Raw genomic sequence first — 54,682 nt, forward strand, 5'->3', positions numbered from 1 at the left:
ATAAAGACGAGTCTTAAATATGTGAAATGCTATGTAAAACTGAGAATTAAAGAGATTCTTTAAGATTATTGAAGGAGTTAAAAATTCTGGGCAGACAATATTCGCACTATGTAAGAATAAAAATACAGAGTAAAATTGCTCTTACGAATATAATTGATCGAACGATGCCAGGCATAAAAAAGCTATTGCAGGGGAAACGATCAAATAATCCTGTTAAGGACAAGTTGGCTGACTTTATAAAAGAATATTGGCATTATGACAATATCACCAAGAAAAGCGAGTGTAGTTTTATTAGCAGCTATTGTCAATGGGCAAAAAAGAAGGGATACCATGCAAGCGAAGCCAAGGCAAGAGAAATTTATGCCATGGCTAAAGCCGGTATCCCTACTTTATCTTCCAGTGCCGCATCGACCAAAATGTTAGTACTGGAATCTATTAGAGTACTGGGTGAAGTCAACCAAACTCTGCAAACAATTTTAACACAAATGCAGATGATAGCAAGTAATCTAAAGGAATACGAGGTAGTCCATTCAATGTCAGGGGTTGGAGATGTGTTAGCCCCTCGTTTGATCGCTGAAATTGGAGATGTCAAAAGGTTTCACAGCGGAAGTGCATTAATAGCCTACGCAGGTCTTGATTCTCCACCTTACGAATCAGGCAATTTTATAGGAAATAAGCGAAGTATATCAAAAAGGGGATCATCTTTATTACGGAAAACTGGGTACGAGGTGATGAAATGCCTAAAAACAACCAAGCCGGTTAATGATGCGGGAGTTTATCAATACATGTTAAAAAAAGAATCTGAAGGAAAACCTAAGAAAGTTGCAAAAATTGCAGCACTAAATAAATTTCTTAGAATTTATTATGCCCGAGTAATGGAAGTGCATCGAAACTAGTTAATAATCTATATTCCATTTATTGTAAGACCAATTTAGTTATTAAATTGGTCTGTTTGTTATGCAAAAAAAACAATATATGTATAAACATAAAAACTTGCATGAAAGTACTTGATTTTTCTTAGCAGGTTTTTATGCGATTTTATGGGGGTGGGGAATTTGAACTATAAGGACCTTATTGAAGCCATTACCAAGGCTGGCCAAGGCTTAACCGATGCATGGTTGTTTAAAACCATTCTGGCGTTTATTGTAGCTGCGGTAACTAGCGTTCATGGCAGCGCATTGCTGACATTTATCGTGCTAATTTTTGTAGATTTGGTTACCCGATGGATAGCAATTAGTTATAAGCATTTGCAGGATTGTAGTAAGGTTAGCGACTTGCTAAGTTGTTTGCTTAATATCCCGGCGGCCTTTAATGCCGGGCGGATAAACTCTGATGCCATGAAGCATAGATTTGCAGGCAAGCTAATTCTTTACATGGCCTTGACAATCATGGCCGTGAGCGCCGACAATATGTTAAAACTCGCTTGAGAACGCCGCTGCTGCTAAAAGTGGCCTGGGTATATTTGGCGGCTACGGAAGCCATAAGTGTGTTGGAAAACTTAAGAGACGCAGGAATAGAGCAGGCAGCCAGCCTGCTTGATTTTTTGCGCAGTCGCCTAGGTGTAATGTTGGAACGGTTTAAAAATAAATAATAAGGAGAGTACATTATGGCTAAAAGCGTAATCGACCCCGGCCACGCCGGCGGGAGAACTGACCCAGAGGCATGCAACCCCATAACCGGTTTGCAGGAAGCGGATGTAAATTTAGCGGTATCCAAGCTTGTGGCACATTATTTGGATACAGCAGGGTGCTTAGTCAGGTTAACCAGGACCGAGAAGGAACAGCCGGAGACTGACAGTCTACAGTACCGGTGTGATGTTGCAAACTACTGGGGCGCTGACCTGTTTGTCAGCCTACATTGTAATTCTGCGACCAATCCAGCAGCGAAAGGATTTGAAATCTATACCACCAAGGGAAATACTGGCGCCGATCGGATCGCAACTTGTATTACTAATCAGGTGGCAGCTACCTTTCCAGAATTGCCAATTCGCGTCGACTGGTCTGACGGGGATGTCGATAAAGAGGAAAATTTTTATGTGCTTAGGTACACTAATGCGCCGGCAGTGCTTGTAGAGATGGCTTTTATCAGCAATCCGGAGGAAGCTGCATTACTGGCAGACCCGACATGGCAGGATGAAATGGCCAGAGCGATTGCCAGAGGTGTGACTGATTGGCTCAGCAAATAAAAATAGCCAGTGGACGGCATAAGGAAGGCTAATCAATGAGTGCCCCAGCATAAAGTTTGTTTATTATACTTATTTTAGTTTTGGTTATATCTGTGTTAATTGCTGTTGGTTTGACCTTGTTAGTGCTGGCTAATATTTTCTTTAAAAAGCACTATCTATTTTGGCTTTTTTTTGTACGGATAAAGAGTGAGGGGTGTATGCGGGGGTGATCTGTCAGTCTACGGGGTTCCGGAATATAGTCATCCACATAGTTAATCACCTCCCTTCTGAGGTGAGAGTTCGGCAAAAACCAAAAGTTTCTTTAAAATAATTAAATAAAAATAGCGCCGTGGAGGCGGCGCTTATTGGGAAGGGTGAGGAATTATGTTTAGTTTAACCAAATGCCAGGCGGCTATTCTGCTTAGCGTTGTTTTATTGGTGGCGGTGGTATAGTGGGCAAAATTTTAACTTTTATTGTTAGCTACATTGTCCTTTACCCATTGGTAGATTATGTTTTGAGATTTTGGTTAAAACCATGATGCGAAAAAAGCAGAAATAGACAGCCAAATATTTCGAGCAAAGGAGAAAATTTCTGTCAATGCGTAAATAGTCATATAAATCATAAATATTAACATGAGCAACAAGAAGATAAAGAAAAAAATCTTCTCTATAATAGCGCAAGTTTCTTGAATAGCGGGAGCGAGTTGATAATTGCGGTATTTATAAGTAAAACTTCTTGTTGGCATTCCTAATTGCTCTCGTAAAGAGTCAAAAGTAGTCGATATTTTAAAACTTAAATCATTAAATATTTCATGTCGAATTTCGTCTGTTTTGGTTTCTAATGAAGAATATTCTTTTAATGTTTTAACATAATAAATAATGTCTGGATCAACCAATTCATAATTAGCGTCAATTATTTTTTCTAGTTCATTTATATAAAAAAGAGTCGTTTCTTTATCTATTTTTTTATAAAAATCCTTTTCTAACAATTTAAACATCGGCAAGTAAACATTTTTAAGTTGCTCTCTATATACTGGAATTTTAATTTCCGGTTGTAACTTTAACTTAGCAATTTTATAAGCACCATAAGTAGCGATTATTGTACTAATCAATTGAATATTTAACGTAATATCTTCCATCATATCAACCTTCCAGTTCTAAAGGTGTTGTTACACTTCGACAAAAACCAAAAATTACCTTCAAAGTAGCGTGTTATCATGGACACTAACGAAATTAAACAAGGGGTATTAACCTTTATCAGATCGAACTGGAAATACTTTGTAGGACTGGCCGCTGTGCTGGCCCTATTGATTTGGGGAAACCAAGAATACCGGGACTGGAAGCAGCACATCAAAAGCCAGGCTGCGCAGCCAACCGTCATAACTACAGCACCGCCGCCGCAGGTCATTCACACCAACACGGAAACTATCCGGGAAGTAGTGGTTTAAGCGCCATCGCATCCGGGCGCGGTGCTGCAGTTCGTGGAGCGTGAAGGGAAGATTATAGCTATCATTGACGGCAAGGAAGTGGAAGTGCCAAATCAGACCGGCCAGTCGGAGGTGTCCCTAGGGGAGAATGGGGAGTTGCGGTTGTCATCAGTTACTACAGCCCGGATCGATGTGACCGACATGGCCAACGCCCAGGCCCGGCTGATTGCTAACCAGGAGCTTGAAAAACAGGCTGCAGTTTATAAAAAAGAGATAGACAAAGAAAAGTCCGCCCGGAAAAAGGAGCGGCTGTTTTGGATTGTGGGGGCTGGAGTTGGGGGATATTTGTTAGCACGATAAACAAGGAGGATATTATTGTGGACTTTGGACAAGCTTTACTTGCTTTGAAAAGTGACCATAAGATTGCTCGTGCAGTATGGGGGAATGCACGGTTCCTACTACTAATAAATCCCTATGGTTATTCGGTTAAGGTTAATATGGCAATTAACGAGAGTCCATTGTTGGCGTTTATTGGGCTAAAAACGCCTGATTTTTTTGTTCCATGGAGCCCGGAGCAGGCAGACTTACTTGCGCATGATTGGATTGTGCTGGATAAATAATAAGGCGCGAATGAAAACTCCCTATCTAAAGTAGACCGCTCCCGTGGAAATAGACAGGCAGGAAACGCCCTGTCGTAGGATAGCTTAGAATTACACGGCCACCGCTCCTGATTTGAAAGGGAGTATGGCCATTTTTTGTCTTGATGCGTTCGAAGTTGTAGAAGTGGATGTATTGGTCAATGAGATGACGTGCTTGGTGGATGGTCTGAATTTTCTGACGGTAGATGCACTCGGTTTTCAGAATGCCGAAGAAGTTTTCAGCAGGGGCATTGTCCAGAGGTGTCGCCGCTCTTGACATGGACGGCAGAATGCCGTACTGTTTGGTTAGGTTCAAATAGCCGTGCGAGGTATATTGGAACCCTTGGTCGCTGTGGAGGATCAGTCCATCAGCGACCTCCTTTTTTGCTTTTTGAATGGTTCGATAAACCAGAGCATTGTCTTGTATGGTTCCCATATCGTAGGCAACGATGAAATCGTCATACAAATCCTTGATAGCCGACAAGTAGAGTGTCCCCTCGCCGGTGTGTATATAACTGATATCTGTTACCCATTTTTGGTTTGGCCTGTCTGCATGGAAATCCCTGTTCAGTTTGTTCTCATAGATGTTCATCCGCTGTTGCCGTTGGTACAGCGGACGAGGGCGGCGAATGGACGAGAGCAGGCCATACTTACGCATCACCCGAAGTACTGCCTTGTGATTGACAACAAGGCAGTGTTTTTGTAACAGCCACAGCCTGACACGTCTGTAACCGTAGGTTTCTTTTGTTTCCTGCTGGCACTGAGCGATCAGCTTGCTCATTGGCATGTCCCGATCCGGTCGGTCCCTTCTTTTTCTCCATGCGTAATACCCGCTACGAGATACTTCGAAGAACCTGCACATAAACGTAACCGGATACTTCTCTTTGTTTGCTTCCATCGCTGCATATTTGATTTTTGCATTCACACCCTTCCAGCAGCTTGAAGAAAAGATCGATACAAATCCACTTCCCGTTCCAATTCTTTAATGCGCAGCTCCATTTCACGCTGTTTTGTGAATGGTGATGTGCGCGGTCTTCCTTGCTTTTTAGATATGAAAAATTCCGGTTCCTTGTTATAACGCCGTACCCAATTTTTGATTTGTACCTTTGTGAGTCCCAGTGCATCTGCTATTTCCTGGCGTGTTTTGCCTTGCTCACGCATGGCGATTATCTCTGGTTCCATTATTTTGATGTGCGTATATTGCCTTTTCATGCAATCACCCCCTGTCGTAGTTTCTATCCTACAACAGGGGGCGTTTTCTCTCAATGTCTGTTTCTTGGGATGCGGTCTAGTAGATGGGGAGTTTTCATTTTTAGAATGTATGTTGCTAAACTTAACCCATTGAATATAACTGGTGTAATTGCTCTACGCCAAATGCATAACGAGTATTAGCGTCTTGGGAAAGCAACGATTGATTTTGATTGTTACTGGATGGAAGTCCGGTATCTAAATTGAAGTCATTTTTAAGATAGGCGGTAATAGTCTCTTCGTTCAGAAAAAAATCCATGGAATTTTCAGAGCAAGATGAAAAGAACCTTTCCGACGCCGTTATTACGTCAGACGTTGTGGTGACGGCCATCTCGTAAAGATCATCTACGCTAAAGTTCAGTTGGTCATTTGAGGACGAGGCAAACCATCTTTTTCGTTCGCTATTAAAGATATGAGGAGAATCACTTTCGGTAATCTGTATATTGCCTGTTATAAATCCATTAATATTTTTCCTGATAAGTTTAATTCCTTGTTTCGTAAAATTGATTTCTGCTTCATAATCTTTATATGCATCATGTATTGGATGATTATCAGAATTAATATTGTATCGACCAAAATAATAATCCCAGTCAATGTCTTGACTGTACGATGCTTTGATTCCTTCGTTTAGCAAGATTGCGAGGGTCATGTGCAACTTGTCGTTATCATTCTTGTCCTGCAATCCAAAGACAGGGTCAAAGCGAGATAATTTATAATCAGTTTTTCTTAGCAAAAGGATATTATCAATTTGAGTTTCCAACTCTTTGTGGGCTTTATAATTAGATTCTGGGCTATGAAGTGTCCAATGATCCTGAGTTGTTCTATATACAAAAGGATGAATAAGGCAATCTGTAACAACATGAGAATAGTATCCGTAGGCAAACGCTTTTAACAACCTTTGTTCGCTATAATTATCGTTGTGACGAGATTTAATATTATTAAGTAGCCATGTAAACAGGGTAAAAGAGTTGCAACGATGAAATGCATCTGATAATGCCTCCCATTCGTTCGACATAGACATATTCAAGATACGGTTGGATATTAAGTCTTTGACATAAAATAAATCGGGACCAAATGAACCTAGCGCAATAACATTGGAATACTCATTCCATAAATCTGGAAAAACTCTTTGAGTGCCATCACTAGCAACAAAAAAGTGCGTCAAAGGTTGTGGCATAATTATCACTCCCATCAAAATTCAAATATAGTCGTTCTTCGACAGAAAGGAATAAAATCCCTATTAAATTGACTGAATTTTTATCATGAAAAATCCGCTCGTAAGAAGAGCGGACTATGTGGATTATTGGCACTGTAGCCGATGCGTATTTGTTAACGCAAATGATTTTTGAGCTCTCGGGAAAACCGGGGGCTTATTTTATTTTGGGAGGCGATTCAGATAGACAAGCACCTTATTTGTCAACAATTCAAACCACTAGTTAAGAAATACGCAGGTATTTATAGGCGCTCAGTTCCGGATGCCGAATCCGAAGCCTGGTTGGCCTTGCTGCAAGCCTTGTATAACTTCATCCCGACTTAGGAGTTCCGTTGGCTGGCTATCTCGAAAGCCGGGTTAAGTTTGGCCTGTTAAATCTTTGGCGAAAAGAAGCAAAGCGCAAGCAAATGGAATGCCAGGGGGACAAGGCGATTGAGTATGTGGCAGCTCCCGATGATCCACAGGCTGAGCTGGTATAAAGGAAACAATTGAAAGGATGCTGGCGGCATTGCAGGAATTACCGCAGCGGCAGCTACTTGTACTAATTCATATTTTTGTATATGGGCGTAAGTTGGCATGCATTGCTCAAGTATTAGGAATTACGGTACAGGCAGTAAGCCAAATAAAAAATAGAGCGTTGAGGCGTTTAAAAAGTCGACTGGTTTGAATGTATATAAATGAAGGCCGATATGCGGGAAACACACAGTTAATTAAAAGGTCCTTGGCTATATCGGGTTTCAAAATAATTAATTTGGAGGAATGTGAAATGGCAACAATAGGGCAACCGTTAACAGCGCCAGAAGCAGGATGGAGACGTTATGATGAAAGAGATTCAAGAATAAAATATACAGGCGATTGGTCTTTCAGGACGGATGTAACTGCTGATTATAAGTCTACTCGTACTTATTCCTCTACTAACGATAATGAAATGCAAATAAATTTTTATGGTAGTAAGGTACGATTATTAGGTCCTTCATCCCCTAGTCGTCCGCAAAATGGTAGTGCAGAGGTTTATCTAGATAATACATTTGTGGGTATGGTTCATCAGTATGCAGACCCTGGAAACCTAACAGTGTTAAATTTTGAATATGTAAATCTTAGTAAAGATGTGCATGTCATAAAAGTTATAACTAAAAATTTAATAAGAGATGAACTTTGGTGCACACTAGATGCCATCGACATCGACTCCGATGGATATTTAGTGCATCCAATATCCGTCAATCTAACCGCCAATGCAGGCGATTCCCAGGTAACCCTTATATGGGAGTCAGTCACCGGTGCCACTGGTTACAATGTAAAGCGAGCTACCACAACGGCCGGCCCATACGAAATAATTGCTGCCAATATCTCCGGGAATAGCTATGTAGACACCGACGTTGAAAACGGTACAACTTACTATTATGTAGTTACAGCAATAATGGCAGGTGAAGAAAGTGGTAATTCCAATGAAGCTTCAGCTTTACCAGAAGCAGATGATGGGCAGGCTATACTCCGCGTTACTATGATTGATTCTAGCGAACGGGAATATAAAGTCACTAAGGCTGTTGCAAATGATTTCATAACCTGGTGCAATCGATCAATTGGAACCGGTAACTCATGCTATGCATTTGACAAAGGTATTCAAAGTAGCAAAGAGTATTTGTTTTACGAAAAAATCAGCAGCTTTGAAGTGATTCTGATAGCGTAGTAGAATTAGCCCACTCTTGGCCGACGGCTGGGAGTGGGCTTTTATTTTTGGAAATTGTAATAATTTCGTGTGAAGTGTGATATAATAGAGATGAGTTTAAATAAAAAGTTAACAATAAACAATCATCGCGGGGTGGAGCAGTTGGTAGCTCGTCGGGCTCATAACCCGAAGGTCACAGGTTCAAGTCCTGTCCCCGCAACCACGAAATTCTATCGCCTGCCGGGTTCGTCCTGGTGGGCGACTTTTTCATTTTGTCCACTTGTGGATTTAACACAAAAGCGTTAATTTACTTTCATGAGGCAGTTTGAAAGCGGATTTACCTATCTCTCAGCCATTGCCGAGGATGGGCTTTTTTTGTTTTATTTATATTTTAAAATACGTTATAATTACAGTTAGATTTAATGTGATATATTATATAAATGAATTTTGGGGGTTTTAACTATGGCAGAAAGCTATTTTAAAAATCATTCTGACCAGGAACTAGCTCGTTTATGTTTAGAGCAGCTTAAGTATAATAAAACGACAAAGCGCGATTATAGTAAAAATAATGTAAAAGAAAGCCAATATCTCAAGGAATTGCAAACTGAAATTGTCCATCGTTTTATTAATATGCATAAAGAAAAGGAAAATGAATAAGTGACTTATTAACCACCTTCCCAGGCTTCGGCCTGGGGCTTTCCGGGGTGCGGTTTTATTTTACCAACCTTTTCTAAAGAAATTATAAAAATGGGAATCTATAATAAAAGCATTCCATATTATGGCTTACATATATTCCTCTATGCTACCCGGCCAGTGTGCCGGGTTCTTTTTATTTCTACGTATTCCCACTTGTCAACCGCAAACATGTGTTCCGTACTGATGATGAACACATGTTCTATAGTGAGGTGTGACATGGAAAACAAAAATAAAATATCTATCGGTATAACCGCTTACCATGGCGAGGATGGAAAAATAAAGCCTCTCTACCTGCATTGGGAAGACGGTCGCAAGTTTGAGGTTGACCGCGTACTGGACGTTCGAATAGCAGCATCCTTAAAGGTTGGCGGACATGGCATGAGGTACACATGCAGAATTGCTGGCAAGCAGGTTTACTTGTTTTGTGTTGACAATAAATGGTTTGTAGAGAAATAATTTAGTCCCTGGATGCAATTTACTTGTATCTACTTCGATTTACTTATGACTACTAATAAAACTCATGTAAAGCAGCAAAATCAAGCCATCGCATTTCTGCGATGGCTTGATATGCAAGAGAAGTACCGGGGAATGTAATTGATATAAGCTACTCATCATCTTTTGGTTGTTGTACCAAAGGCTTCGCCGCAACTGGTTGAAGGTTGTGTTCAGTAAGACGATTGGTAGCAAGTAGTGCATCGTCCTGCCACATTTGGTAGCCATAAATTACTACCGCATGCAACAATGTTACGGGCAGAGATAAAAATGGGGACATGTTGAAGTCGACAATACCTCTACTCGGTAAAAAGTAATCTAGGATAAAAAAATTAAAAACTATATCTAGGATTGTATTTGTAATCATATATGGCCAGAAGCGTCCATATGTAAACTTAAAAACCCAAATTGTTAATACAGGCATTGTTCCGTAAAAATACGGTAGCATCTCGTTAAAAGGATATGTTGATTCTCGGGTAGCCCAAACGCCTAGACCAATTCCAATGTCGCCAATTATAGTAGTCAGCACAACAGCAAACATGGCAACCGGCATCCAACGCTTTATCTCTTCTTTTCTCATAAAAAAAAGAGACAACCAAGGAAGTAAAGCTAATGACCACATGATAAAACTATTGCTCATAAAAAATCCCCCTAAACTTATTGCTGAAATTAGCTTTACTCACATCTTGAATAATATACAAAAAAGGCGAGACAGCAAATAAAGGACATTATCGTCCGCACCTGGCCGGTGACAATGGAGCTGCGCTGAATCTGGCACTAAATTAACATAATTTTTACCAATCTATAACACTAAAGCCGAATTTTTGATGTAATATTAAATCAGCCTTTAAGTAATCTCTTCCTAAAAAAGCTGCCTGCCGGGTTCGTTCCCTGGTAGGCAGCTTTTTTTTATTAATTCTTTCCAACCTTTTCTAAAGAAATTATAAAAATGGGAATATATAATAAAAGCATTCCATATTATGGTTTACATATACTCCTCTATGCTACCCGGCCAGTGTGCCGGGTTCTTTTTTTTGGCCGTGCCTATATAACAACCCGGAAAATTTGCAACTCCTCATCGTGAGTGTCAATATTAGCCGGACATAAGGGGTGGGGCAGGGGGAGCAGCTACTTTATTTTGCCGCATGTATCTTTTTCCATTTCCGTATTTTAGTACGGAAAGACTTAAACGGAGCAACAGTATTAATGTGTACCCATTTCCATACAGGCCAGTTCGAGCTTGTCGATGCAGCCCATTTTCTACCGCCGGGCTTGAATAATTCTTCATCACTAAAGTCATTCAGCCATTCAATAAGTGAATCCACCGCATCAACAAACAATTGCTGAAGCTGCGCCAGGGATTTGTCCCGATACTTGTCATAAAAGCTTTGATACAGTGCGCCCAATTGATTCCACTTATAGCCGGGTTCAGGGGTAATAACTTCTTTTCCCTCATGCTCTTTGCTATCCCAACTGCGAAGCAGCCTCATCCAGCCAAGTTGATAAGCAATGATTTCTTGTGGAGTGCGATCTACTTCCTGATAACGAATATCTTTATTGGCTTCCGAAACATCCTCAAATTCACCAATAAATAAATTAGCTGTTTTCTTTATCTCGTCAATTAAAGCATTTTTACTACTGTATTCTTGCATGATTATTGTCCTTTCTGTGGATTTATAGATTTTGACATTATTTTCTTTACTATATGTAAAATTTTACATATAGTAAAGAAAAACGTTTCATATAGATGGAATAAAAAGTTTTGGAAGGATTATTTTCCCTTATCACGAAGTGGTAAGAGAAGGGAGGCCGGAATATGTGCGGAATGAACTGGTATCGTGAAGAAATGGAACGGGCTGAGGAGGATTTGGACCGTTTAATGCAATTGCTGGCGATGATGGAAGAACGGTACAAATTGCCGCTGGCTGAGCCTGATGATAGCAATAGACTCAGTCCCGATATTGTTGATGTTTATTTAGAGCTTGTTTCACGAAAAAAGGCGCTGACGATGAATAAATCCCCACAGGCTTAGCTGCTGCGGGGATTTATTCATTGTCAGGTTATTTTAACGAATGCTCAAGTCCTTCATCCATAGCTTCGCGATAGGAAGCTTCATTAGCGGTAGCCTTAGACACAATAGAGGAATTAATTTCAGCGCGGGTCAGGCTGTTGTCGCCGCCATTATCGCTAAACTTATCTGTTACGTTTTCAGGTGCAGTATCATCATAGCCATTGGTAGCAATAAATAACTCGGCGTCAGATATGCTGGAAAACATTCCGGGAATAAGTTTTTTCATCAAATCCCTCCTTTATGATAAAGCTGTTTTTAGTTTCTCCAATGTTTTTGATTCCATGAGTTTCAACACAGTTCAAATTTTTGCTAAAAAAGCAACAAAGCGGCGTAATGCCGCTTTGTCAGCAGGGTTATTAAGAAGGGGTGCTATTTACCGGAGCTTCCTGTTTTTGGGGAGAATTGCTCGCAACCGGAGCTTGCTGAGCTGTGGTTTTCTCAGCGGCGGACTGGTTTTGTTTGGAATTTGAACCACCGGGTAAATCTTTAAATCCCATTCCACTCACCTCCAGCCTTAGTATTCTCCTTTTTGGATAAATATACCACAATATTGTAAAAAAATTGAAAAATATAGAAAGGAGTGGATATTTCCACTCCTTTGCCTGGCTTTTACTTGCAGCACTTTTCTTCTTTTTTCTCTTCTTTAGCTTTTGGGCAAATTTCTTTGCCAAACTCTACATTGCCTTTACCTTTGTTTTCTCTGTTTTCTTTGTTACAACGCTCTTTAGCCATAAAATCATCTCCTTTCGTTTAGATTGGGAGGTGACGTTAATCGTCGGCTAGTTCGTTAATCATGAACTTGGCAGCCTGGTAAATAACTGTGCCAACGGCTACAGCCTTAAGCACTGAGGTTAGGCCAATATCCATGTCCATCAGCGATTTGTGTTTCTTTCGATGAAACATACTTACCACCTCCTCATTCGATAGTGTAACCAAGCTTGTTAAGTACAACACGAAGTAAGAATTGGATTGAAAACCAATAAAAAAAAGCAGCACTTAATATAAAGTCAGAATAATACGATAAAACTAATGAAAGGAATTTTATTACCACAGGGAGGCGGTAAAGATGGTGACAAAAATAATGGCAATTCAACGGCTGGATCTGGCAAGTCGTGACCATCGTAATGCTGCGGATAGTGACAGAAAGAAGCCGCAGAATAAGGCGTCTTTCAAAGAAATTTTTGCCAAGCAATTGTCAGGCACTGCCAAGCCGCCTGTTAACCGCGTGTAAAGCTTACAGCGGCTGCTTCATTATAAGACATAAAATTCTGGAGTTGATGAATAGATAACGGGGCATAATAAGCATACGTAATTTTTATATAATGGTGATATATATGAAAAGTATAAAAACAGGTCTGGATATCGTCAACCTGCATCAGGAATATGTTGATAAAATAAATGAACTTGATGCTGCCGTAGGCAAGCTCGATGAGTTTGGTTATACCAAAACGGTACTCAAAGAAGAACTTGCCAAGTTGAGAACAGATTTGCAGGCGCTGGAAACTACACGTTTTCAAGCGCTGGAACCGGTTATTATTTCAACGTCGCTGCTTGGCGGCCGGTCCTAGTAAACAGCCAAACCCGCTTAAAACATCTTGCGTTTTAAGCGGGTTTGGCTGTTTGTAACTTACAGTTCATCGGCACAGACCGTTTCCGTGCCTTCTACACATTTGAATTCACATTGGTTGCAGTCCTCATTGCTGCCATGGTAGTCGAAACATTTACTTTCCCCGTTTAAGTTTTTTCCATTCCAAAAGCTATAGATATGGCAATCCTCTTTGCTGGACAAACTATCACCTCCCACTTGTTTGGTGTTAGTTTATCCCGATGCGGGCGACAAAATCCTCGAAACCGAGACGGTCAATAGTTTGTCCCAGACGTTCGCCAGGCTGTCCGTAAGTCTGGTAGTAGGCGATGATTTTTTCGATAGATGGTACGACTTCAGCAGGCTGGACCCTTTCCGTGACAATCCGTCCGGCCTGCGCCTTGCGACCGGAGTTGCCGCCGGCAATAATGGTATAACCGCCGGCGGTGCCATAAAGGCCGATATCTTTGACAAATATTTCAGAACAGCCGTTAGGACAGCCGCTGACCCCTATACGGAGCTTGCCGGGCAGTTCGGTGCCATAAAACTTAGTGTCAAGGTCCAGGCCGAGCCGGGTACTGTCCTGAAGGGCCCGCGGACAGTGCGGTTTGCCCGCGCAGACAGCTGTGCTGCGTACTGCTTTGCCAGCAAGCGACTGGGTGTCAAGGCCCAGTTCGCCTAATGCCTGGGTGCGGTGTTCAGGGCATAGCCCAAGGATAACAATGCTGTTCCCGGCAATTTTTATAATGCCTTTGTATTTTTCAGCTATAGCAGCTAATTTGCGCAGCATAACCGGTGTTAACAGTCCTGCAGGCAGGCGTGGCGTCAATGGCAGTTTGGCTTGGTGGTCAGTCATGAGCATCCTCCATTTTTCTCTCTACTATAGCCTTTTTTGGCAGTATTCACAGTGATGTAGCTCACGCTTGCCGGCAAACAGCACTGCTTTTTCCCGGCAAAAAACCGCAACTTTTGTAAAATAATAGAGGGAATTTTCACGGGCAGCGAGAATACCTATCAATATAATAAAGAAAAACAGTAGCTGTTTTTGATATGTGGGGTGTTTGTGTGAAGGGAACTGTTGTCGGGACATGGGTTAATACCGCCCACAAGGTTTGGGGCGAGACGTTGGCGCAGGAAGCAATGCGGCAGGTTGGCTGGGAGCCTGATAAGCTGTTTTTGCCGACAGAAGAAATCGATGATGCTAAGCCCAGGGCGTTTGTCTCCTATTTAGCCAACCGCACAGGTAAGAGCCAGGATGAAATCTGGTTGAGCTTAGGTAAAGACAATGCAGCAACCTTTGCCCAGGCCTACCCCGCCTTTTTCCGTCAGGAGAGCTTGTATTCTTTCTTGCGCTCAATGTATGATGTACATATTGTCATGGTCAAGAGGATACCTGGAGCTAAGCCCCCGGAGCTGTTGATTGAACCGGTATCCGAGTTTTGCGCTATGCTGAGCTATCGTTCCAAACGCGGCATGTTCGGTTACATGAAGGGGCTGCTGGCCGGAGCGGCTGAGTATTTTAAAGAAGATATCAAGACCGAGATTACTGAGTCCTCGCCGGAGCATCTAAAGATGCTGATTACTTTTCCCAAACCCATTACTCATACCAATGTTTACCGGTTTAATCAACTGTTATCCTTTGGCGTTATTCGCAGTATTCCGGCTAAGATCGGTATTGGCGTAGCTGCCATATCCCTGCTTGTTGACGGATTGCTGGCCGGCTTGGGGGTGGCTGTGCCGTTGTGGACAGCGCTCTTAAACGGTGTCCTGGCGGCAGGTGGCGCGGCGCTGCTGCTCCGGCCGTTTGACGGCATTAAGGCGGAGCTTGCCAACCTTCAGGAACGCAAATATTTCACCGAGACCAAGCTTAAGTCAAGCGATGAGTTTGAAGACATTGTCGAACTGCTGGCCCAGTACAAAATGCGGGTTAAGAGCGAGTTCATCGGCTTTAAGGGCATCACTGACGAGATGAATAAATATGGCGACGATTTTAATGCATTGGCATCGCGCATGCAAGATACTTCTGATGAAATTTCCGGAGTAGTCAACGATGTGGCTATGGCGGCTACCAACCAGGCAATGGAGACCGAGACGGCTGTTGGTATTTTAAATGGCAACCTGGAAACGCTGCGGACGGTAGTGACAGAACAAAGTCATAATAAAGAGCAATTGGAAGCGGCAGTAGACGAAATTAATAAAGGCTTTGCCGAAGTGCAGGCGTCCAGCGATAAGCTGGAGCACAGTCTTGACAAATTTGGCGAGGTTAAGCGTTCGGCGGAAAACCTCCAGAATCAGGCCACTAAGATTACGGAAATTACCGGGATGGTGGCTGCCATTGCCGGACAAACCAATCTCTTAGCGCTTAATGCCGCCATTGAGGCCGCCCGGGCTGGTGAACAGGGACGCGGTTTTGCCGTAGTGGCTGAGGAGGTTCGGAAGCTGGCCGAACAGTCCCATCACCACTCGGACAGCATCTCCAGTGATTTAAAAGTATTGATGGAGATTATCGGGAATGTTGTCGGCATGATTGAAGAGGAATTTTCCATTTTAGAATCGGAAACCCGGCAGATGAAAGATGTGGTGGCCGAGAACACCCGCCATGTCGGGAACATCCATCTGGTGGCCGAAAATATTGTTGATATGATTATCAAGCTGGAGCGGGAGATGACCGGCCTGAGCGAAGTGTATGGCAAGATTGAATCCCTGGCTGCTATTTCTGAGGAAAACTCGGCAGCAACGGAAGAAGTAAGTGCTTCGGTACATGTTTACAATGAGAAGCTGCATGATATGATGGGCAAAATCACTGAGTTTAAGACCGTTATTCAGCATTTCAGTGAGGATATTAACACCTATCGCACCTGAGTTTGGCGGCGGGGCCGGAAAATCCCCGCCTTCTGTTTGCTTGGATATTCCTGTAGGAGGAATGAAATTCCCGGATTTTTGTGATATTATTCTTAGAAACATGTGGAGGTACATATGATTCGTGAACGTCGCAACAAGGCCAAATTGGAACTGTATTATGATAAATTTGTAACCGAAGGTGTTATTGACCCCAATGTTCATCCCTGGGTGGGTGAATCCTGGCAGCGCAGCCAGGACGCCGGGGTAGGGCGGGAAACCTTCCGTCTTGCTGTCAAATTATCCGGCGAGGAGCTTAGTAAGCGCCGGGAACGTTATAACCAGGCGCTGACCTTTCTTGACGGGCTGTATGATGAAATCAAGGAGCACTTTACAACCTATAATTTGAGCATGCTGCTATTGGATCAGGAATTATATGTGCTCAAAAACTATGCTATGCCTTTTTACCAGAAAACAGCCGGGGAACTGGAAGGCGCGCGCCTGTCGGAAGAGGATATCGGCACCTCGAGTATTGGGGTTGCTTATCGGAGCAAGGTTCCGTTTTTGATGTTTGGACCGGAAATGTGGATCAAGGACTGCCAAAACGGTGACGCTTGCTCAGTTCCGATTATCCTTGACAATCAGGTGAAATTCATTGTTACCGTGGTATCTGTTCAGCAGGAAGAACTGCCTTACAGCGCCATGGTGGCAATGGTCCTCAGTATTAAATACGCCATGGAACAGCATCTTAAGCTGCTAAGCAGTCTCAATGCCAAACACACTATCCTGGATGCTGTGCCGCTGGCAGTGTATCATATTTTGCCTGGCGGCGAAGTGGCCTATGCCAACAAGCTGGGTCACAGCCGGCTGTCGGGGATTGTTCCGTTAGGCAGCGAAGACAAGGAAGAAGGGCCTAACTTAAGCACCGTATTGTTGAATTATCATCACACCCCCATATACAAAGGCTTTCTGGGTGTTCCTTCCTACAACCGGGAGGCAACCTGGATAACGCCGCGGAAGACCTATGAGGATATCACTACCGTTGTGCCGCTGGCCGGTGATGAAGGGGATGTAGACAGCATTGTAACCGTAACCATGCCGATAGAAGATTTACGCACCTTGGTAGCCCATACGGCAGGCTATACGGCCCGGTACAGCCTGTCAAGCATGGTTGGCAGCAGCCAGGTGTTTACGGCGATGCAGGATAAGGCCGGCCGGACGGCCAGACATGACTATCCCATCCTGCTGCAGGGTGAACCGGGAACAGGCAAACAACGGCTGGCGCATGGTATTCACCAGGCAGGCTCGCGGGCTGCCGGTCCGCTGATTGCCGTAAAAGGCGGCGATCTGCCGTCCGATGTTTTGGAAATAGAGCTTTTTGGGCGCGGCGGCAGTGAAGCCGAGGGACGTCCGGGAAAATTGGAACTGGCCAGCGGCGGCACGCTGTTTATTGATGAAGTGGAAAAGCTGTCAACCGTATTGCAGGATAAGCTGGCAGAAGCCCTTGAGGCCGGTTTTCTCTTCCGGGCTGGCGAGGCTGTGAGCCGTCCCATCGATGTCAGGGTGATTGCTGCCAGTGATACGGAACTAAAGCGTCTTGTGGAAAAGGGTGTATTCTCCGCCAGATTATATGAAATTATCTCCCGGGCGGTTATTCGTGTACCATCCCTGCGGGCCAGGCGGGAGGATGTTCCTAATTTGGCAGCCCATATTATTGAGGAACTGGCAACATTGCATAATTTGCCGCCGAAAGAGTTAGCGCCAGATGCAGCCGAGCTCATCATGAGTTACGACTGGCCGGGAAACATCAAGCAGCTTCAGGGTGTGGTAGAGCAGGCGTTTTTCCGCACGACAGGTACTACGATCAGCCGGGCCGATATTGTTATGCCTGGTGAACAGGGGCTAAGTAAAGCCTGGAAAGAGGATAAAGCCGCTTTCATCGAGGCCTGGAAGGCCGCCGGCGGCAATATCAGCCGGTTAGCCAATATGCTGGATGTCAGCCGGGTGACGCTGTACCGGTATTTGAAAAAATATGGCTTAGATAAAGAGTAACAGGCTAAGATGGCTTTCGCGCTGCTCGCCGGTAAGAATTGCAGTCATTCGCAGGGGGCGCGTGCAGCATCGTATTTGCCATATGTAAGGAGGAGACAGGTTGCGACTGAGAAAAAAGCCGTGGATTGCCGAAGCGCTCACAGGCTTTTCTGACATAGTATTACCAAATCCCGGTGAAACACTGCAAGGCAAGTGGCTTGATCTATTTGGCAACAGGCTGCCGCTGCAGGTTGAACTGGGTACAGGCAAAGGCCGGTTTATTACCGGCATGGCCGAGCAGCAGGCTCAGGCTAATTTTGTCGGGATTGAGGCCCAGCAGGATGTTCTTTATTATGCTGCCCAAAAGGTTCAGGCAAAAGAATTAGCCAATGTACGCTTGCTGGTATTTGATGTGAACAACATTTTGACAATCTTTGCACCAGGAGAAATTGACCGGCTTTATATCAATTTCTGCGACCCTTGGCCCAAGAACCGTCATGCCAAGCGGCGGCTTACCCATATCGGTTTTTTGGAAAAGTATCGTACGGTGTTAAAGCCGGGCGGGCAATTATGGTTCAAAACCGATAACCGGCCGCTGTTTGAATTTTCCTTAGAGCAGTTTGCCGCATTTGGCCTCAAGGTGGAACAGGTTACCTATGACCTGCACCGCAGCGGCTTTGACGGTAATGTCATGACAGAATATGAGACAAAGTTCAGCTTGCTCGGACAACCTATTTGCCGTTGTGAGGTTACTTTTACGCCAACTAAGTAATCACACTTACACTGAACCGCATACAATACACTAAAATCCTATTGCATGGGAGTGTGTTGCTATGCCGCGTCACTCGAATAATAAAGGCAAAGTGCTGCCGGTGCCGCCGCTTGACATGGAGGAAGTCAAATTCTGGCTGCAGATTATGGAAGAGCATGCGCTGTTTATTAAGACCGGTTTACCGTGTGATAAACCTGATTTGATTGAAGAGGCCGCCGCATTTGAACGTGAGCTCAAGGCGCTCAGGGTGCGGGCTGAGAAACTTAGCAGTGAAAAGAAATTTGCTGAGCTGATTGCCGATATCCTTTGCTCACTTAAGGAATTCCTCCGGTATAAGCGCCTGTTATTAGGACTGTCACTGACCAATAAGCTGGGCAGTGCGCTGCCGCCGCTGTTTTTTGACCATTTAGTCCGGGAAGCCGAGTATTTTATGGCCATTTTAGAGAAACTGCGTGCCGGCAAAAAGCTATCTGTTGTTAAAGCGCGGGAAGCTGACTTTTGGCTTAGGATTATGGCCGATCATACCAAGTTTATTGGTGCCCGTCTTGATCCGACAGAGCGTAGTCTGCTCGGGGTTGTTTGCGAGTTTTCCACCGAGTTTGATGATTTGACAATGCAGGGCCGCAATTATGTGGGCTTCTTTGAACATCAAGCTCCGGAGTTGCCGGCTTTTGGGCGTTTTTTGCAGGACAGCCGGTCGGCTACCGCCCGGCTTAGAGATTTTAAACAGGCCGCCTATGATATGATTACCAAGAATCGGATGTTAAGCACCATTCCTGCCCTGATGGCCGATCATGTTCGCCGGGAGGCCGACCATTTCCTGCTGATACTGGCCATGATCGAAAAATGCGTAATTAAGGAAGAATCACCGACTAAATATACTCATGCAGAAAATATTGGTATGGTGGTGGACAATGAGTTTTTTGCGGAATCTGAGTCCATAGTATTTGATGATTGGGTAGAACCGGAACGTGAGTCTTCGGAGAAGGCCATTGACAATACCGGCCCTGAATATAAGCCGGAAAAAAGCCGGAAACAAATAATAACCGGGCAAACAGCCTCTGATGACAGCGGCAGCGCCGTAGTTGACGATACTGTGGCAATACCGGTTGACACCATAGTGTTTGAGCCCGTTTCTCAGGAGGCTGTTGCTGTCGATACAGCCATTGAGACTAAGCTAATCGCCGCTGAACAGGTGACACTAGCCGCTAAGCCGCCTGCGCCTGCTGAAGACGGCAAGCAAGGGAAGTATAAATGGGGGGGGAAGTGGCCACGTCAGCTGGGAAAAATGAAAAACTAAATGACCGAATAAACCCCTCCCGCATCAGTGGGAGGGGTTTGGCAGGTTTATAGCGAATTAATACGGCAGAATAGCCATGGTAGATAACAGCTGGCGTTTGGTATTAGTGACAGCCAACAGTGAGCCGTTGGCCAAATCAATGAGACTTAAATCGGCAAATAAGTTGCTGGTGCCGATAGCTGATTGGCTGTCAGGAATTAAGTAGAGGCGGGATAGTGACCGGCCAATCGTTAACCGGTCTATGATTTGGGCTGTTTCCAGGTCGATGACGAAAATAGATGCCCCGTCTTCGTTAACAATATATGCCGTCCGGTTGTCGGCAGTTACGGCGGCATGGCAGGGATAGGCTGCAAGTCCGCTGGGGCAGCTGGAACATTGGATAGTAACGATGACCGGGGAGGAAGGTTTTTTGCTTAGGTTGAAAAGCACGACCCCTTCTCCGGCAAAGGCTGTATTGGTAAAGGGCACAATCAGCCGGTTGCCGGCCAAAATGATATTGGTGGGAATGCCGGCCATGTCATATTGCCACAGGATGGCGCCGGTCATGCTAAGCGCCATGATGGTGCCGCCGGCGTTGTGCTCCCAGGCAGTATAGATGCTTTCGGCATCAGCCGCCAATCCTACGCAACTGGCCTTAGCTGCAGGTGTTCCTAAAAGCTCTGCGTTCATGGTGGTTAAGTCCAGGCGGTGTATGCTGCCACAGGGTTCGGCAAGATAGGCGGTAGCGGCGTCGGCTTGTGCCAGGACAAACTGGGCAGGGTAAGGAATGCACAGCGGCAGGCAGTAGAGGGACAAGCTGGTGAGATTGACCGCCAACAGGCTGTTTTTACCACTGGTACTGCTGCAGGGCAGGTACGCTTTTGCGTAATCCGGGGTAACGGCAAGCTCGGTAGGAGTTAGTTCAGGCGCAAAGCCAAGCTCTGTCTGAATTTCGCCGCTGGGCCCGTCGGCAATAAGTACGGCATGGGTAGTCGCATCAACTGCCAGTAATTTGTATGATTTTACCCCATGCGATCACCTCTTTTTTTACCCGAAGTTGATGGTTCATCATTCTCTATATAATATTGGTGAGGGTGCTGTTTGGTTAACGTATTTTTTTGGGAGGAGCATCAGGACGTGAAAGAGAAAAAGCTTGGAAACTTCCCAAGATTGTGGGCCAGTCCGGCTGAGGCGGTATTTTTCATTGCCGGGATTTTATTTGTGATTGGAACGATTAATGTTTTCAGTGCCAGTTTTGTGCTGGGAGGGCAGTTATTTCGCGACGGTTACTTTTTCCTTACCCGCCATTTAATCTCCTTTGCCGTGGGATTTGTGGCCATGCTGGCGGCTGCCGTGATAGATTACCGGAAAATACGGCGAGGCTGGCTGCTTTTGGCTATACTGGCGGTGGTGGGGTTGCTGGTGGCGGTTCATTTTATGGGAGTGGAAGCCAATGGTGCCAGACGCTGGCTCAATTTAGGCGGTTTTACTTTTCAGCCCTCAGAGCTTGCCAAACTTACCGCCATTATCGTTACCGCCGCTTATCTGGGAGCGCAGCTTGACCGCGGGAGGCCGGTATCTCTAAAATCCTGGCCGATTGCTGTGAGCGTGGTGCTGGGCGTATTTGTACTTAAACAGCCGGATATGGGGACCGCCGCGGTTATTGTCGGACTGAGCCTTGTGTTGTATATATTGGCAGGTATCCCTAAACAGGAGCTATACGCACTGGCTTTAGGCGGAGCAGGCATGACGGTGTATCTTGTTTATGCCGCCGCCTACCGGGCTGAACGCATTTGGGCGTGGCTTGATCCCTGGGCGTATCAGCAGACCTCAGGTTATCAGACGGTGCAATCCCTGCTGGCTATCGGCTCGGGCGGACTCTTTGGTTCCGGTTTGGGTATGGGAGCCAGCAAATTTCACTATTTGCCGGAAGCGCATACCGATTTTGCCTTTGCCGTGTTATGCCAGGAGATGGGTTTTATGGGGGCAGTAGTGGTATTGTTGCTGTTGGGGGCTCTGGCTTGGTATGGACTTCAGATTGCCAGCAAGGCCCCTGACGGATATGGATTTTTTCTGGCTGCCGGGGTGACTACCTTGGTAGTTGGTCAGGCTGTCGGTAATATTGCCATGGTCTCAGGTGTCGTTCCCGTTACTGGTGTACCTTTGCCGTTTATTAGCTTCGGCGGTACTTCCCTGATTGTCAACTGTGCGGCTATTGGTCTTTTGATTAGTGTCGGACGCCGGACTACCGCCAAGGTTTTTCAGCCAGGCAGCCGGTCAACCCCTGCCCGCGGTTCCCGGCTTAAATTAGTAAAGTAACATAGTGATGTTTAAAGCCCTCTTGATACGGTAATAATTACTAGTGAACTTGTATGTTAGTAATTATTTTGGAAGTTGGTGTTTCTGCCAATTTCCCAAGGGGGCTTTGGCTTATGATCTGGCTAATCCGGGCAGGCGCTTATCTGTTTAGCGGATTGACCATATGGCAGTTTGTGCAGGGTGCAGGAACTCCTGATGCTGCCGGAATCCATCGCCACTTAGCGCTGGATCAGTCACAGGGCATGGTACTTGGCGTATGTGCCGGTTTTAGCGCCTATACCGGTTTGGATGTTTCCTTAATCCGTCTGGCCTGGGCGCTGGCGGTATTATACCGGGGAGCAGGGTTGGCGCTATATATTCTTGCTTTCCTGATTATGCCCGCATCTTAATATACCCTACCAACCCATTCGGCAGGTTTTCTGCCGAATTTTTTTGTTTATTGGGTGACATTTGGCATTTGATTCACATAAAATACACTAAGTCAATGAGAGGAGGCTTTCTTTGTGAAGAAAAAGGCTACCAGACACCAACTGTATGTAAAACCTCAATCCAAAGATAAAAATATAAAGCTGAAAGAAGATATGCATAACGTGGATGATATATGCGATATGGACGAAATGGAAGATTCCGACATGGATATGTGTATGGATACCGAGCGGGAAATGGATAATTGCAAGCATGACTATGACAACATGATGGCTAGCTGTGATGATATGCCGGAATGCATAATGCTGGCCCATGCGTATGTCCCCTGGCAGTATTATGAACAAGCCTTTACTCCGCCTGAGGCGCTTATGAAGGGGACTTTATTCCCGGAACTTTGGGGAGTTTATAAAATCCCGAAATAGATAATGGTTGGAGGTGTAAAATAAGTGAAGTTAGATAGACAACGAGCCTTACTTAGAAAAGTCCAGGAGATGGAATTTGTCGCAGTTGAACTTAACTTGTATCTTGACACACATCCTTGTGACCAAGAGGCACTTCATGATTATAATTGTGCAGTAGAAATGTTAAACAAGTATAAAGAAAAATATCAAGCCGAATTTGGTCCGCTGCTAAACTTTGGTTTTGGCGGTCCGTCCCGGGAACCCTGGCAATGGGTGCAAGGCCCTTGGCCGTGGGAACTATAATTTTGTAATAAGGAGCAGTGGATATGTGGATCTATGAAAAGAAACTCGAGCATCCCGTACGCGTCACCTGCCCGGATGTTAAATTTGCCAAAATGGTAATTACGCAATATGGCGGTCCGGATGGCGAACTATCGGCATCCTTACGATATTTGAATCAACGCTACAGCATGCCTACAAGCCAGGCCAAAGCGCTTCTGACAGATATTGGCACCGAGGAGCTGGCACATATGGAAATGATTGCAGCCTTGGTATTTAAACTGGTTGATGGTGCTACCTGTGCAGATTTCAAAGCAGCCGGCTGGGAAGGCCAGTATGTTCAGCATGATCATGGACTGTTTTGGACAGACGCCAACGGTATACCCTGGAGTGCTAAATACATTGCCTGTCTGGGTGATCCGATTACCGACCTGACGGAAAATATGGCGGCCGAGCAAAAGGCCCGTACGACCTACGAGCATCTGATTGCTTGTACCGATGACCCCTGTGTAAAAGATACGCTGCGCTTCCTGTGGCAACGGGAAGTCGTTCATTTCCAGCGGTTTGGCGAGGCACTGAATGATGTTCAGGAATGGATGTGCAAATCTAAGCATGTTTGGCATGGACATAAGTGCGAGTGCGATTGATGGCTTGACGATATGATAAATGTGTAGATAAAGATGGGGCTATCGCAATAGCGATGAAATTATTGCTGGCGATGGTCCTGCTTTTATGTTCAAACCAATCGGTGCCATTAATAAAGTCAATGGAATACAAAGTGAAGGGATGTACTGGTACTTTTGTCATGAAACAAAAGTACCAAAAATTCTAGGCCCAAAGCCTCCACGCTAACCTGTTTCACTAGAGATCTGCTTTCATAGCTGTATGATATAGTCTCCATTTCAATGCGCGGACCTGAAAAGCCGGGCGATATTCCTAAAATCCGTAAACTCGCTACGCTCAAACAGTACGGGTTTCTTAACGGAATATCGCCCGGCTTTTCTCTTGCGGAACGCTTTTTCCGGCAAAGGCATTTTATTTTATATCCCACCAATAGGCACATTATTTCGATAGTATTGATCGTGTCATTCGTAGCAGGTAATATATAAGAGGAATAGTCCTAATCTTGTCGAAATGAGAATGGTTACCATATTGACGTGGGCAAGTTTTGGGGAAAAGGGAGATTCTATGCCTTTGGTTGATTTATTTATACCCATTGACAATGTTATATTGTACTTATTCATTACGGCTATATTTGAGGCGTTGGCAGTATATCTCTTTCGCTTTCGCAAAACATCGGGAGCTTTGCTGTTAGTATTTTGTCAAATTTGCAAGGGAATTTGGATTTTGGCGAAGGTGTTTTGCAGTTTGAGCCCTGATTTACCGAACAAATTGTTTTGGGCTAAATTTACAGAATGGATGCCGATTTTACTTATTTATTTTTGGTTTGAGTTTATTTTGGAGGTTAGTCAGCAAAAAGGCAGGATACTAACGGGAATACAATATATTGTGCGGGGAAGTGTTTTATCCTTACTACTAATTATTGGTTTTGACAACTGGCTCGGCTGGTATTGGGGAGCCATCTCGCTGGATGGACAGGCATTGACAATTGGTTTTGGACCTGCAGCTTATATAACAATGATTTTTTGTTACACCTTGAATTTGGTATGTCTGGCTTTATCTGCCCGCTGGATATATTGCACGAATGGACTAAGGCGGCAGCAGGCGATCATTTTGTCAGTGACACCCTTATTTAATTTTATTGGCAGCATTTTAGGTTATACTTTGGAAATTCAGACTGTGTCTCCCCAAGTGCTGGGACTATTGTTATCAGGATTCTACGTAACTTGGGTGTTTTATCGGTGGCGAATTTATAGTATTTTGCCATTGGCGCAAGATTCAGTAACACGTACAATGAATGATGGTCTAATGATAATTGATAAAAAAGGATATATCGTGGGTATGAACCCGGCGGTCAAAGCAATTTTTAAAGATTTGCCAGTAGACATAGATAATAAATTTGAAACAGCGGTCGCTGCTTGGTCAGTATTAGCTCAAATTGATTCTAAACATAGCTTAGAAGTATTTGAAGCTGTTGGAGCTAACGGAAGAGGTATTTATCAAATCCAAACATTGCCTCTGACAACTCCACAAGGTAATCTGCTTGGTAAAACAATTCTCTTTAAAGATATTACTGAGCAAAAACGGGATGAAGCTAAAATAATTGATCAAGAGAAGGCCTTGTCTATTATGACGGAGCGCGAGCGGTTGGGACGTGAATTGCATGACGGAAATGGTCAACTCTGGAGTTATATCAATATGCAGATAGAAGCTGCTCGTTCATTGATTGAGAAAAAAGACCTTTCGAAGGCCGATGTACTATTAGAAAAATTGGCTGACGTAACGCAGGATATGCATGTTGATATTAGGGAATCGATAACAGGGTTGCAGTTGACTGCTGCTCAAGAAGGAATTTGGCAAATGTTAAAGGAATATCTGCAATGGTTTGAAGAAAATTATGGAATCCAAGTTCAATTAAAGCTTGACAGAGAATTGGCGGCTGGTTTATTATCGCAAACTACTGAAGTGCAGCTCCTAAGAATTGTCCAAGAAGCAATGACTAATGTTCGCAAATCGGCTGCGGCTTGTCATGTCAGAGTGGCTGTTCGAGTTAATGGCGGTGTTGTGAACGTTTTGGTAGAAGATGATGGGTGTGGCTTTGATCTAACGGAGGCAACTTTTAAAAAAGGAAGTTTTGGATTACAGATTATGAAAGAGCGTGCAAGCGAAATTGGAGCGCAGTTTCATATTGAATCTAAGCGCGGTATCGGTACTAAGATTACATTACAAGTTCCATTGGCATCTGATCATAGCAAGCAAGAGCTAACCGATAATAGAGGAGAGGAATTGAAAATATGAGAGTGCTATTGGTAGATGACCATGCTTTATTCTTAGACGGACTGAAAAATCTTCTAATTGCAAATGACATTGATGTTGTCGGTATGGCCATGAGCATGGATGAAGCTCTAACGAAAAGCAAGGAATTGCTGCCGGATGTCATTTTAATGGATGTGCAAATGCCAGAGGGAGGCGGGATTGAAGCAACCCAGCGAATTAAGACAGAATTTCCGGAAGTCAAGGTTGTCATGCTGACCGTATCGCAGAATGATCAGCATTTATTTGAAGCCATTAAAGCAGGGGCTTGCGGGTATTTATTAAAGGGAATGCCGAGAAAACAGTTTTTAGAACTGCTTATCGGCTTAAATAGCGGACAATCACCGCTTTCACCAGGAATTGCCATGAAAGTACTTAATGAATTTGCTCGCCTGCAACGGGAGCGAGAGACTGACAGTATTATTGCTGATAAGACTGCTTTATTAAGCCCCCGGCAGCTTGAAATTCTCAGGTTAGTTGCTCAGGGACTAACCTATAAAGAAGTTGGCGAAAAAATGTATTTCACGGAAGCTACGGTTAAATACCACATGGGCGAAATTACTCAACGGCTGCATCTGGAAAATCGAACCCAAGCGATTGCCTTTGCGACGGAAATTGGTCTGGGAGCTGGTAAAGAAAAAAATCAGACTAAATGACAATGGGAATTTATCCAAAAAGAATAGAGTGTATTTAAAAAGTATAGGAAAACTATACTTTTTTTTATTACAATTTATACTTTCGTATAGTGTCGTTTTGGAAATAATTTGTTATTCTTTAGTCGTAAATGTTTGTATCAATAATAATTGTAGAGGTTGATTATATCTTGAAACAGATTGAAGTTGTTTTCTGCGGAAATTCTCTATATCTATATACGCTGGCAGCTGTTTTGCAAAATGAGAGGGTGTTCCGTGTTTGTATGACGGAGCAACAACCGCTGGAGGCAATACCCGAATTGAAAATGCTGTGCCCCGATGTGGCGATATTTGAAGCTGCCGATGAAGCTTTAGGAATAATCAGCAGGTTGCATAAAGAGACATCTTGTATGATGATCATTGCAGTTTATCCAAAAACCGATTTACTAGAGATTTTTTTCGATGAACAGTATTTTACATCATCTGTAGATGATTTAGTACAAGTGCTTATGAGAGTGCTGTAGGCCATAGATATGGATATTGTAAGCAAGAAGAGCAGATCTTTACATTACTAGCAGGGAGACGATAGAAATTGATTTTAATCAGACGAATAACAAAAATTGCAGCTCAAATTTTGATTTTGCTGCTGATCATCAACCCTCTTTGTATAACGGTAGCGAACGCCGGAACGATAATAACAAATAATAGTACAAAAATAGTGAACAAGTCCCTAGGGCAAGCTGCAATTGATAATAGTAGTGAGGACAATAAAAAGCTAACAGATAAAGAAAAAGAAGTGCAATTTACTAACAAAATGTTCAATTATTATTGGCAAAATGGTAAGGCGAGTGGGCCAGAGTGGCTGAAAACTACGGATTTGCAGTTGCGTTTAACTGACAATAATAAACTGATATATTCGTTTGAAACCATTCATCCCTTGACTAAGCTGGGGGAAAATGGACAGCTGTGGTTTTGGCAGGGACGTTATGCCCATGAAAGTGGGAATTCTTCGACCGCAAATATAGGATTTGGGTGGCGAAAACTGTCTGCGGATAAAAACAGTATAGTGGGAATAAATACATTTTATGATTATGGATTTAAGTATAACCTTGCACGTGTGGGTTTAGGGGTCGAATATTTTAATAAGCTGGCTGAATACCGGACGAACTGGTATCACCCTCTTTCAGGAGATAGGATAACTGGAGTAGACTATCAGTCAAATGGAATTCTGTATTCTTATATTCGAGCAGTAGAGGGATTGGACTTTGAAGCAGGCACATCTCTTACTCATATGCCATGGCTAAAGCTTTTTGCTGGGGGATATTATTGGGACAATAAATATAGCCCTGATGAAAAGGGCTATCGCTTACGAAGTATGATGCAGTTAACACCAAAGGTCAATATGGAATTAGGTTATACTCATTCAAATCTAAGCCACAGTTTTTATGGAAATATTAAATATCAAGTGGCATTGGGTGCAAGTCAAAGTAAAGAGGGCAGCAAGGAAGAAAAGGACAATAGTAGTGATATTGGCTATAAACTATTGCAAAAGGTAGAACGAGAAAATGACATAAAAACGGAAGCATTTAAGAAGTTTGTAGCTTATACGGGAAGTATAAAGGCGACTGTTACGAATAGTAATAACAATACACCGATATCGGGAGTGACTGTAAAAGTGTTGTCAGGAACTACGGTTATAACTAGCGGCACGACTGACAGTAGCGGTGTAGTTATTTTAGGAGGCATAGCTGCTGGAACATATACTGTATCTGCTTTTTTATCCGGTTATAGTATAAATACAGCCAGTGTTACTGTAATGGACGGGATGACTACTGGTAGTACCATTACGCTCACCGCGGATACCTTCACCATTACAGCGAGTGCAGGGACGGGCGGTAGTATTAGCCCAAGCGGTGCGACTGGTGTCAGTTATGGTGCTACGCCCGCTTATACGATAACGCCAAATACAGGCTACGTGATTGCCGATGTCAAGGTAGACGGGGTATCCGTGGGAACAGGAAGTACTTATACTTTCCCTAGTGTGACAGGGAACCATACCATTACGGCAACCTTTGCGCTACAAAGCTTTACGATTACAGCAAGTGCAGGGACGGGCGGTAGTATTAGCCCAAGTGGTGCGACTGGTGTCAGTTATAGTGCTACGCCTGCTTATACGATAACGCCAAACACAGGCTACGTGATTGTCGATGTCAAGGTAGACGGGGTATCCGTGGGAACAGGAAGTACTTATACTTTCCCTAGTGTGACAGGGAACCATACCATTACGGCAACCTTTGCGCTACAAAGCTTTACGATTACAGCAAGTGCAGGGACGGGCGGTAGTATTAGCCCAAGTGGTGCGACTAGTGTCAGTTATGGTGCTACGCCTGCTTATACAATAACGCTAAACACAGGCTACGTGATTGCCGATATCAAGGTAGACGGGGTATCCGTGGGAACAGGAAGTACTTATACTTTCCCTAGTGTGACAGGAAACCATACCATTACGGCAACCTTTGCGCTACAAAGCTTTACGATTACAGCAAGTGCAGGGACGGGCGGTAGTATTAGCCCAAGTGGTGCGACTGGTGTCAGTTATGGTGCTACGCCTGCTTATACGATAACGCCAAACACAGGCTACGTGATTGCCGATGTCAAGGTAGACGGGGTATCCGTGGGAACAGGAAGTACTTATACTTTCCCTAGTGTGACAGGAAACCATACTATTACGGCAACCTTTGCGAAGGTATATACGATTTCAATCACAAACAATATTCATGGTCGCGTTAAAATCATTGACAATACTGCTATGCAGCTCCTCTATGACGGTTCAGACGGGACAATTAATATGACAGTACCCGAGGGACATGTTCTATCGATTGATATGTACAGTCCAGATCAAGTGATTTTTTATGGACCTATCAACAGTAATCTCACATTCAACTACTAACTTCAAATATAGCTATTGGTTATAGGAGTAAAATTGATGTTAGGTAGTGTGTAAGAAAGGAGGCATCATATTGCGGGTGGAAAATCCCGCTGGAAAAGGTTTAACCGGATGTTTAGCAAAGAGATGATTCTAAAAAAATGAAATGGGAGAGGTTGAAAATGGTACAAAAAGTAAATAAAATGAATGATGATATTGTAACTATATTTCAATGGAAACTTGTTAGTTTTGTGAGTAAATATAACCAACAGCAGAATGTTTTCTTTATTGATTTAAACAATCAAATTGGACATTTCTACTATAACGGGAATTGCTGGAGTTATGAAAGTTTGACTGGCTTTGTAGAAGGGGCAGCTCCTAAGGCAGGCAGTCCCCTGACAGGTTTTGTGAGTGAGTATAACCAACAGCAACATGTTTCTTTTATAGATGCAAACAACCATATCAAGCAATTAGTCTATTGTGGAAACAAATGGGGTTGTGAAGATTTGACTGTTGCGGCAAATGCTCCAACACCTCAGGCAAGTGGCCCCCTAACCAGCTTTGCAAGTGAGTATAACAAACAGCAGCATATTATATTTATAGATGCAAACAACCATATCGGACAAATAGTCTATGATGGGACAAAGTTAATGTATGAAGATTTGACTGTCGCGGCAAATGCTCCAACACCTCAGGCAAGTAGCCCCCTAACCAGCTTTGCGAGTGAGTATAACAAACAGCAGCATATTATATTTATAGATGCAAACAACCATATCGGACAAATAGTCTATGGTGGGACAAAGTTAATGTATGAAGATTTGACTGTTGGTGCAGATGCTCCAACACCTCAGGTAGGCAGTCCCCTAACCAGCTTTATGAGTGAGTATAACCAACAGCAGCATGTTATATTTATAGATGCAAATAATCATATCGGACAAATAGTCTATGATGGGACAAAGTTAACGTATGAAGATTTGACTGCTGGAGCAAAAGGTGTAACTCCTCAGGCGGGCAGCGCACTAATAGGTTTTGCGAGTGAAAGTAATCAACAGCAGTATGTTTTCTTTGTCGATGCAAACAATTATATCGGAGAAATATTCTATAATGGGGCAACTTTAAGTTATCAAGACTTAAAGTTGCTGACATACGAGGGGCGGGTGCTGACAGGTTTTGCGGATGGTTATCAGCCACATGTTTTCTTTATTGACCCTAATAATATTATTAGTCATATTAGTTATGGATTGCATTGTGAAGAACTAAAAAAATAATTTTAGATAGATAGAGATAAATACTAAATATACATACCAAAAAGCTCAGAAGTATTTATTTTGTCCTTTTCTCATGATGCAGAACGATTCAATTAAGGTTCTTAAGGGCTCAATAGGAAATTTTGCGGTAAAAAGGCTTTCTTTGTAGCAATAATTGCAAGGAAAGCCTATAATTATGTTCGCCCAGTATAGGTAGTAACTTTACTAATGGAAACAATATTACAGCACAATTATTTTGGGCATTTTGGATGAGATAATATACTCTGAATTTTGTCGCCGCCTTTGTGTGCTGTAATTTTTGTTCCAATTAATTGATAAATAACTGTGATTTGATACACAGGTTATCAAGAAAATGATATGAAGTCTGCTTTTATTGATCTATTTTCTGCATAAAATGTTTTTTGCCAATAGGTATGATATACGTGTTATTATTAAACTATTGAGCCCCTTGTTCTTTCAAGAGCGCTGTACTGGAGTATATAAGGTGCAGGAAGCATTCATGTGGCATCAAACAATTTATGTTTTTAGAAATTGGACCTCAAACCAGCGCTATATCTGGGCTTGATGGGATTTACTTAAATTGATAACTTTGGCGAGGCATTGAATGAAGTGCAAGAGTGGATGTGCAAGAGTAAGCATGTATGGAATGGACACAATTGCGGGTGTGATTAACATAAATAAGGTCACAAAGCTCCCCTTCTGCTTAGAGGCAGGGGGGATTTTTGTTTGTGCGTTTGATGAGTCTGAAATAACTGGGACAAGGAACCTGTCCCCTTGTCCCAGTTGGGAAGTCGCACAACTTCATTGGTTTGGCGAGACGCTGAATGAAGTACAAGAGTAAGTATGTGATGGAAATGGACATAATTGCAGGTATGATTAATATAGACAAAATCCCCTCTGCTTGTGGCAGGGGGGATTTGTCTATATGTTTGATGAACAACAAGTGCGGTTGTTCTTGCAGGGTGAAGCTATGTCGAATTGCTTTTGGGTTAGAAGCTCAGCCGCAGGCCGGCGTTGACCTGCCATGGTGTTTTTACGGTATCGCCGGTGGTTTTGCTGATTTCGAGGTAGCCGTTGGTGTTTTTGCCTACCGCGCCTGTCAGGCCGAGAGCGAATTCCAGCCACGATTCTTTCAGGTCTTGGTCCAGTGTTACCGGTGCCAGGCCGCCTGTGGACATGGTGATTTTAGAGCGGGCACTGAATTCTCTGGCAATGGACGCCTTGGCATAGAAGGAGCCGGCAGGTGTGGTTTTGCCGATGGCCAGGCCCAGTCTGCCCACGGTGGAATTGAGGGAGGAGTTATGCACACGGGTGCTGTCGCTGGCGGTGTAATCAGCGGAGCTTACCCGGCCGAAGCTAATCTCGGCCTGCGGTTCCAGGTACCAGCCGTCTTTTTGTGCTTGACGGAAGCCATATTCAACCGACAGGCTGGTGCCCCAGTTGTGGTAGCTGCCGGTTACCTTGGTATTGCCAGGATTGAGGAGATAGTTGTGGTACCTGTTCTTGAGCCGTCCCTGCTTGGCGATAACATCAAGGAAATGCCCCTTATCTCCCAGCCAGCTGCCATAGGCACCAACGGTCAGGCTGCTGGCATCGCCGCCGCCCCGGTTAAAGCCGATGCTGGCGTCAAGATAGCCGGCGGTGTAGCCGGTATACAGGGTGCCGCCTTTATAATTGCCGTGCTTTTTGTCATAGCCGCCCTGGATGGCGGTGTAGGTGGCTTTGGTGTGACGGCTGCCGGGATTGTCGGCTTCGGTTTCGCCCCGGTAAAATCTAACCCATTCTCCGGCCTTGCCGGGGTCATTTCTCAGCTCGCCCATGCGCCGCATCAGGCTGTTATTCTCGGTGCGCCACAGGGTCAGGTTGTTGGTGATGACATCAGAGGCGGTGAGCATGGTTTCGCTTACGCCGGGATTACCGCCGGGGGTGCCGCCTGAGGTGCTCAGTCCGGTGATCGACCAGGTTGTGCCGCTTGGATCGGTGCTGGCTGAGACTGTCGGGGTAAAACGGTAGGCTCCCCAGTCGGTTGGCATCGCCTGGAAGCTGGCATCGCCAGTATCGACATTGGCGAAGACTGCTGTGCCGCTGATACTGGAGCCGGATGCAAAGCCTGGGTCAAAGGCAACCTGGATGGTGCTGCCTGCCGCGTTAGTGGAGCTTCTAATTTCGATTTGGTCAGACGCATTGTTGACAAGATCGGTATTGATGATGAAGCTGGCGGCGCCTTGCAGGTTGTCAAGCGTCAGGTGGTTACCGATGGTGCCGGCGGCAAGCTTAACGGTGCCGCCGCCATTGACGACAAGCCTGCTGATCTCGTAACTGCCGGTGGCCGGGTTAAAGATTTGGATGGTGCCCTGATTGAGGGTGGTATCGCCCTGCAGGGCCGCGCCGGATTGTACCAGGTTGATCATCCCGCCGGCGTTGACGGTGCTGCCGGATACGTTAACGCCCCTGTATACGGATTGGGTGCCGCCGCTGTGGATGATGGTGTTGACGGCAGAGCCGCTTGATACAGCCTGAGTGCCGCCGTTATAGATGATGGTGCCGAGGGCGGAGCCGCCTAATACATTCTGAGTGCCGCCGCTTATCGCCGTGCCGCCGCTGAACAGGGTGCCGCTGGCGAGGAAGAGGCTGCCGTTATCAAGGGTAACGTCACTGCTGATTTCCGTGGTTCCGCCGGCAGTGCCGCCGGCATACACATTTTGGACACCGCCGCTCATGATGGTGGTATTGGTAGCTGTGCCGCCGACGCTAATATTCTGGATGCCGCCGTCCTGGATGGTGGTGAGGTCAGCCATACCCTGATCCAGTTCCTGGATGCCGCCTTGAGCAATGGTGGTATTGCGGGCAAATCCTTCGTTGAAGATCTGCCTGCCGCCAGCGCTGATGGTGGTGCGATGGGCAACGGCGATGCTGCCCACTTCCTGGGTGCCGCCGTTATGGATAACGGTGTTTTCGGCCAGGGAGTTGCTGCCGCTCAGGGCCTGATTACCGCCGCTGATGGTGGTGTTATAGGCTCTGGCGTTGGTCTTTACCTCCTGGGTGCCGCCGCTGATGGTGGTGTGGAAGGCCTGGCCGCCGCCCGATACCGTCTGGTTTCCGTCATGGATTGTGGTGCCGGAGGCGCGGCCGCCGTCTAACACGTCCTGGAAGCCGGTATAGATGGCGGTGCCGTTAGCCTGGCCGCCGCTGGACACATACTGGTGGCCATTGCCGTAAATCTCCGTGCTGTTGGCGATGCCGTTAGTGTAGATATATTGAGCGCCGCCGTTAATATAGGTGCTGTTGGCCGTGCCGTACACTTCCTGGAAGCCGGTGCCGTAAAGCTCTGTGCCGGTGGCGACGCCGGCGGCCTGCACGGACTGATATCCGCCGCTGTGAACGGTGGCACTGATGGAATTGCCGTATAACATCTGGTGGGCATTGGCGCCGCTGATGATGCTGCCGCTGGCCGTGCCGCCGGAATTTATAATCTGTGCGCCGTGAGCGTTGACAAAGGTGCCTGCGGCAGCGCCTCCATCATATACAAGCTGCGTGCCGCTGGAATTGATGACAGTATTTGCGGCTGAGCCGCCGCTTGATACATTCTGCATGCCACTGGAATTAATGATGGTGCCGCTCGCGGTGCCGCCGCTGCTTACATGCTGCTGGCCGCCGTTGGCGACGGTGACGCTGGTAGCAGTGCCGCCCAACAACCACTGCTGGGCGTAGCTGCCGTTCACACTGCCGCCTGACACGCTGCCTCCTGACATTACATTCTGGGTGCCGTTGTTATTGACAGTAGTGTCTGAGGCAGTGCCGCCGCTGAGTACATTCTGCTGGGCGTTGCTGTTCACAATCGTACCGGAAGCAGTGCCGCCGTTGTAGACATACTGGTTGCCGCCGCTATGGATGACTGTGTCGGTGGCGGCGCCTCCATTGGATACATGCTGCTGTCCGCCGCTGCTAACTGCGGTGTCTTGGGCCGAACCTCCGCTGGAGACATGCTGCCGGCCGCCGAAGCGGATGTCGGTGCCGGAGGTCGAGCCGCCGTTTGACACATTCTGCCGGCCGCCGCTGCTGATGATGGTATTGGTCGCACTGCCGGTATCGTACACATTTTGGACACCGCCACTGTTGATGACATCGCCGTCAGCAGGATTGGGAATATTAGTGCCGTCCACGTTTTTGGTATCGCCCGCATTGATGTTGTCACCAGCATAAGCTGTGGAGAAAAACAAGCGGTCTAGCAGTTGCCCGCCGCGATTGAAGCTGGTGGCCAGCAGTTCGTCGATAGCTCCCTGCCGGGCTTTGGGCATTTCCGGCACGACCGCAGCCAGCGGCAAGGCTATTGGTGCGGCACTGTTGAGGCTGTTGGCGACCGCCAGTATGATGGACAGGGTTTTCTGGGGATTGATTTTGGTTTTTTTAGTTTTTTTCAGCATAGTTTTTCACTCCCTTTCGCGGATTCAATTTATAGTCATACATTAGTTGGTCAATGACACTGCCGACCTGTTCCGGGGTAATGAACCGGGTGCATTCGAACTGTCTGTCGGTGTTTTTGTGCCGCGGGCACCAGGCGAAGTCATTGTGCTCGAATTCGATGGCGCTGTCTGTCCAGCAGCCGTTGCATACATGATAGTTGATGATCCGGTACGGAGTATGAAATTCGGTCAGCGGCAGGCTGAAGCCGCTGATCAGCACCACCGGCCTGCCTACCGCCCAGGACAGCCAGGACAGGCCGCTGGAGAGGCCGATGAAAAAGTCGGCGTGATACAGCAGGTCCACCCGCTCGCTTAGCGGTAGATTGCCGGTAAAGTCTTCGGCGCCGTAGGGAATGGTATTCCAGCGGCTGCCGCTGCCATGGCAGTCTTTTTGGTCAATACAAAGGACCCGGTAGCCTTTGTCCTTGAGGTGTTTGATTATATTCAGCCAGCCGGCGGGGTTGTTCCAGTATTTGGCCTGGCTGGTGGCTTGGGCGGCAATGCAGACATAAGGTTCCGCGATGCTTCTTTCCGGGTTTCGCGGCGCAATCTGCGGTCTGATTTCCTCCGGCCTGAGCCCCAGGATATACGGGATAGTCTTCTGCAGGCCGACGATGCGCCAGTCAACCGGCTGATGCATGCGGTCGTCGCAGGGAAAGAAGATGCCCATATAGTAAGAGGCATAAACATTGTCCGGGCGTTCGTCAGGCCCGATGAAATGCAGTTCAGGATAGGTCGGTTTGAAGAGCTCCGCCAGTTCCGGAGCTATGGCACAATACACCTCGCAGTTATGCTGGTAGCGGAAGACTTGCGCATAGGGGAACCAGGCGATGATATCACCCAAAGTGCCGACCGGGAATTTGATGAGAATTCTTTTCCTGGCCGGAGTAAAGTCATGGCTGAATATCAGTTTTTCCTCCCGGTAGATTTCCAGGCGGAAATTGACATAATATTTCTTGGTGCTGGTGACAAGTACGTCGGAAGCTTTGGCATCATAGAGGGTGTTGAAGCAATCGCGGTCGGTGATTTTGACGCGCCAGTCGCCTGCCGGAACTTTGATTCTCGCACCGTAGTTAAAATCAAAGGCCAGTCCCTCGATATCGGTCTGGCAGGTGAGCGGGCCGGGATCAAAAACGGCATACGGTTTCTTTGCCGCGGTGCTTGCCGGTTCGATTGGGGTCGGGGATATTGTTTCCTGCATGCTGGTTTTGGTCACCTCCTGTGGATGTTGTTTGCGGCCCTGTCGGTTTATTTCGCCGCCGGCTGTTCACGGTAAAACTCCCTGATCTGAAGCAAAAAATAGCCAAACAATACATGCAGCAACAACCCTAAAGGCATAACCGACAACAGACTTATGATTGCTCCGGCCAGCAGCGAGTAAAAGGCCAGCTGCCAGCCAAGAGGCCTTTGCTGCAGCAACAGATAGCCACTGACTACGGCCAGGAGCTGCAGCAGCGGCGCCGTCAGCCAGGACAGTAACAGCAGGCCGCCGGGAAACGCAGCCTGAGCCAGGCCGGAAAAAGCGAAAAAGGCCTGGAGGGAGCTTAACCAGGTTAAAAAGCCGAATGTGCCGAAACCCATCAGCAGCCAAGGGATGATTTTGGCCGCAGTCTGTTTGCCTCCAGGCGAGAGCGCAGGCAACCTGGCACAGAGTTCGCCCAGCTTGGCATCTAAATTACTCATTACAACATTCCTCCTTGTCGGAGCAGGGCTCAACCCTGCGCCGGCGATACGGTTTTAGCTTAAACAATAAGAACCGGTGTTCTGTCTATCAACTCCTTTTGTACTATTGGACATTCTGGCAGATTTCAGAAGGCTTTATCAGCTCAGACGGGTGCCATTCTGTAGGTTAATTCTAACAAGTGGCCTCTTACCAAAAACTTAACAATCCTGCAGAAAAGAGCAGGATTTTATTAACAAAAGTCAAAAAAATACATTTATATGAGCTCCTTAGCTAATCCCGGGAAAATCTATAAGTTCTGGAGGGGTATCATGTCTGATTTACTGCTCCTAAAACTGATGCCGCCCCGCCGTGGAAGTGGCACTATTGAGAGGTCCGGATTAATAAAAAAAATCGCCGGCGGCGGTCAGCAGTTTGTTCTGTTGACAGCTCCGGCTGGTTACGGCAAAACAACGACAATGCTCCAACTTGCGGATACGGCTGGCCGGACGCTGGTCTGGTATCAGCTGGATGCCTATGACAACGATCCGGCTGTCTTTTTGCGCTATTTAACGGCTGGCATCGCCAGGCAGCTTCCTGGATTCGGTCAGCAGGTGCTGCCGCTGTTTGCCGGCGATTTTGAAGGCCGCCTGCGCCTGCTCTTAACCGCTTTTGTCAACGAATTATACCGTTGGGAACAGGTCCCCATCGTATTGGCTTTGGATGATTACCATGAAATTACCGCTTTGTTTGTACATCGTTTTTTGGAGGAACTGCTGAATCATCTGCCCGAACATGTTCATGTTATGATTGCCAGCCGCACGATGCCGCCGCTCGACCTAAGCCAACTCAAGGCTTCCGGGTTTGTAAAAACCGTAAGAGCCGGGGAATTGCGTTTCAGTAGCGAGGAATTGCGGGTATATCTGACCGGGAGGGGATCACGGTTTGCCTGTGAGGACCTGGAATTGCTGGAACGTAAGGTTGAAGGCTGGCCGGCGGCCGTAAAGTTTCTGGCCGATTTAAGCTGCGTGGATTCTCCTTCTCTTTTCCCGGGAGGCAGTAACACCGAGACATATGAATATCTGGCGGCCCAGGTTATGTCCCGCCAGCCGGACAAGGTGGTGGATTTTCTTAAAAAGACTGCTGTTTTGGAAACCGTCACGGCAGCGGCTTGCGATAGGCTGCTGGCGCGGCAGGATTCCCGGCAGATGCTGGAGCTGCTGGAAAAACAGAATCTGTTTCTGGTTCCTTTGGCCGATTCGGGCAACTCTTATCGTTATCATCAGCTATTTCGGGAATTTTTGCTGGACCAATTGGGCAACGAACGGCAATTCTGGCAGCGGCAGGCAGGCATCATGGCCCGGGAATGCGGTGAGCTAAGCCTGGCAGCGGAATACTTCCGGGCTGCCGGTGCCCAGGACGAATTAAAAGCCATACTGGCAGAAGCCGCCCGGCAAGCTCTTACGCAAGGACGCTGGCAAACCCTGTCCCGTTGGTTAACCACCCTGGAAGAGTCTGATTTGACGGACGACCCTTGGTTAAGTCTTTATCGAGCTAAAGTGGAAATGTTTCAAGGACGATTGGACGAAGCAGAAAAATGGCTAAACAAGGCGGCGCCGTTTTTTTTAGACAGTGGCAGCCAGCAGGGTCTGACAGAAACCCGGCTGCTTCAGGCCCGGGTGTTGCGGTGCCGGGGCCGGTTTGCTGAAAGCCTTGCCTTGTTGGAACAAGTGCTTCACCAATTGCCGTTAGCAGATAACACGCGTGTCGATTTGCCGCTGGAAAGATCCTCGTGCCTGTTGTATACAGGACACTTCCGTGAGGCGGAAGCTGTTCTGGTCAGCGCCTTTGCAGCGGCAAAACGGCGTAATGATAAATATGCCAAAGCGCATATCCTGGAAGGTTTGGGTCATGTTTACTGGATGCAGGGTGATTATCCCCGGGCACTGCGGATGTACAACAAGACAACCGAGCGCCTGCCGGAATGGTTTATGCCCAGCTACCACATGCAGGATTATATTGCCTTTATTTATCTGGATTGGGGAGAGTGGGAAAAAGCTCTCGATTATGCAAAACGCAATGTGGCAATTAAAGAAAATTTTGATCTGACCGATGCCCTCCCTTCTGCTTACGGGCAGTTGTCCAGTATTTATTGCAGCCGGGGCGAATGGACCTTGGCGGAAGAATACTGCAAGCGATCTGTGGAATTTGTCAGGGAAAATAATGGTGATCATATTTATTCGGCTTTGAGCTTAGCTCTTTGGTCCGAATGTCTGGGTCTGCAGGGGCGGTGGATTGAGGCGCGGGAAAAAGCTGTGGAAGCGTTGGCCGAAGTGGGACCGTATTACGTACTCGCCCAAGATGTCTGTCTGTTGCTGGGTTCACTGAGTTTCATCCATACCGGGGAGCTGCAACAGGGCAAGGAGATGTTGTCCACAGCAGTCAATCGGTTTGACCAGTATGGCTTTATGCGCGGACAGTGTTATGGCTATGCGTTCCAGGCCTGGCTGGCCGTCAGTGAAGGGAAGGCGGAGACAGCACGGGCGTATACGGAAAAAGTGTTGGAATTGGCTGCCAGGCATAACTTCTTAAATGTTTTCCTGACACATTATGAGCTGCTGCAGCCGGTGCTGCAACTGGGCCTGGAAAACGGCGTGGAAGTTGCATTTATCCAACGTATTCTGGCCCGCAAGCTGGAAAAGGCCGTACCTCTCCTCACCTGTCTGGCCAAGCATCATGATCCGAAGGTCCGTTCCCGGGTCATTGCCCCACTGGCGGAAATTCTCGGGGTCCATGCCGCTACGGTGATAACCGCTCTGGTCAAGGACACGGACATGGCAGTCCGCCAGTCGGCGCGCCTGGCGGCTCAGCGTCTGGGCATTCCCGCGGCTCAAGAGGACAATACCCCGGGGGTTTTCTCTGTTGCGCTGCAAGTCAACATGCTGGGGCGGTTTACCGTTTTTGTCCAGGATGCCGAGCTTGGCAAAACCGGCTGGCGCACAGCCAAGACACAGGATTTACTGGCCTACCTGCTGCACAAAGGAGAGCCGGTCAGCCGGGAACAGATCCAGGAAGATTTATGGCCGGATATGGATGCGGAAAATGCTGCCAATATTTTTCATGTCACGCTGCATCGTTTACGCAAACTGCTGAAAAAGTCCAACTGTCCCGATATGCTCGCCTACAGCGGCAAACGTTATGCTCTGCAATCGGCCGGCTTTAGCAGCGACATCCGGGAATTCCAGGAACTGGCGGCAGCCGGCCTGTACCAGGATATTGCCATAGAGGAAAAAGTGCACTGCCTTAAGCAGGCAGCGGCCCTTTACCGTGGCGACTATCTGGAGGGAATGGACTATCCGTGGCTGTTTTACGGACGGGAAAAATTTAGAAATCTGTATGCTGAAATCGAAATAACCCTTGCGCGGTATTATCTGGATGCCCGCTTGTATGCCGTGGCGCTGGAGCGCTTGCAGATTATGGAGGCAGCGGACCCCTTCAACGAAGAAGTCCAAGCCATGCTGATCAAAGCTTACTACGGACAGGGCAACCGCAAAGCGCTTGTCAGGCAGTATCAAAAAACCGAAGTGGTGTTTCGCGAGGAACTCGGCCTTCGTCCCTCGCCTGAACTGCAGGCGCTATATGCAAAACTGGTGAAATAATCCGGTTCCGGCAAGCCGCGTATCACTGAACTGGCGCAATCCCAAGGGGCCATCGCACTAAGTGCTTAGTGCGATGGCCCCTTTTGGCATAAAAAATCCCCGAACTTCAAAAAGTCCGGAGAAAAGAGTGGGACGAGGGGACAGGTTCCTTGTCCCAGGTTTAGGGTTTTCTTAAAATTGCTTGAGCAATTTTTAAGGCTTTATCGGCGGCTTTACGCCCCTGTCGTTCTTCTTTGCTATGAGGTATTATTTGTCGGCTGCAGCAGACTGTTCATTATCCGAAGTTAATATTTCTATTGCTTTTTGTTTAGAGGGTGAAAGACTTTTAAATTTGCGGATCAAAGCTAAATCGGCAGGAGATATCTCACCCGGGGTCAGTGCTGCTTCGGCATCAAAGGGTGTTCTGATATCTGTTTCGCCTAGCAGCCACGAACTATTAACTTTGAAAGTCTTTGCGATGACTTTCATCATTTCGCTGTCCGGTTCCCCGCGTCCACTGCGCCAATTGAATATTTGAAATTTTGATGCTCCGACTTTTGCTCCGAATTCTTCCTGCGACAGATCCGAATCGTCGAATAACATATTAAATCTTTCTTGAAATGTTGCCATTGCACACCAACGCCTTCAGTGTAGTTTCTACTATATTGTATAATTTCATATGCAAAAAATGCATTTGGGTGTAAAAATAATGTTGATATAGTAAAAAATACGCCGTATAATGAGGGGGATAGTGAAAAATATTCCATTGGTCAGCTACATTACGAAAAAGGGGTTGTCTGTGTGAATCTGCTAAGCAATATGAAAGTTTCCACTAAGTTGCTGTTGCTCCTTGTTATCGCGATGGTTTCCCTGTGCGCAGTAGGGGCAACGGGGTATTATTACTTATTGCAATCGCATGAGGGTATGACGGAAATGTACACTGACAGGGTATTGCCGATACAATGGCTTGAGGAAAATCGCGCTTACAATCGGGCCATAGAGGCGAACATTTTCCATTTAATGATGTCTGTTAATGGAAATGAAAGCATGAGCTTGGTAAAAAATATTGAAGAACGGATAAAAGCGTTTGATGATAATCTTGCCCTTTATGCGAAAACCGATCTTACCTCATACGAAGAGGATACTTTAAAGCAATTGCAGGCCAACCTGCCAAAGTACCGGGACAGTTTGAAAACAGTAATACAACTGGCGACACAGAACAAGCAGGCTGAAGCGTATGTATTTTATAACCAGTCTGTACGGGCGGCAGAGGCTGCATGCAATCAAAACCTGATTGAGCTGGCCAGTTATAATACAAAAATCGCGGGTGAACTTGCCCAGGAAACGGAAAAGGCCTTCCGCGAGGCAATTATGATCTTTATAGCCATTATTATAACCGGCATTATTCTTGTTACTTTGCTGGGATGGACTATTGTCCGCGGTATTACCGGAACTCTGAAAAATGCGATTGCTCATATCGGACTGCTGGCTAAAGGAGACTTTTCCCTGGATGTTCCGGCAGCATTTTTGCAGTCTAAAGATGAATTCGGTACCTTTGCCAAAGCTTTTGATGCCATGCAAACGAATATGCGGGTTTTAATCCGTCAATTAAGCCAAACCTCCGAGCAGCTGGCAGCGTCAGCCGAAGAAATGACTGCCAGCGCCGAACAGTCGGCACAGGCCGCGAATCAGGTAGCCGCAACCATTACCGCTGTTGCCCAGGGGGCTGACGGGCAGCTTACATCCATTAATCACGCTGCGTCCTCGGTTGAGCAGATATCTAAAAACATTCAGCAGATTGTGGCAAATAATACCGAAGTCGAAAATACTTCCGTTAAAACCGCGGAAGCCGCGGAGGAAGGAATTAAAGCCATTGATACGGCAATCGACCAAATGGAACACATTGAAGAAACGGTAACCCATTCGGCCAATGTTGTTACTAAATTAGGCGAGCGCTCGAAGGAAATCGGACAGATTGTAGATACCATATCAGGTATTGCCGGGCAAACCAACCTGTTGGCACTTAATGCCGCCATTGAAGCGGCCCGTGCGGGAGAGCAAGGCCGGGGATTCACCGTTGTCGCCGAGGAGGTCCGTAAGCTGGCAGAGCAATCCCAGGAGGCAGCTAAACGGATAGCCGGCCTGATTCAGGAAATCCAGACAGACACAGACCAGGCTGTTTTATCCATGAGTGAAGGAACCAGGGAGGTAAAGCTTGGCACTAAAGTTGTTAATACTGCCGGACAATCCTTTAATCAAATTGCAACACTTGTCGGTGAGTTATCGGCCCAAAGACAGGAGATTTCGGCAAGTATTCAACAGGTAGGAATAGGAAGCCGGCAAATAGTTTCTGCCATGAAGGACATTGATGATGTCAGCAGGAACATGGCAGGGCAGACACAGACAGTGTCTGCGGCTACCGAAGAACAATCCGCGTCCACGGAGGAAATTGCCGCAAGCAGTCAAAACCTTGCCAAAATGGCGGAGGAATTACAAACGGCAATCTACAAATTCAAAATATAATATAGTAAATTATTGCAGCTTCTCACCCAAACCTGCAAAAGGCGGCGGCAGCGATCGAAGAATTAAAGCCCCAATAAATCAAGCGTCTTTCTATCAACAATGCCTGTGGTCTTAAGGCCATGATCATGTTGGAACCGCTTAACGGCAATCTCGGTTTCTTTGTTAAAAAAGCCGTCCGCCCTTTCTTCCAGGTAGCCAAGATTTCTTAGTTTGAGTTGCAGTTTTACAACATCAGGCCCCATTAAACTCACTTTTAACTGGCGCTGGATGGAGATGGGGTGATTTTCGATCGTCACCGGTGTACCAATGGGAATCCATTCATACAGTTCTTCGACATCCTTATTCCGCATGCGAATGCACCCATGGCTGGCGTAATTGCCAATGCTCCAGGGTTGATTAGTCCCATGGATGCCATAACCTCCCCAAGGGACGTTAAGTGCAAGGAAGCGGGTGCCGAAAATATCACCGGCCCGATAGGATTTCCAAATAATTACCCATTCTCCGACCGGTGTCGGCGTTTCACCTTTGCCTACGGCAACCCGGTAGGTTTTATATACTTTATTGTTTTCATGGACTTCTAAGATACGGGAGGGTATTTTGATATGAATGGAAATGCTGCCTTTAGGTGCTGCTGTCGGCTGGTTAGGAATGGCGGCTAATTCTATTTCATACCATTGCTGAAGTACATTGATCCATGCAAAAAAGCTGATAAGCAATACGGTTGCTATCGAAAGCAGTTTAGGCGGTTTTCTGATAAAAAGACTTCTCATAAAATTCGCCTCCCAAGAAATAACTCTAAAATCATATGATGAAAAAAGAAAAATTATAACGCCGTTTACCGGGTTACTCCTGGTGAGCGGATTTTATTTTACCAGCCTTTTCTAAAGAAATTATAAAAATAGGAATCTATAATGTGAACATAGGCAAACGGAAGCGCCAGAAAGGAAATGCCTTTCTGTTGACATAAAATCCTCCTATCATAAACACTTCTCCTTTACCCGGCAACGAGGTTGCCGGGGACTTTTTTAGGTGGCGGTTTTCCTTGACATTCCATCGATTATACGGTTTATTTCTTATATAATAGTAGTATTAACTTCATTACTAGAAAGGGCGATGATACTATGAAAGCCTTACGGCACGTAGTAAATATTTCAGCATACCTTATTGCTAACCTTGCCTATAAAAATAAGGAGATTGAAGTTACAAGATGTGAAGTATCCCAGATCCGGCTCTGCCGGTAATTCTGCATACAAGCTTACCCGTTAGCTCTGGCTGACGGGCTTATTTATTTTTAACAGCAGGCAAAGCTTGCTTATTTGGGTAACATAACCTGTTTCTAAAAGTATTCTAAATTTTGGAGTTTATTATTAATTATGGATTCGATATACATGGAAAGGAAGTGGTTTCCATAAAAAGCGTAGCCAAAAAAGTAATCGTATGTTCCCTGCTGGGCTTACTGCAAGTCGGTTTATTTGCCCCTGCCGCCGACGCAGCCGCACCCAGGCACAACCCGCAGCGTTATGAACACCGGAATGAGTATCGGAATGATCATCATCAGCGGGAGTTGAAAAAAGAAAAAGAGCGCAGACTAAAAGAGGAGAATAAGCGCCATGAAAAAATAATGAAGCGCCATCCGTTTGAGTCTACGAAACAATGGCATGAACGTCAGAAAAAAGAGATTGAGCGTCATAGAAGAGCCGTCTACGAAATTATGCAGATGGGTCGCAGGTAGGTAATACATAAATTTAGCCATCCGATTCAGCAAAACTGAACCGGATGGCCTTTTTGATCCCAACAGAAAGTATAACTTTCTTAAAAGCAGGATAAGGGCAACATCGGCGTCCACCTTCGCCACAGGCTTGGTGCAAACCGTGTTTTCTTTATCTATCAGAAGCCTAAAATTCGATTTAGCTGCTCGGCAAGCTCTGCCGGGCTTTTTTCTGTATGTATGGGGTCCATGATTGCTTCTCCGTTCATGGTGAGGCTGCCGTTCTTTACAATACAGGGTTTCCCTGCCGGGATTTCGTGAAATACGGTGGCAAGGCTGCCGGCGATAAAATAGGCTCGTTCTTCGGCAAGCAAGCCGTTGGCGGCCAGGGGCGTAACCCAGGGTTGGTCGTTCACAAATACGGTATTTTGCTTAACACGTACTTTGTTATGACTATACTCTGTCAGCCGTTCGCTGAAGGAATTGACTCTTTCCTGGTTTGTCGGATGGTCGTTCGGATTTATGATATTCTCAAAGGTGCTGCGCGTTTTGCCGCCGTTTTTGGCGGAGATTCTGGCCCAGATCGCCGCGCCGGCGCCGGGATTATAGCCGGCGTTGACTGCGTAGGTAAACGAGTTGGCATCGGCTTCTCTTTCCTGCGGCATGGTTGTATGGGTCGCGATGAGCTGGCGGCTAATGATGGTGGTGGTTATTGCCGAGGCCACGTTCGGATTTTTTTCCTGATACAGAGCCTGGGCGACAGACAAGGACACAACCTTGGGGAGTGACTTCAGGGAATGCTGTTGTAAGCCGTGGGTAAGTTCATGCGCCAATACAAAAGCCAGTTCATCTTCATTGTAATTGAGCTCCTGAAATAAGCCGATATTGACGCTGACCGTGTTGCCTAAGCCGCAAAACGCGTTAAAAGTGGTTTGATTGTTGACAAACCAGGAGAACGGCGGCTTTATTTTTCCCTGGGGGTCAATGCTTGCCAGCAGCCTGGTCATTACCGAGTCAAGCTGGCGGTTGGCCGTCTCGTCATGGTTAACTCCATATTCTTTTTTGAAATTGTCCAGTATTTTATCATTTTCATTATAGTGCATATTGGTTAAGGTCTTCTTTAGATAAGTATACTGCACAACACCGCCCAGCAAGATACTTGCAATGGAAGCATGAGCCGTTGCCGGAGCGGATAACAGGGTTGTTGCGGTAAACAAAACAACCAGCAGAATGGTTTTGCATTTTATCAGGAAAGACTGTCTGTGCATGAAAAATGTTGCCTCCTTACTTGCGGTTACTGCGGAAGCCAAAGGTAGCTATACAGTATTATGATACCAAATTTTCAAGCAAAAACCAACTCCCGGCAAGGCGTTCTTTATTGGTAATATCTCCGTTAGGCGGAGATACTATAGAATGGTTAGTATCTCTGGATGCAGCACTAGGCAGACAAGGGGGACAATAATGGCGAATACGCTGGCGAAAACTCGTAAAGCAATTATGCGCACCTTCTTTTTAAATTCATTTAACCGGGATGTGGTCATACTCATCATTATCAGTGTGGCAATCGGCTCCTTGCTGGCAGGTATTGTGGCCATGGCGGCAAATTCCTATTTTTCTGAGACCATATCCACGCTTGTTGGTGAATATGGTGAATTTGATTTACTGATCAATGTCCGGGAGGAAATGAAAGAAGCCGGCAGAACCCAGATTGAAAAAGTGATAGAACAGGTTTTTCCCGGCGCTACTTTAAAAGAAGGGCCAACCTTAACCGGCTTGACCAGCTTTTTCGTGGGGCTGCCGGCAGAATATAAAACCAAGCAAGCGTATGAGACCATGGATAGTATTTTTGGCAGTGTTCCCGGACGTTCGGGTATCAGCATTATGACTGAGCCGCGGATCACCGTCAGGGCTGTGCCTGACGGCGCAAAGCAGCTGGTTATTGAACAAATCATGCAAATTGACGGCGTGCTATTTGCCTTTCGGGACGGTGGTTCGGTTACGGTGATTATCAAGTCGCTGGAACAATCGTCCTATGTAAACACCGAAATTGAAAAGCTGTTTGCCCAATATCATATTATTGATATTGCGTTTCCGGTTGGCAGTGAGCCTGAGAATGCCATCCGTTTGGGGGAGCAGCTGGCCGATGCCGTCCGGGCGGAAAAGGCGGCCGGTTATGCTGAAAGTGTGTCGGTTGACAGCAAAAACAATGAAATGGTCTATCTCACCAGTACAATGATTGAGTTAAAACGCTTTTTAACTGCTTTTATCACTAAGGCTGCCCTTACACCGGCAGCCGGAGCGCGGTTTACCGCCGGTGATGTTATTGCTTTTCAGGGAACGGCGCCCAATGCACCCAGTCCGGGTACCGCTCCCGAGCCGGCTCATGTTTTGGTGCAGGTAACCAACGTCAAGGACGATGGTTCGGCAGACGGCATGGTGATTCAGGGCGACCCTGTGGAAATGTCCAATACTCAGGGGTATACGGTAATAAATAATGCAATTGGCGAGCCGGTGGGGACGGCCAGTTTTCATAACCCGCGTGCGGCGTTGGGGAATGCCTTGCACGAGACCGCCGGTGTGGTTGAGCAAATTCCGGGTATTGCTCAGGATGCGCAGAATATGACGAGTATCGCCAATAAGACGCTGGATAATTACGGGACAAGTCTGACGGCTATCGAGCAGACGCTGGCCAGTTTAGGCAATGCCGGCACAACGATTGAGGCGGCGACCAGCGGTTTGGCCAATCTCAATACCGGCGGCATCCAGTCGCAGGTGACTAATTCTTCGCGGGCCATCGGCTCTGTGCTCAACACCCTGCAGGTCGCCCGGCTGCTTAATGCCGATGTCGCCTCTTCTATTAACGAACTGACGGTAACCCAGCAGAATCTGGCTAATCTTCAGGCCGGGCTGAGTGCCCTGGAAAATGTGTCGGCCACTGCCCGGCAGGCACAGTCAGCTATTGACGGTATTGTTACCAACGGCAACAACACTGTCACCAGTCTGCGCAGTTTTGATGTGAGCGGCACCCGGCAGACGCTCAATGATATTAATGGCCGCCTGGCGCAATTGCAGGCTTTCGATACACCGCTTGTTGCCGCCCAATTACAGTATCTTGGGGCAGCCGTCCCTAATTTGAAGGATGAGGAGATCAGCCAGTCTATTAAGCTGTTGGACCAGTTTATTGCCGGGCAGGTCATTCCCAGCCAGCGGCTGCAGCTATTAACCAAAAGCAGCATCACACCGGATTTTGTGGCACCTGTTATCTATAATGTGGTGGGACACAGCAATTTGTCGTTATACACCTCGGCGCTGGGGGTTATTGAACCAGACCCCCGGGCGGAAGTCATGATGATTCTGTCACAGGTTAAAGCCATATTAGCAGGCATGATCTCCCTGATTGCCGTGATTCTTTTTCTGGCACTGGATCATACTGCCATTATGAGCGTCATCCGCCGGCAGCGGACCGTTGGTAAGACGCTGAAAACCAAGGGGTGGAGACGGTTGGCCCAAGGTATAAAAAACACCTTTACCGCACCGGAATGTCTCTATGGCATGGGTATCGGGGCGCTGCTGCTTACCGCGATGTTTGTCTTATCAGGCGGGGGAATTCCGTATCTGCCATGGGTGGGGGTACCGTTTCTCGGGGCGGCGCTGGGGTGGCTGATCGCCAATAATGCGGAAAAAATCAGTCCCCTGGCGACCGATGAGGTTATTGCCGGTGAGGCGCTGGGACTATCCTTTGATGAAGTGATGCGGGAAATTGTTATTCCCAACAGCCGCCCGGGATTACTGCAAACACTGAACAGGCGAAAAATGAAATTTAAATAGGTCAGGTGGAGTGTTATGCTGGTCATCCAAAATCTATACAAGCAATTTGGCAGCTTAGTGGCTGTTAATGATTTTAACCTTACGGTTAAGCTGGGGGAAACCGTTGTACTGATGGGGCCGTCAGGCTGTGGCAAGTCGACAACCATCAGAACCATAAACCGGCTGGTGGAACCCAGCCGCGGCCGGGTTATGCTCAATGGCGCCAATATCCTGGCAATGGAGCCGGATGAGCTGCGGGATGTGCGCAAACGCATCGGCTTTGTCTTTCAGCATTTCAATCTTATCGGACGGTTAACTACCCTGGAAAACGTTATGCTGGGCCTGGTTATGGGCGGGACAGACCGGGAGACGGCAGAGTGCAAGGCAACCGAGGCACTGACGAAGGTGGGCTTGGAAAATCATCTTGCACATAGGCCGGACCAACTGTCAGGCGGTCAGCAGCAGCGGGTGGGTATTGCCAGAGCGCTGGCCTATGAGCCGGAGCTTATGCTGTGGGATGAGCCTACGGCCTCACTTGACCCGATTTTGGTGCGGGAAGTGTTGGTGGTGATGGAGGAGTTGGCCCGCTACCGCGCCAGCACCATGATTGTGGTGACCCATGAGTTGACCTTTGCCCTCAGGGTGGCTGACAGGATTGTGCTGATGGATAAAGGGAGTATTGTGGAAGAGGGACAACCATCCGAGGTATTTGTTAAGCCCGTTTCGGATATTGGCAGACAGTATCAGGAACTGATTGAATACCAGATGAATACCCAAGCGCAGAGCCTTGCCGGCAGGCGGTAGGGTTATAGCGAATGGCTGGCACGGGATTATTCCAATGCCAGCCATTCTTTTTATCTCGGTAGAAAGTATAACTTTCAAGTGGACCAGGGCAGCTGTCAACCCGGGAGTATTATGAGCAGATACAAACCATTTTCAATAATTGGGGTGAAGCTTCAGCAATTACAAGATTGGGTGCGATCGCGCTAAGTTTCTAGGACAATTGGTTTAGTCAAAAAAGAACTGTGTTGGAGTCTAATTCAACACAGTTCTCTTTTTGACAATAATTAGACGTGGATATTTTAAAGTAAGAAATATAGTCATAATAATACAAATAAACAGTAAACGTGAACTGCATAAAGAGGGGGAATTTAGTGTGAAGGAAAATTATTATGCTCAAAAACTGTATCAGGTTTATGAAACAGAATATTCAAGAGTAAGGCAGTATTTAGCAGCAGAAATTAATTTTGTTAGAAATTATTTGCAAGGAACAGAACGTGTATTGGAACTAGGTGCCGGATATGGACGCATTGTTAAAGAATTAGCACCTAGCTGTCAATCAATAGTTGGTATTGATATCTCAAAAGACAATGTGGATTTTGGTAAAGAATATTTAAATGATACGCCTAATGCACATCTAATGGTTATGGACGCACATAATCTCCAGTTTCAAGAATTATTCGACGTGGTACTGTGTTTGCAAAATGCCTTGTCAGCGATGAAGGTAGTGCCTGTTGAATTTATAAAAAAGGTCATGGATTTACTTCCAAATGGGGGCAGAGCTTTTTTTAGCAGCTATAGTGCCAAGTTTTGGGATCATCGCCTTACATGGTTTCAGGAGCAATCAGAAAAAGGTTTGTTAGGCAAAATCGATACAGTGAAGACTAAGGATGGAATCATCATATGTGAAGATGGTTTTCGTGCAACAACGCATTCGCCAGAAGATATGGACAGATTTGGGAAGGCTTCAGGTTTTGTATATGAGGTTACAGAGGTTGATGAATCAAGTATTTTTCTTGTTGTAACCAAAAACTAAATAGAAGCAGGTGTATGTCAAACTTTGTGGGCTGCACGAAGTGCTACAATGTAGCGATTTTGTATCACTTCATTTACCTCTTACCCCAAATACCAATCAGTTAATTTCCCATAGTGCAATTTCAAAAATGAAAAAAGGAAGTTACTGTATGCGCTGTAGAACCCATTCATGCAGAAAGTCCACTATTAACACTAGATAATTTTATAATTACGCCACACATAGGGGTTTATACAAAAGAAGCTATTGCTTCTGTAAGTCGAATATGCGCAAAAAATATCGCTGCAAAATTATGTGGGGGATCAATTGAGTTTAGCGTTACTGATACTAAATTATAATAAATCTGAGTATTTATTATTTGTGGTGAAAGTGTATCTGTGTCGCAAAAAGCATTTTAAGAAACGCGATTTGCGACACCCTTTTGTTCTGGCAGCAGGCTTCACTGACAGAGTGACTGCCGGCGAATGGTTACAGAGATCAAGAAAGTCCCGCAGTGCTCACCTACCGCACAGAAATTGCCCAGCATTTGTGAAAAAACACTACCCGCTATGGGTTAGTTGACATTTCTTTTACAATCCGGGTAAGCTGAGCGCCGGAAATAACCTCTTCCTGCTGCAGAAACAGGGAAACCTGATGCAGAACTTCCATGTGTTCGGTCAGGAGTTTGCTTGCTGTTGCCTGTGCTTCATTCAACAAGAGGCGAATTTCCTCATCTATTTCGGCAATGGTTGCAGGGCTTAAATCGCTGCGGCCTGTAGCCCCGCTCTGTAAATAGCTGCCTGCCGTGGTGGCATACCGGACAGGACCCAGCCTTGGGGACATGCCGAACTCAGTAACCATTCGCCGGGCCATTTCTGTGGCGCGTTCCAGGTCATTAGCCGCCCCGGTAGAGGCTTCATGAAAAATGATAAGCTCGGCCGCTCGTCCGCCAAGCATTACTGCCAGCCGTGACCGTAACTCATTTTCGCCGATAAGATAGCGGTCTTCTTCCGGCATCTGCATGGTATACCCGAGAGCTCCTTTTGAGGTGGGAATAATACTGATTTTGTGCACAGGATCTGTTCCGGCAAGATAATAGGCCGTAAGGGCATGGCCTACTTCGTGATAAGCCACTTTTTTGCGAATATCCTGGGAGAGGGGCGTTTTTCGCTGTAAGCCGGCTACCACCCGTTCAATGGCCAAGTCAAAATCGCTCATAGCAATGATGTTGGAACCACGCCTGATGGCAAGCAGGGAAGCCTCGTTGGCGATATTAGCCAATTCAGCGCCGGAGAAACCGGCAGTCACTTTAGCCAGTCGTTCCAACTGGACATCATTGCCCAGCGGCATATCGCGCGTATGGATGGTAAGGATATCCAGGCGGCCTGGTTCGGTGGGCAGGGTTACCTGAATCTGCCGGTCAAAACGTCCCGGCCGTACTAAGGCGGGGTCGAGAATTTCGGGACGGTTGGTAGCCGCCATGATGACCACGCCGGAATTAGCTTTAAAACCATCCATTTCTGCCAGCAATTGATTGAGCGTATTTTCCTGTTCGCTGTTAGTGCCAACTTTGCCAATATTGGTACGGGCTTGTCCAATAGCATCGATCTCATCAATGAAGATGATGCAGGGGGCTTTTTTCTGAGCCTGTTGAAAAAGGTCGCGCACTCTTGCCGCACCAACGCCAACAAACATTTCGACAAAACTGGAGCCGGTAAGAAAGAAGAACGGGACGCCGGCTTCACCGGCGGTTGCCTTGGCGAGCAGGGTTTTGCCGGTTCCGGGCGGACCTGCCAGCAGAACGCCTTTGGGAAGTTTGGCACCAATGCGGGTAAACTTCTCAGGCATGGTCAGGTATTCGATAATTTCACGCAGCTCGACTTCCGCTTCGCCAACACCACCGACATCAGCAAACTTGACACCAATCATTTCCCCTTCAATTTCGTGGGCTTTGCTTTTTCCCAGCGACATGGCGTTCGGGCCCGCGCCGCTCATACGTTTGAAAATGAAGTACCAAATCAGCAGTAATGGCAATAAGGGGAGAATCCAGCCGAATAGCGAGGAAAATAAACTTTTAGCCGGGGCTTGTGCGGAAAATGCCACCCCTGACTTAATTAGCCGGTCAATCAGGTCAGGGTCGTTGACCGGCACTACGTTAGCAACAGCTTCTTTTTGATTATCAGTAGTTTTAAGCGAGAAGATAATGCGGTCGCCTGTCAAAATAACCTGATCAATCTTATTTTCAGCTAAGTTTTGGAGAAAGACATGGTAGCTGACTTCGGTTTCCCGCATAACATATGGCTTGTAGACATAATCATTAAATAGCCAAGTGAATACCAGCGCCAATAAAAAGAATCCTGTAGAAAAATTTCGTTGTTTGTTATCCATGTGTGCCTCCGTTGGTATCAGGGTACTGTAAGGTAGTATATCCGAAACCGCACATATTCGTGCAACAGGGAGTTCATTGACACCCATAGGCGGTCCTGGTAAAATGTGTATAAACTGTAATGGACAAGAGCGCAGGAGCGGTTTGGGAGGATGAAAAATGACATTGATTGACAAGCTGGGTAAATCTTTTGTTTTTACTACCGAACTGGGCGGTATTAACGGCACAGATATTGAGGGGAGTATTGCCAAGCTCAAAGAGTATGACGGGGTGGATGCCATTAATATTCATGACTGCCCTAACGGCAGGCTGCGAATGAATTCGGTGATGGCGGCAGCCATCATTAAACAGGTCGCCGGGGTGGAAACCATTCCCCATTTTACCTGCCGGGACCGCAGCTTGCTGGGAACTCAGGCTGATTTGCTGGGAGCCCATGCATTGGGCATTCGCTATATGCTGCCGACAACCGGTGACGGCCCGCAGCATGGACCGTATCAGTCCGCTGCGGTCTATGATTATAATACGGCCAAACTGATTGAACTGATAAAAAACTTTAATCAGGGGAAAGATGCCAATGGCGAAGCTTTTACCGGGCAGACACAATTTGCCGTGGCGGCGACAGCTACGCCGGGCGCAGCCAATTTGGCGGCAGAAACAGCCAATATGCAAAGAAAAATAAGCGCCGGGGCTGATTTTTTCCAGACTCAGCCGGTATATGACCCGGAGCAGGCCGGCAGGTTTATCGATAAGGCCAAAAGCCTGGGTAAACCGGTATTGTTAGGGTTAATGCCGTTAAAAAGCCTGAAGATGGCGGAATTCGTTAATAAAAATGTTGCCGGCGTGACGGTTCCTGCGCATATCCTCACTGAGATGGAACAAGGCAAGACCGGCTTTGAGATAGCCTGCGAGTTTATCTGCCAGATATACCGGCAAGTAGACGGAATTCATATCTTTGGTATGGGTGATGTGGCGGTAACAAATAAAGTAGTGGCTTTCGCCCGGGAATTGCTAAACCGGCGTTAAAATCGGAATTAACATCTTCCAGTTTGGGAATACTATAGACTAACTTGGAAGATGTGAGGTGATCTTTGCTCTTGATTCGCTTTAGCAATCATCCGCTGGTAATTTTTACAGCATTGCTAATCCTTTATACTATGTGTACTTCGATTTCAGCCATTTTTAAGTAGGCTCTTTGCCTGTGGCTGCATCCGGTATTGCAGCAAGTAACATAAAAACACGGCCCGTAGTGGCCGTGTTTTTATGTTATGCTTCAATGTTCTGAGGCTCTGATAGAGTTCCGCAGGTAATTGAGAACCTTCTTACCCTCCTTCAATAATCTTAAAGAATCTCTTTAATTCTCAGTTTTACATAGCATTTCACATATTTAAGACTCGTCTTTA

Annotated in this window: 56 protein-coding genes and 1 tRNA gene; 38 read left to right on the forward strand and 19 right to left on the reverse strand. The window is 46.3% G+C overall.

What is annotated here, in order from left to right; genetic code table 11:
- Nucleotides 1-68 precede the first annotated feature (68 nt).
- From GT1_RS18105 to GT1_RS18115, 4 genes are all read left to right on the forward strand, one after another.
- Entirely contained in the window at nucleotides 69-896 is an 828-nt protein-coding gene (locus tag GT1_RS18105; RefSeq protein WP_223226357.1) for a transposase, read from the forward strand.
- Nucleotides 897-1,055: 159 nt separating this feature from the next.
- Nucleotides 1,056-1,427 carry a hypothetical protein gene (locus GT1_RS18110; RefSeq protein WP_223226358.1) on the forward strand — a complete coding sequence of 124 codons (372 nt, stop codon included), beginning with the start codon at nucleotides 1,056-1,058 and terminating at the stop codon, nucleotides 1,425-1,427.
- Complete coding sequence (locus tag GT1_RS22350; protein ID WP_223226359.1) at nucleotides 1,424-1,591, forward strand: hypothetical protein; 168 nt, start codon at nucleotides 1,424-1,426, stop codon at nucleotides 1,589-1,591. Before GT1_RS18110 ends, GT1_RS22350 begins: the two co-directional genes overlap by 4 nt.
- Before the next feature lie 15 nt (nucleotides 1,592-1,606).
- Nucleotides 1,607-2,185, forward strand: coding sequence for an N-acetylmuramoyl-L-alanine amidase (locus GT1_RS18115; RefSeq protein WP_188399898.1), 579 nt, complete (start codon nucleotides 1,607-1,609; stop codon nucleotides 2,183-2,185).
- A 506-nt stretch (nucleotides 2,186-2,691) separates the two neighbouring features.
- On the opposite strand, the gene GT1_RS18120 is transcribed toward GT1_RS18115, so the two are convergent.
- Entirely contained in the window at nucleotides 2,692-3,306 is a 615-nt protein-coding gene (locus GT1_RS18120) for a hypothetical protein (protein WP_075756313.1), read from the reverse strand.
- 75 nt (nucleotides 3,307-3,381) lie between these two features.
- Between GT1_RS18120 and GT1_RS22355 the strand changes: the two genes are divergently transcribed.
- The 3 genes from GT1_RS22355 to GT1_RS18130 are packed head-to-tail and all read left to right on the forward strand — an operon-like array spanning nucleotide 3,382 to nucleotide 4,211.
- The gene (locus tag GT1_RS22355) at nucleotides 3,382-3,612 is read left to right on the forward strand and encodes a hypothetical protein (protein WP_223226360.1); all 231 of its coding nucleotides are present in this window, start codon (nucleotides 3,382-3,384) and stop codon (nucleotides 3,610-3,612) included.
- A 33-nt stretch (nucleotides 3,613-3,645) separates the two neighbouring features.
- Nucleotides 3,646-3,951 carry a hypothetical protein gene (locus GT1_RS22360; protein ID WP_223226361.1) on the forward strand — a complete coding sequence of 102 codons (306 nt, stop codon included), beginning with the start codon at nucleotides 3,646-3,648 and terminating at the stop codon, nucleotides 3,949-3,951.
- A gap of 17 nt (nucleotides 3,952-3,968) precedes the next feature.
- The gene (locus GT1_RS18130) at nucleotides 3,969-4,211 is read left to right on the forward strand and encodes an MW1434 family type I TA system toxin (RefSeq protein WP_075756312.1); all 243 of its coding nucleotides are present in this window, start codon (nucleotides 3,969-3,971) and stop codon (nucleotides 4,209-4,211) included.
- A gap of 25 nt (nucleotides 4,212-4,236) precedes the next feature.
- Here the strand turns inward: GT1_RS18130 and GT1_RS18135 are convergent, their stop codons facing one another.
- The 3 genes from GT1_RS18135 to GT1_RS18145 all read right to left on the reverse strand — a co-directional run bounded on the left by GT1_RS18135 (nucleotide 4,237) and on the right by GT1_RS18145 (nucleotide 6,654).
- Complete coding sequence (locus tag GT1_RS18135; protein ID WP_223226362.1) at nucleotides 4,237-5,154, reverse strand: IS3 family transposase; 918 nt, start codon at nucleotides 5,152-5,154, stop codon at nucleotides 4,237-4,239.
- On the reverse strand, nucleotides 5,151-5,441 hold the full coding sequence (locus GT1_RS18140) for a helix-turn-helix domain-containing protein (RefSeq protein ID WP_188399899.1): 291 nt from the start codon (nucleotides 5,439-5,441) through the stop codon (nucleotides 5,151-5,153). Before GT1_RS18140 ends, GT1_RS18135 begins: the two co-directional genes overlap by 4 nt.
- Nucleotides 5,442-5,562: 121 nt before the next feature.
- Nucleotides 5,563-6,654: a zinc dependent phospholipase C family protein gene (locus tag GT1_RS18145; protein WP_188399900.1), complete on the reverse strand. Its 1,092-nt coding sequence runs from the start codon at nucleotides 6,652-6,654 to the stop codon at nucleotides 5,563-5,565.
- 368 nt (nucleotides 6,655-7,022) lie between these two features.
- Between GT1_RS18145 and GT1_RS18150 the strand changes: the two genes are divergently transcribed.
- From GT1_RS18150 to GT1_RS18175, 6 genes are all read left to right on the forward strand, one after another.
- Nucleotides 7,023-7,169: a hypothetical protein gene (locus GT1_RS18150; protein ID WP_158027084.1), complete on the forward strand. Its 147-nt coding sequence runs from the start codon at nucleotides 7,023-7,025 to the stop codon at nucleotides 7,167-7,169.
- Between the two features lie 8 nt (nucleotides 7,170-7,177).
- Nucleotides 7,178-7,357, forward strand: coding sequence for a sigma-70 family RNA polymerase sigma factor (locus GT1_RS22795; protein WP_376742012.1), 180 nt, complete (start codon nucleotides 7,178-7,180; stop codon nucleotides 7,355-7,357).
- 99 nt (nucleotides 7,358-7,456) lie between these two features.
- A complete protein-coding gene (locus tag GT1_RS18160) occupies nucleotides 7,457-8,377 on the forward strand; it encodes a hypothetical protein (protein WP_188399901.1) in 921 nt (306 codons plus the stop codon).
- A gap of 126 nt (nucleotides 8,378-8,503) precedes the next feature.
- Nucleotides 8,504-8,579, forward strand: a tRNA-Met gene (locus tag GT1_RS18165).
- A gap of 239 nt (nucleotides 8,580-8,818) precedes the next feature.
- Nucleotides 8,819-9,013, forward strand: a complete 195-nt coding sequence (locus tag GT1_RS18170) for a hypothetical protein (RefSeq protein ID WP_075756307.1) — start codon at nucleotides 8,819-8,821, stop codon at nucleotides 9,011-9,013.
- 255 nt (nucleotides 9,014-9,268) lie between these two features.
- Nucleotides 9,269-9,508 (forward strand): hypothetical protein, encoded by a 240-nt coding sequence (locus GT1_RS18175; protein WP_075756306.1) that lies wholly within the window; start codon nucleotides 9,269-9,271, stop codon nucleotides 9,506-9,508.
- A 148-nt stretch (nucleotides 9,509-9,656) separates the two neighbouring features.
- On the opposite strand, the gene GT1_RS18180 is transcribed toward GT1_RS18175, so the two are convergent.
- Nucleotides 9,657-10,184 (reverse strand): hypothetical protein, encoded by a 528-nt coding sequence (locus GT1_RS18180; RefSeq protein WP_188399902.1) that lies wholly within the window; start codon nucleotides 10,182-10,184, stop codon nucleotides 9,657-9,659.
- Nucleotides 10,185-10,677: 493 nt separating this feature from the next.
- Nucleotides 10,678-11,196 (reverse strand): ClbS/DfsB family four-helix bundle protein, encoded by a 519-nt coding sequence (locus GT1_RS18185; protein ID WP_188399903.1) that lies wholly within the window; start codon nucleotides 11,194-11,196, stop codon nucleotides 10,678-10,680.
- Between the two features lie 164 nt (nucleotides 11,197-11,360).
- Here GT1_RS18185 and GT1_RS18190 point away from each other — a divergent pair, with 164 nt between their 5' ends.
- On the forward strand, nucleotides 11,361-11,576 hold the full coding sequence (locus GT1_RS18190) for a hypothetical protein (RefSeq protein WP_188399904.1): 216 nt from the start codon (nucleotides 11,361-11,363) through the stop codon (nucleotides 11,574-11,576).
- Nucleotides 11,577-11,604: 28 nt separating this feature from the next.
- Here the strand turns inward: GT1_RS18190 and GT1_RS18195 are convergent, their stop codons facing one another.
- The 3 genes from GT1_RS18195 to GT1_RS22595 all read right to left on the reverse strand — a co-directional run bounded on the left by GT1_RS18195 (nucleotide 11,605) and on the right by GT1_RS22595 (nucleotide 12,518).
- On the reverse strand, nucleotides 11,605-11,841 hold the full coding sequence (locus tag GT1_RS18195; protein WP_075756302.1) for a hypothetical protein: 237 nt from the start codon (nucleotides 11,839-11,841) through the stop codon (nucleotides 11,605-11,607).
- Nucleotides 11,842-11,971: 130 nt separating this feature from the next.
- A complete protein-coding gene (locus GT1_RS22800) occupies nucleotides 11,972-12,286 on the reverse strand; it encodes a hypothetical protein (protein ID WP_188399905.1) in 315 nt (104 codons plus the stop codon).
- Between the two features lie 97 nt (nucleotides 12,287-12,383).
- Nucleotides 12,384-12,518, reverse strand: a complete 135-nt coding sequence (locus GT1_RS22595; RefSeq protein ID WP_255430466.1) for a hypothetical protein — start codon at nucleotides 12,516-12,518, stop codon at nucleotides 12,384-12,386.
- Nucleotides 12,519-12,681: 163 nt separating this feature from the next.
- Between GT1_RS22595 and GT1_RS18205 the strand changes: the two genes are divergently transcribed.
- Nucleotides 12,682-12,846: a hypothetical protein gene (locus tag GT1_RS18205; RefSeq protein ID WP_158027082.1), complete on the forward strand. Its 165-nt coding sequence runs from the start codon at nucleotides 12,682-12,684 to the stop codon at nucleotides 12,844-12,846.
- Nucleotides 12,847-12,949: 103 nt separating this feature from the next.
- The gene (locus GT1_RS18210) at nucleotides 12,950-13,183 is read left to right on the forward strand and encodes a hypothetical protein (RefSeq protein WP_075756301.1); all 234 of its coding nucleotides are present in this window, start codon (nucleotides 12,950-12,952) and stop codon (nucleotides 13,181-13,183) included.
- Nucleotides 13,184-13,242: 59 nt separating this feature from the next.
- On the opposite strand, the gene GT1_RS18215 is transcribed toward GT1_RS18210, so the two are convergent.
- Together GT1_RS18215 and GT1_RS18220 are read right to left on the reverse strand one after the other, a co-directional pair.
- Nucleotides 13,243-13,404, reverse strand: a complete 162-nt coding sequence (locus GT1_RS18215; RefSeq protein WP_188399906.1) for a hypothetical protein — start codon at nucleotides 13,402-13,404, stop codon at nucleotides 13,243-13,245.
- Nucleotides 13,405-13,429: 25 nt separating this feature from the next.
- On the reverse strand, nucleotides 13,430-14,056 hold the full coding sequence (locus tag GT1_RS18220; RefSeq protein WP_223226363.1) for a nitrite reductase: 627 nt from the start codon (nucleotides 14,054-14,056) through the stop codon (nucleotides 13,430-13,432).
- A gap of 209 nt (nucleotides 14,057-14,265) precedes the next feature.
- Between GT1_RS18220 and GT1_RS18225 the strand changes: the two genes are divergently transcribed.
- The 4 genes from GT1_RS18225 to GT1_RS18240 all read left to right on the forward strand — a co-directional run bounded on the left by GT1_RS18225 (nucleotide 14,266) and on the right by GT1_RS18240 (nucleotide 20,141).
- Entirely contained in the window at nucleotides 14,266-16,062 is a 1,797-nt protein-coding gene (locus GT1_RS18225) for a heme NO-binding domain-containing protein (protein WP_188399908.1), read from the forward strand.
- Between the two features lie 114 nt (nucleotides 16,063-16,176).
- Nucleotides 16,177-18,090, forward strand: a complete 1,914-nt coding sequence (locus GT1_RS18230) for a sigma-54-dependent Fis family transcriptional regulator (RefSeq protein WP_075756299.1) — start codon at nucleotides 16,177-16,179, stop codon at nucleotides 18,088-18,090.
- A 100-nt stretch (nucleotides 18,091-18,190) separates the two neighbouring features.
- The gene (trmB, locus tag GT1_RS18235) at nucleotides 18,191-18,841 is read left to right on the forward strand and encodes a tRNA (guanosine(46)-N7)-methyltransferase TrmB (RefSeq protein WP_188399909.1); all 651 of its coding nucleotides are present in this window, start codon (nucleotides 18,191-18,193) and stop codon (nucleotides 18,839-18,841) included.
- Between the two features lie 61 nt (nucleotides 18,842-18,902).
- Nucleotides 18,903-20,141: a DUF2935 domain-containing protein gene (locus GT1_RS18240; protein WP_188399910.1), complete on the forward strand. Its 1,239-nt coding sequence runs from the start codon at nucleotides 18,903-18,905 to the stop codon at nucleotides 20,139-20,141.
- A 57-nt stretch (nucleotides 20,142-20,198) separates the two neighbouring features.
- On the opposite strand, the gene GT1_RS18245 is transcribed toward GT1_RS18240, so the two are convergent.
- Complete coding sequence (locus GT1_RS18245) at nucleotides 20,199-20,957, reverse strand: YncE family protein (protein ID WP_188399911.1); 759 nt, start codon at nucleotides 20,955-20,957, stop codon at nucleotides 20,199-20,201.
- Nucleotides 20,958-21,257: 300 nt separating this feature from the next.
- On the opposite strand from GT1_RS18245, the gene GT1_RS18250 reads away from it, so the two are divergent.
- From GT1_RS18250 to GT1_RS18295, 10 genes are all read left to right on the forward strand, one after another.
- Complete coding sequence (locus GT1_RS18250; RefSeq protein ID WP_075756295.1) at nucleotides 21,258-22,439, forward strand: FtsW/RodA/SpoVE family cell cycle protein; 1,182 nt, start codon at nucleotides 21,258-21,260, stop codon at nucleotides 22,437-22,439.
- Nucleotides 22,440-22,552: 113 nt separating this feature from the next.
- On the forward strand, nucleotides 22,553-22,828 hold the full coding sequence (locus GT1_RS18255; protein ID WP_075756294.1) for a PspC domain-containing protein: 276 nt from the start codon (nucleotides 22,553-22,555) through the stop codon (nucleotides 22,826-22,828).
- Nucleotides 22,829-22,942: 114 nt separating this feature from the next.
- Complete coding sequence (locus tag GT1_RS18260) at nucleotides 22,943-23,287, forward strand: spore coat associated protein CotJA (protein WP_223226364.1); 345 nt, start codon at nucleotides 22,943-22,945, stop codon at nucleotides 23,285-23,287.
- A gap of 24 nt (nucleotides 23,288-23,311) precedes the next feature.
- Nucleotides 23,312-23,569, forward strand: coding sequence for a spore coat protein CotJB (locus tag GT1_RS18265; RefSeq protein ID WP_188399912.1), 258 nt, complete (start codon nucleotides 23,312-23,314; stop codon nucleotides 23,567-23,569).
- 23 nt (nucleotides 23,570-23,592) lie between these two features.
- Nucleotides 23,593-24,192: a manganese catalase family protein gene (locus GT1_RS18270; RefSeq protein ID WP_188399913.1), complete on the forward strand. Its 600-nt coding sequence runs from the start codon at nucleotides 23,593-23,595 to the stop codon at nucleotides 24,190-24,192.
- 487 nt (nucleotides 24,193-24,679) lie between these two features.
- On the forward strand, nucleotides 24,680-26,464 hold the full coding sequence (locus GT1_RS18275; protein ID WP_188399914.1) for a histidine kinase N-terminal 7TM domain-containing protein: 1,785 nt from the start codon (nucleotides 24,680-24,682) through the stop codon (nucleotides 26,462-26,464).
- Nucleotides 26,461-27,135, forward strand: a complete 675-nt coding sequence (locus tag GT1_RS18280) for a response regulator transcription factor (RefSeq protein WP_188399915.1) — start codon at nucleotides 26,461-26,463, stop codon at nucleotides 27,133-27,135. The genes GT1_RS18275 and GT1_RS18280 overlap by 4 nt, the downstream gene beginning before the upstream one ends.
- A 167-nt stretch (nucleotides 27,136-27,302) precedes the next feature.
- Nucleotides 27,303-27,635: a hypothetical protein gene (locus tag GT1_RS18285; RefSeq protein ID WP_188399916.1), complete on the forward strand. Its 333-nt coding sequence runs from the start codon at nucleotides 27,303-27,305 to the stop codon at nucleotides 27,633-27,635.
- 68 nt (nucleotides 27,636-27,703) lie between these two features.
- Entirely contained in the window at nucleotides 27,704-30,061 is a 2,358-nt protein-coding gene (locus GT1_RS18290; RefSeq protein WP_188399917.1) for an inverse autotransporter beta domain-containing protein, read from the forward strand.
- 158 nt (nucleotides 30,062-30,219) lie between these two features.
- Nucleotides 30,220-31,305, forward strand: a complete 1,086-nt coding sequence (locus tag GT1_RS18295) for a hypothetical protein (protein WP_188399918.1) — start codon at nucleotides 30,220-30,222, stop codon at nucleotides 31,303-31,305.
- A gap of 989 nt (nucleotides 31,306-32,294) precedes the next feature.
- On the opposite strand, the gene GT1_RS18300 is transcribed toward GT1_RS18295, so the two are convergent.
- Genes GT1_RS18300 through GT1_RS18310 form a run of 3 tightly spaced genes read right to left on the reverse strand, consistent with a single transcriptional unit; the run spans nucleotide 32,295 to nucleotide 37,451 of the window.
- Complete coding sequence (locus GT1_RS18300) at nucleotides 32,295-35,729, reverse strand: autotransporter outer membrane beta-barrel domain-containing protein (RefSeq protein ID WP_188399919.1); 3,435 nt, start codon at nucleotides 35,727-35,729, stop codon at nucleotides 32,295-32,297.
- Nucleotides 35,713-36,969, reverse strand: coding sequence for an autotransporter strand-loop-strand O-heptosyltransferase (locus GT1_RS18305; protein WP_188399920.1), 1,257 nt, complete (start codon nucleotides 36,967-36,969; stop codon nucleotides 35,713-35,715). The genes GT1_RS18300 and GT1_RS18305 overlap by 17 nt, the downstream gene beginning before the upstream one ends.
- A gap of 47 nt (nucleotides 36,970-37,016) precedes the next feature.
- On the reverse strand, nucleotides 37,017-37,451 hold the full coding sequence (locus GT1_RS18310) for a hypothetical protein (protein ID WP_188399921.1): 435 nt from the start codon (nucleotides 37,449-37,451) through the stop codon (nucleotides 37,017-37,019).
- Nucleotides 37,452-37,760: 309 nt separating this feature from the next.
- On the opposite strand from GT1_RS18310, the gene GT1_RS18315 reads away from it, so the two are divergent.
- Nucleotides 37,761-41,087 carry a tetratricopeptide repeat protein gene (locus GT1_RS18315; protein WP_188399922.1) on the forward strand — a complete coding sequence of 1,109 codons (3,327 nt, stop codon included), beginning with the start codon at nucleotides 37,761-37,763 and terminating at the stop codon, nucleotides 41,085-41,087.
- Between the two features lie 246 nt (nucleotides 41,088-41,333).
- Here the strand turns inward: GT1_RS18315 and GT1_RS18320 are convergent, their stop codons facing one another.
- Nucleotides 41,334-41,696 (reverse strand): helix-turn-helix domain-containing protein, encoded by a 363-nt coding sequence (locus GT1_RS18320; RefSeq protein WP_188399923.1) that lies wholly within the window; start codon nucleotides 41,694-41,696, stop codon nucleotides 41,334-41,336.
- 171 nt (nucleotides 41,697-41,867) lie between these two features.
- Between GT1_RS18320 and GT1_RS18325 the strand changes: the two genes are divergently transcribed.
- Nucleotides 41,868-43,589: a methyl-accepting chemotaxis protein gene (locus tag GT1_RS18325; RefSeq protein WP_188399924.1), complete on the forward strand. Its 1,722-nt coding sequence runs from the start codon at nucleotides 41,868-41,870 to the stop codon at nucleotides 43,587-43,589.
- A 62-nt stretch (nucleotides 43,590-43,651) separates the two neighbouring features.
- Here GT1_RS18325 and GT1_RS18330 read toward each other — a convergent pair whose 3' ends face one another.
- Nucleotides 43,652-44,359 carry a L,D-transpeptidase family protein gene (locus GT1_RS18330; RefSeq protein ID WP_075756285.1) on the reverse strand — a complete coding sequence of 236 codons (708 nt, stop codon included), beginning with the start codon at nucleotides 44,357-44,359 and terminating at the stop codon, nucleotides 43,652-43,654.
- A gap of 584 nt (nucleotides 44,360-44,943) precedes the next feature.
- On the opposite strand from GT1_RS18330, the gene GT1_RS18335 reads away from it, so the two are divergent.
- Nucleotides 44,944-45,321, forward strand: coding sequence for a hypothetical protein (locus GT1_RS18335; RefSeq protein ID WP_188399925.1), 378 nt, complete (start codon nucleotides 44,944-44,946; stop codon nucleotides 45,319-45,321).
- Nucleotides 45,322-45,476: 155 nt separating this feature from the next.
- On the opposite strand, the gene GT1_RS18340 is transcribed toward GT1_RS18335, so the two are convergent.
- On the reverse strand, nucleotides 45,477-46,565 hold the full coding sequence (locus GT1_RS18340; protein ID WP_188399926.1) for a M48 family metallopeptidase: 1,089 nt from the start codon (nucleotides 46,563-46,565) through the stop codon (nucleotides 45,477-45,479).
- 193 nt (nucleotides 46,566-46,758) lie between these two features.
- Between GT1_RS18340 and GT1_RS18345 the strand changes: the two genes are divergently transcribed.
- The 4 genes from GT1_RS18345 to GT1_RS22805 all read left to right on the forward strand — a co-directional run bounded on the left by GT1_RS18345 (nucleotide 46,759) and on the right by GT1_RS22805 (nucleotide 51,119).
- Entirely contained in the window at nucleotides 46,759-49,125 is a 2,367-nt protein-coding gene (locus GT1_RS18345; protein ID WP_188399927.1) for a hypothetical protein, read from the forward strand.
- Between the two features lie 15 nt (nucleotides 49,126-49,140).
- Nucleotides 49,141-49,908, forward strand: a complete 768-nt coding sequence (locus tag GT1_RS18350) for an amino acid ABC transporter ATP-binding protein (RefSeq protein ID WP_188399928.1) — start codon at nucleotides 49,141-49,143, stop codon at nucleotides 49,906-49,908.
- Between the two features lie 352 nt (nucleotides 49,909-50,260).
- The gene (locus GT1_RS18355) at nucleotides 50,261-50,920 is read left to right on the forward strand and encodes a bifunctional 2-polyprenyl-6-hydroxyphenol methylase/3-demethylubiquinol 3-O-methyltransferase UbiG (RefSeq protein ID WP_188399929.1); all 660 of its coding nucleotides are present in this window, start codon (nucleotides 50,261-50,263) and stop codon (nucleotides 50,918-50,920) included.
- A 10-nt stretch (nucleotides 50,921-50,930) separates the two neighbouring features.
- A complete protein-coding gene (locus GT1_RS22805; RefSeq protein WP_223226365.1) occupies nucleotides 50,931-51,119 on the forward strand; it encodes an NAD(P)-dependent oxidoreductase in 189 nt (62 codons plus the stop codon).
- A 344-nt stretch (nucleotides 51,120-51,463) separates the two neighbouring features.
- On the opposite strand, the gene ftsH is transcribed toward GT1_RS22805, so the two are convergent.
- Nucleotides 51,464-53,284, reverse strand: coding sequence for an ATP-dependent zinc metalloprotease FtsH (gene ftsH / locus GT1_RS18365; RefSeq protein WP_188399931.1), 1,821 nt, complete (start codon nucleotides 53,282-53,284; stop codon nucleotides 51,464-51,466).
- A gap of 157 nt (nucleotides 53,285-53,441) precedes the next feature.
- Here ftsH and GT1_RS18370 point away from each other — a divergent pair, with 157 nt between their 5' ends.
- Nucleotides 53,442-54,305 (forward strand): methylenetetrahydrofolate reductase, encoded by an 864-nt coding sequence (locus tag GT1_RS18370; RefSeq protein WP_075756271.1) that lies wholly within the window; start codon nucleotides 53,442-53,444, stop codon nucleotides 54,303-54,305.
- Nucleotides 54,306-54,682: the final 377 nt, after the last annotated feature.

This window comes from Sporomusa sp. GT1 (genome assembly GCF_014634905.1).
Taxonomy (GTDB): Bacteria; Bacillota; Negativicutes; order Sporomusales; family Sporomusaceae; genus Sporomusa; species Sporomusa sphaeroides.

Bases quoted from the DNA above. Each gene is read 5' to 3' on its own strand.
- GT1_RS18115 (WP_188399898.1), top strand. From the start codon at position 1,607: ATGGCTAAAAGCGTAATCGACCCCGGCCACGCCGGCGGGAGAACTGAC.
- GT1_RS18120 (WP_075756313.1), bottom strand. From the start codon at position 3,306: ATGATGGAAGATATTACGTTAAATATTCAATTGATTAGTACAATAATC.
- GT1_RS22355 (WP_223226360.1), top strand. From the start codon at position 3,382: ATGGACACTAACGAAATTAAACAAGGGGTATTAACCTTTATCAGATCG.
- GT1_RS18140 (WP_188399899.1), bottom strand. From the start codon at position 5,441: ATGAAAAGGCAATATACGCACATCAAAATAATGGAACCAGAGATAATC.
- GT1_RS18145 (WP_188399900.1), bottom strand. From the start codon at position 6,654: ATGCCACAACCTTTGACGCACTTTTTTGTTGCTAGTGATGGCACTCAA.
- GT1_RS18160 (WP_188399901.1), top strand. From the start codon at position 7,457: ATGGCAACAATAGGGCAACCGTTAACAGCGCCAGAAGCAGGATGGAGA.
- GT1_RS18170 (WP_075756307.1), top strand. From the start codon at position 8,819: ATGGCAGAAAGCTATTTTAAAAATCATTCTGACCAGGAACTAGCTCGT.
- GT1_RS18175 (WP_075756306.1), top strand. From the start codon at position 9,269: ATGGAAAACAAAAATAAAATATCTATCGGTATAACCGCTTACCATGGC.
- GT1_RS18180 (WP_188399902.1), bottom strand. From the start codon at position 10,184: ATGAGCAATAGTTTTATCATGTGGTCATTAGCTTTACTTCCTTGGTTG.
- GT1_RS18185 (WP_188399903.1), bottom strand. From the start codon at position 11,196: ATGCAAGAATACAGTAGTAAAAATGCTTTAATTGACGAGATAAAGAAA.
- GT1_RS18190 (WP_188399904.1), top strand. From the start codon at position 11,361: ATGTGCGGAATGAACTGGTATCGTGAAGAAATGGAACGGGCTGAGGAG.
- GT1_RS18195 (WP_075756302.1), bottom strand. From the start codon at position 11,841: ATGAAAAAACTTATTCCCGGAATGTTTTCCAGCATATCTGACGCCGAG.
- GT1_RS22595 (WP_255430466.1), bottom strand. From the start codon at position 12,518: ATGTTTCATCGAAAGAAACACAAATCGCTGATGGACATGGATATTGGC.
- GT1_RS18205 (WP_158027082.1), top strand. From the start codon at position 12,682: ATGGTGACAAAAATAATGGCAATTCAACGGCTGGATCTGGCAAGTCGT.
- GT1_RS18210 (WP_075756301.1), top strand. From the start codon at position 12,950: ATGAAAAGTATAAAAACAGGTCTGGATATCGTCAACCTGCATCAGGAA.
- GT1_RS18220 (WP_223226363.1), bottom strand. From the start codon at position 14,056: ATGACTGACCACCAAGCCAAACTGCCATTGACGCCACGCCTGCCTGCA.
- GT1_RS18230 (WP_075756299.1), top strand. From the start codon at position 16,177: ATGATTCGTGAACGTCGCAACAAGGCCAAATTGGAACTGTATTATGAT.
- GT1_RS18240 (WP_188399910.1), top strand. From the start codon at position 18,903: ATGCCGCGTCACTCGAATAATAAAGGCAAAGTGCTGCCGGTGCCGCCG.
- GT1_RS18255 (WP_075756294.1), top strand. From the start codon at position 22,553: ATGATCTGGCTAATCCGGGCAGGCGCTTATCTGTTTAGCGGATTGACC.
- GT1_RS18270 (WP_188399913.1), top strand. From the start codon at position 23,593: ATGTGGATCTATGAAAAGAAACTCGAGCATCCCGTACGCGTCACCTGC.
- GT1_RS18275 (WP_188399914.1), top strand. From the start codon at position 24,680: ATGAGAATGGTTACCATATTGACGTGGGCAAGTTTTGGGGAAAAGGGA.
- GT1_RS18280 (WP_188399915.1), top strand. From the start codon at position 26,461: ATGAGAGTGCTATTGGTAGATGACCATGCTTTATTCTTAGACGGACTG.
- GT1_RS18295 (WP_188399918.1), top strand. From the start codon at position 30,220: ATGGTACAAAAAGTAAATAAAATGAATGATGATATTGTAACTATATTT.
- GT1_RS18300 (WP_188399919.1), bottom strand. From the start codon at position 35,729: ATGCTGAAAAAAACTAAAAAAACCAAAATCAATCCCCAGAAAACCCTG.
- GT1_RS18305 (WP_188399920.1), bottom strand. From the start codon at position 36,969: ATGCAGGAAACAATATCCCCGACCCCAATCGAACCGGCAAGCACCGCG.
- GT1_RS18310 (WP_188399921.1), bottom strand. From the start codon at position 37,451: ATGAGTAATTTAGATGCCAAGCTGGGCGAACTCTGTGCCAGGTTGCCT.
- GT1_RS18315 (WP_188399922.1), top strand. From the start codon at position 37,761: ATGTCTGATTTACTGCTCCTAAAACTGATGCCGCCCCGCCGTGGAAGT.
- GT1_RS18320 (WP_188399923.1), bottom strand. From the start codon at position 41,696: ATGGCAACATTTCAAGAAAGATTTAATATGTTATTCGACGATTCGGAT.
- GT1_RS18330 (WP_075756285.1), bottom strand. From the start codon at position 44,359: ATGAGAAGTCTTTTTATCAGAAAACCGCCTAAACTGCTTTCGATAGCA.
- GT1_RS18340 (WP_188399926.1), bottom strand. From the start codon at position 46,565: ATGCACAGACAGTCTTTCCTGATAAAATGCAAAACCATTCTGCTGGTT.
- GT1_RS18345 (WP_188399927.1), top strand. From the start codon at position 46,759: ATGGCGAATACGCTGGCGAAAACTCGTAAAGCAATTATGCGCACCTTC.
- GT1_RS18350 (WP_188399928.1), top strand. From the start codon at position 49,141: ATGCTGGTCATCCAAAATCTATACAAGCAATTTGGCAGCTTAGTGGCT.
- ftsH (WP_188399931.1), bottom strand. From the start codon at position 53,284: ATGGATAACAAACAACGAAATTTTTCTACAGGATTCTTTTTATTGGCG.
- GT1_RS18370 (WP_075756271.1), top strand. From the start codon at position 53,442: ATGACATTGATTGACAAGCTGGGTAAATCTTTTGTTTTTACTACCGAA.